Below are 57,671 nucleotides of genomic sequence, written 5' to 3' on the forward strand. Positions count from 1 at the left end.
GTGCCTTTTCCCGTTTGTTGTCTCATCGTAGTGTGGAGCTTTAATCATGCGTGTATTATTCCCTTTTCTCGCACTCTATCGCCGCCATTGGTTTCTTATTAGTTTAGGTATGATTTTGGCAGTTGTAACCCTGCTAGCTAGTATTGGCTTACTTACGCTGTCCGGTTGGTTTCTTGCCGGCACTGCTGTAGCAGGATTTGCCGGAAAATATACCTTCAATTATATGCTGCCTGCGGCGGGTGTCCGTGGGGCAGCTATTTTTCGCACTGCCGGGCGTTATGGTGAGCGATTAGTCAGCCATGATGCTACATTCCGGGTATTGGCACATCTTCGGGTTTTTACCTTTCAGAAGATCCTACCACTTTCTCCAGGAGGCATTGCTCGTTTTCGCCAGGGAGAGCTATTGAATAGGATTGTGGCTGATGTCGAAACGTTAGATCATCTCTACCTACGTGTCATGTCTCCAGTTCTCGCTGCACTTGCCGTCATTGTTGTCCTGACATTTGGCTTGGGATTCCTTGATAAGACGCTTGCCTATACCCTTGGCGGTATTCTGTTAGGACTGCTGCTGACATTACCTTTTGTGTTTTATCATGCGGGCAAACCTTACGGCAGGAATATCACTTTATTACGCGGCCAATATCGAACATTGCTTACCAGTGCATTACAAGGTCAGGCAGAGTTGACCGTATTCGGTGCTCTCCTGCGCTTCCGCCACTCAATGTCTGAGATTGAATCCAAGTGGTTAAAGTGTCAACAACAACAAGCTAATCTGACGGGACTTTCTCAAGCCATTATGATTTTTGCCACTGGCATCACAGTGACACTGATATTGTGGCTGGCAGCAGCAGGTATAGGCGGAAACAATCAACCTGGAGCGTTGATCGCCCTGTTTACATTCTGTGCTCTCGCTGCTTTTGAGTCTCTTGGGCCAGTCACTGTGGCTTTCCAGCACATGGGACAAGTTATCTCCTCAGCTACACGTGTCTCTCAGTTAATGCACCAGAAAGCCGAAGTCACCTTCCCTGCACACGGGCCAGAAAGTACAAATAATCTCAGTCTTGAGATAAAAAACATTGATTTTACTTATCCTAATCAACCCTTACCAGTATTACAGAATATTTCTCTGTCTCTGCAAGCTGGTGAACATATTGCTTTGTTGGGCAAAACAGGCTGCGGTAAATCGACTCTTTTACAATTATTGACCCGGGCATGGGATGTTAATCACGGAGAGATTTTAATCAACCAACAGCCTATCTCTCGTTATGATGAAGCTACACTGAGATCGATAATGTCTATCGTTCCCCAGCGGATACATGTATTCAGCCATACTCTGCGTGAAAATTTGTTATTGGCAAAACCAGATGCTACTGATGAAGAATTAACAACAGTATTAAAGCAGGTCGGATTGGGAAACTTGCTAGACAATAATGAAAAGCTAAACTGTTGGATGGGCGAAGGCGGACGTCAACTTTCTGGTGGAGAACAACGCCGTTTGGGTATTGCCAGGGCATTACTGCATGATTCTCCACTTATGCTTCTGGATGAACCGACAGAAGGGCTTGATGCAGATACTGAACAACAAATTCTGTCGCTATTACGCGATAGTTGCCAAAATAAAACACTTATTGTGATTACCCATCGGTTAACTGGCTTACAGTATATGGATCGTATCTGTGTAATGGATGGGGGACGTATCATTGAGCAAGGGCAACACGACATGTTACTGTCACAGCAAGGACGTTATTACCAATTCTATCAACGACAGTATTATCCTGAGCAGGAGTGATAACTTTTATGTTGATAGCTCAATTGGATAACTCATGTGAATTTCCTCATCCAGCCAATGCATTAGCAGAGCCGAATGGTCTGTTGGCATTCGGAGGGGATTTGAGTGCAGAACGCTTAAAAGCAGCTTATAGTAAGGGAATTTTCCCATGGTTTTCGCCTGATGAGCTCCCCTTATGGTGGTCGCCGGATCCCAGAGCGGTTCTGATCCCTGGAGAATTACATACCGGACGTACTCTGCGACGTTTTATTCGCAAACATCCTTATCAAATTACGGTAAACTATGCTTTCGATCAGGTGATATACAGTTGTGCCCAGCGACAGGAAGGTACGTGGATCGGGGCTGATATTCAGCACGGTTATCAAACCTTGCATCAGGAAGGTATGGCTCATTCGGTTGAAGTCTGGCACAAACATCAGCTTGTTGGTGGATTATACGGTGTTAGTGTAGGAACGCTATTTTGCGGTGAATCGATGTTCAGCAAAATGGAGAATGCATCCAAGTGCGCTTTTGTGGCATTCTATCACCATTTTTTACGTCATAGCGGTCAACTGTTTGATTGCCAGGTGCTAAACCACCATACAGAGTCACTGGGCGCGAAAAATATTCCAAGGAGAGAATTTCTCCAGCATCTTGAGCAATATAAAAAACAATCATTGCAGGCAGGCTGTTGGGATACACAAGTGCTGGAATTATAATCAACACTTGGTGATTTATGCTATTTACGGTGGGAGTGTCAATTCCATTATGAGGAAAATGATGGTTTAAAATGCGACATTCCTTTACATAATGAGGGTTTTTCGGCATTATCTTGCCGGTTAAAAACTACGGTTGTTACATTTAGAGGATTAGATGGCCAAAGAAGACAATATTGAAATGCAAGGCACTGTGTTAGATACACTGCCAAACACCATGTTCCGTGTCGAACTAGAAAACGGACACGTCGTTACTGCTCATATTTCAGGCAAAATGCGTAAGAACTACATCCGCATCCTGACTGGAGACAAGGTTACAGTTGAGCTAACTCCATATGACCTGAGCAAAGGCCGTATCGTCTTCCGTAGCCGCTGATTCACATACCTTCTTAACACCACAGGTAAATGTGTTTTTTCAACATTTTCCTGTGGTGTCACTCTTAATCATACAGCCAGTGTTTTCCGTACTTATTTTTTTCCATACTTATTTATAGCACGGCATCTTCTGATTTTTTCTTATTCGACTTTTGTACGCCTTTGAAATCGTATTTTAGTGCCTGCTTATCTTTATCAAGAGTAATCCTGACAGATCCGCCATGAACTAAGGAACCAAACAACAATTCATTGGCTAAAGGTTTCTTCAGGCTATCCTGGATCACGCGAGCCATAGGACGAGCCCCCATCGCTTTGTCGTACCCTTTATCACATAACCACTGACGGGCATCTGTACTGATTTCCAGGGAAACACCTTTTTCATCCAACTGAGCTTGTAGTTCAACAATAAATTTATCAACTACTTGCTGAATAACTTCCGCAGAAAGTGCATCAAACCAAATGATGCTATCAAGTCGATTACGGAATTCAGGGGTAAAGGTTCGTTTAATTTCTTCCATACCATCAATGCTGTTATCCTGCTCGCTGAAACCGATGGATTTACGCTGGGTCTCACGTACCCCGGCATTGGTTGTCATGACTAAAATAACATTACGGAAATCAGCCTTCCGGCCATTGTTATCAGTCAATGTTCCATTATCCATAACTTGCAGCAGTATATTGAATACATCAGGATGCGCTTTCTCTATTTCGTCAAGCAGCAATACAGAATGAGGGTGTTTGATAATCGCATCTGTCAATAAACCACCCTGATCATAACCAACATAACCTGGTGGTGCGCCAATCAGGCGGCTCACAGTATGACGTTCCATATATTCAGACATATCAAACCGCAGTAGCTTGATATTGAGTACCTTGGCTAACTGAACTGTCACTTCGGTTTTACCAACCCCTGTAGGCCCCGCAAATAGAAAAGAACCAACAGGTTTATACTCCTGCCTCAAACCAGCACGACTCATTTTAATGGCTTCTGTTAATACTCCAATTGCTTTGCCCTGACCAAAAACCAACATTTTCAAACGATCATCCAGTGTTCTCAATACATCTTTATCACTGGCTGAAACTGTTTTCTCAGGAATACGGGCAATACGAGCCACAACAGATTCAATGTCTGAAACATTGATTGTCTTTCTGCGACGACTGGCCGGGACTAACCTTGTTCGAGCTCCAGCTTCATCAATGACATCAATAGCTTTGTCCGGCAAATGGCGGTCAGTAATGTACTTCACGGATAATTCAACAGCAGCCCGAATAGCTTTCGATGTATAGCGGACATCATGATGTGCCTCATATTTGGCTCGTAAACCATGAATAATCTGTATCGTTTCTTCAGAAGAAGGTTCAAGAATATCAATCTTCTGGAACCGACGAGCCAAAGCACGATCTTTCTCAAAGATATTGCTGAATTCTTGATAAGTTGTTGAACCAATTACCCGAATACGACCGCTGGATAAAAGTGGTTTAATCAGATTAGCGGCATCCACCTGCCCGCCCGAAGCCGCACCAGCTCCGATAATGGTATGAATTTCGTCGATAAAGAGAATACTTTTATTATCTTGTTCTAATATTTTTAACAAGGTTTTGAAGCGCTTCTCAAAATCGCCACGATATTTTGTTCCTGCCAGTAACGAACCAATATCCAATGAATAAATCGTACAATCCTTCATCACCCCAGGGACATCTTTTTGCACAATACGCCATGCAAGCCCTTCCGCAATCGCGGTTTTACCAACCCCGGATTCACCCACAAACAAGGGATTGTTCTTACGCCGACGACATAGCACCTGAATTGTCCTTTCCAATTCATGCTGACGTCCGACAAGTGGATCAATCTGTCCTTTCTGCGCTAACAGATTCAGGTTTGTAGTGAAATTCTCCAATCGATCTTCACCTATCACTTGTTCTTCCTGAACTGGATTAACGTTGTGATGAGGCTCACTATCGAGTTCATCTTTACGTGTTCCGTGAGATATAAAATTCACAACATCCAGTCGGCTAACATCATGCTTACGCAGTAAATAAGCCGCCTGAGATTCCTGCTCACTAAAAATCGCAACTAACACATTTGCCCCAGAAACTTCTGAGCGCCCTGAAGATTGAACATGAAATACCGCTCGTTGCAAAACACGCTGAAAACTCAACGTTGGTTGTGTATCTCGATCATCATTCTCAGATAATAAAGGGGTAGTTTGAGTGATAAAATTTTCTAATTCTTGGCGTAATATTGCCAAGTCGACCTTACAAGCCTCCAGTGCTTCTCGCGCTGATGTGTTACTTAACAACGCCAGCAACAGGTGCTCTACAGTCATAAATTCATGTCTGTTATCCCTTGCTTTGGCAAAAGCAATGTTGAGACTAAGCTCCAATTCTTGATTGAGCATAAGCACCTCCTCCCAAAATCAATAAGCCAGATCAGACCTTTTCTAGCGTGCAAAGTAACGGATGCTCGTGCTCCTTCGCATACATGTTCACTTGCGCAGCCTTAGTTTCTGCGACCTCTGCTGTATAAATACCGCAAATAGCCTTCCCTTGGTAATGGACATCCAGCATTAGTTGCGTTGCTCGTTCAACATCATAAGAAAAGAACTTTTGCAATACGTCAACCACAAACTCCATAGGGGTATAATCATCATTGTTAAGAATAATCTTATACATTGATGGAGGCTGTAACGCTTGCTTTTCTTTATCTTGAATAAACTCTTCAAAATTCAAGCTATTATAAAAATGACTCATTGCCTTTCCACTGAGTATTATCTTGCTACCGGATTTTAGTATGAACTAATTCGTTCTACCTCTATATATTTTATCACTGCATAAAGCACTCTGCTTATTCCCGTAGACGATCAGAGCAAGTCTTCCACCTAAAAATCTGATACCGTTATCTATATCAAACTTTAACAATTTGAGACAACCTGACGCCATTTCTATGCTTGACGATGAAATGAATTTCACTACAGTGTATTTTATGAACACCTTTCCTAGCTGAACGACTGTTCATGATCCTGAAATTTTTAGTGATTCCTGAATCCGAAATCATAATACGAGGGATAGAGAAGTATGGAAACAGGTACAGTTAAATGGTTCAATAATGCAAAGGGCTTTGGATTTATTTGCCCGGCTGACGGTGGCGATGACATATTCGCTCACTATTCAACTATTCAGATGGATGGTTATAGGACGCTGAAAGCTGGACAAAAAGTGAATTTCAGTGTTAATCAAGGCCCTAAAGGCAATCATGCCAGTCTTATTGTTCCTTTGGAAGATGGCTTAACATCAAGAAAAGAGTAATCAATTCTTAATTTCCACGCCACAGGTAAACAAACGTTATTTGTGGCGTGTTATTATCCAATAGCCATATCATTTTTTCTCTGGCTAAGAATCTAAAATCAGCGATAAGCCTGGTAAAACATCTCACGTCTTCTATTCTTGTCAACTATAAGATGCCAAAACTCTAATATGCCAGTTATCTATCCACGATAGATATAAATGAGTTAGATGTAAATAAATTAGATGTAAATGAAATAGATGTAAGAATCAGGAGAGTTTTTTTATTAAATGTCAATAGCAACTGATTGTTATCTCTAAGGTCAGAAATTTCTATACAATTCAGGAAAATATTCCTCTATTTAGTATCAAAATCACTTCATTTTATTTAATGATTTTAACCTTATCATATAGTAAAAAACGCGTTGATTTTCAGTAGGTTTACCTTTATCCTACTTGTTATTATAGTGTAAATTTATTGTTGTTATTATTTTTTTGGTTTTTATGACCAGCTAAAGGTATACCCAATAGATTACCTGCTGCGTCCATAAGTATGAATGTAGCTAATAATAAAACGCGTAAGATATAGGGTATAAAAACAGATAAAAAGACATCTATTATAATAAGGATTGTGACATGTATTCAGGATTACTCATTATCCTCCTTCCATTGAGCCTGGGTTATTCGATCCGTCTAAATAATAAAATGATACTGACCAGAGTTCACCAACTGCTCAATGTCATGGTTTACCTCATCCTTGTTTTCATGGGCATCAGCCTTGCTATGCTGGAAAACCTGGGCGATAACCTACTCTCTATCTTGCTATATGCAATGACATTTTTTCTTTGCATCTTTATAGCTAATTTACTGGCACTTTTCCTGTTGGATAAAAGAAAACCGTGGATTATCGCAGAGTATAAGCAAGAAAGCCCCCCTTCTCGTCTGCATATGGTGTTTGATTCCATTAAATTATGCGGTGCTCTAATATTGGGCTTCTTATTTGGTTTGACAGAATGGTCATGGTTTCATTTTTCCAGCAAAGCCAGTGAAATCACTTTAATTTTTTTACTTTTTCTTGTTGGGATTCAGCTACGTAATAATGGCATGACCCTGAAACAGACCCTGATTAATCGCCGTGGAACCATTGTTGCTCTCGTTGTTGCAGTCAGTTCTCTTTTAGGCGGTATGCTGGCTGCTTTTCTTCTAGGGCTACCGACCAAAACAGGCCTTGCCGTTGCATCTGGCTATGGCTGGTATTCTCTTTCTGGCATTTTACTCTCTGATGCCTATGGGCCAGTATTAGGCAGTACTGCTTTTTTCAATGATTTGGCTCGTGAACTGGCATCAATCATGCTCATCCCCATGCTAATCAATCGATACCGTTCTACAGCATTAGGTTTAACCGGCGCTACCTCAATAGATTTCACATTACCCATATTACAGCGTTGTGGTGGTTTGAGTATCGTACCCGCTGCTATCGTTCATGGTTTCATTTTGAGTTTAATGACACCTATATTTATTGCATTTTTTACCCAGTAAATTTAACTCACGTTTTTGGTGTAAAAAATTTGCAACATCATTTAACAGCATAATATTTAATCATAAAAACCATGTTAGAGAATAAAAAACCAAAAAATATTAGTGGCATGATTAGTTAACCTATAAATTGACTAAAATAACGATCTTATGAAGATATTATTGCATAGTTATTCTTTTGAGATTAATATCCCATCAATCAGTTAACTATTCATATTTTTCGCATGAAAATTCAATTAAAAAACATTGATTACTTCTATGGAACTCATCAGGCTCTGTTTGATATCAATTTCGAATGTACATTAGGAGAAACCGTAGTATTACTAGGGCCTAGTGGCGCGGGCAAAAGTTCCTTACTACGAGTCCTGAATTTACTGGAGATGCCACGTTCTGGTCAGTTAAGTGTGGCACAGCATCAATTTGACTTTAAACATCCCCCTGGCGAAAAAGAAATCCGTGCCTTACGGCAGAAAGTAGGTATGGTTTTCCAACAATACAATTTGTGGCCACATCTGACCGTAATGGATAACCTGACCGAAGCTCCCCGTCGGGTATTAGGGCTACCTGGACCACAAGCGCAGAAAAAAGCGATAAAATTACTTTCCCGTCTTCGTCTGGAGGAGTTTTCCAATCGTTTTCCATTACATTTGTCAGGCGGACAACAGCAACGTGTCGCCATTGCACGAGCGTTAATGATGGAACCTCAAGTTCTGCTGTTTGATGAACCCACTTCTGCACTTGATCCAGAAATCACATCTCAAGTCGTTGACATAATAAAAGAGTTGGCAGAAACCGGGATCACACAAATTATCGTGACACATGAAGTAGAACTTGCCCGTAAAACAGCAAGTCAGTTCATCTACATGGAGAAAGGGCGAATTATAGAAAAAGGTGATGCAAGCCATTTTTTGAAGCCTCATACGGAAGCTTTTGCTAATTATTTAGCACACTAAACCTACGATATTAATTCAATTAAACAGATAACTCGTTAACAAAAAAATACCAATAACATTCATCAACCACATGCTCATGAATTACAGGATATGGCAATGAAAAAATTATTACTTGCAGCCTTACTAAGTTCAATAACACTATCCGCGACCGCAGCAGAAAAGCAATCACTCCGTTTTGCCACTGAAGCAACCTATCCTCCTTTTGAATTTATTGATGCAAATAATAAAATCCAGGGATTCGATGTGGATTTAGCAAACGCTATTTGTCAAAAAATCCATGCCGAATGCACCTTTACTAACCAAGCATTCGATAGCCTCATTCCTAGCCTGAAATTCCGCCGCGTTGATGTATTGATGGCAGGTATCGATATTACGCCTGACAGACAGAAACAAGTTGATTTCACTGATACTTATTATGACAACGCGGCCATATTTGTCACTGTCAAAGGGAAATATTCTCAATTTACTGAACTTAAAGGAAAACAAGTAGGTACTCAAAATGGCACAACACATCAAAAATATCTCATGGAACAACATAAGGAGCTAAAAAGTGTTCCTTATGACAGCTATCAAAATGCCATCCTTGATCTGAAAAATGGACGCATTGATGCATTATTCGGTGATACCGCCGTTGTTAATGTGTGGCTAAAAAAGAATAAAGAACTGGGTACTATTGGCGAAAAAGTTACTGACAAAAATTACTTCGGTACAGGTTTAGGTATAGCTGTTCGTAAAGGTAATACCGTCTTATTGAACAAACTAAACCAGGCTCTGGCTGATATTAAACAAGATGGCACTTATGACACTATCTACAAGAAATGGTTTGAACAATAATTAGCTGAATCTCTATGAATGAACTTCAATCTTTAATCAGTGCCGCCGGTATAACCGTCGGCCTTGCTGTTGTGTCTCTTGTAACTGGCCTGATTCTGGCAATGCTTTTTGCTACCTGGGAATCTTCCCGTTGGAAACTCTTTGCATTTCTAGGATCCTGCTGGGTTACTTTGATCCGTGGACTACCTGAAATTTTAGTGGTTCTTTTTATCTATTTTGGGAGTTCACAACTTCTGATCACCCTGTCAGAAGGAATTGATATCAATCTTGTGGTGTGGCAATTCAGGATACAAATGGAAATTGACAGTTTTGATGTCAGCCCTTTCCTCTGTGGTGTTATTGCCCTCTCTCTACTTTATTCTGCATATGCCTCTCAAACACTAAGGGGAGCATTAAAAGCAATTCCGATGGGGCAACGAGAAGCCGGGCAAGCATTAGGGTTAAGCCAAAGCCGTACCTTTTTTCGTTTAATTATGCCGCAAATGTGGCGCCATGCTTTGCCGGGGCTTGGTAATCAATGGTTAGTCTTATTGAAAGACACAGCGTTGGTTTCACTGATAAGTGTCAATGATTTGATGTTACAAACAAAAAGTATTGCCACCCGCACACAAGAACCATTCACCTGGTATATGGTTGCCGCCGCTATCTACCTATTTATTACATTGGTGAGCCAATTTATCCTCAAACGACTTGAAGTGCGCGCTACTCATTTTGAACGGAGTACTTCTGATGTTTGAGTATATAAAGGATATTTTACCGGGTTTACAAACCAGCCTGAGTCTGACTGTTACCGCATTGCTGGTAGCATTTACGATGTCTGTCACCCTGACGGCTATTCTGACGATGAAACTGCCGATATTATCGCAATTGGTGAAAGGCTACATCACACTGTTTACCGGAACGCCCTTGCTCGTACAGTTCTTTTTGATTTACTACGGACCGGGACAATTTCCGTCACTGAAAGCATATCCGTGGTTATGGCAACTCATGTCCGAACCATGGCTTTGTGCTATGGTGACATTAGCATTAAATAGTGCAGCGTATTCGACTCAACTTTTTTATGGTGCAGTTAAAGCAATTCCAGCCGGACAATGGCAATCCTGCTACGCTCTTGGGATGTCAAAGGCACATTCTCTGTGCATTCTGTTACCTTATGCCTTCAAAAGAGCACTTTCTTCCTATTCAAATGAGGTTGTATTAATTTTCAAAAGCACTTCACTGGCCAGTACAATAACGCTGCTGGATATAATGGGATACAGCCAACTCCAGTTTGGCCGCAGTTATGATGCAACAGTATTTGTTGCCGCAGGTATTATTTATCTTTGTATAAATGGCCTTTTAACATTACTCATGCGTTTGATTGAACGACGCACCTTATTATTTGAGCAACGTAATTAAGATTATCTGTATTATTGTTATTTTCACTTCCATTGTTGATTGCCATTTGTCATCAGTACCCTATTATCAACAAACTGTTATCAACAATGGAAATATTCCTCTTTCCGATTAATTGCCAACAATAACTAATAATGCCAGCGTTTCATAATGCTCTGTATGGGGGAACATATCGAATAATTGTACTTTCTCTATTCGGTATCGTTCGAGCATAGTGATATCTTTTGCCATAGTTTCAGCGTTACAGCTTGAATAAAGAATAAATTTAGGAGCCATTCGATTAAGATATTGGCAAAGCTCCTTACCAATTCCTCTGCGTGGAGGATTAACCAACACCAACTCAGGGATCTGAGATTTATCAAGAGCAAAACGTGTAGAATCCAGTGCCTGAAATTCAATATGTTTAAGCCCAAGGCTATTAGCCGACTTCTTCGCACAAGCAATAGCTTCCTCACTGATTTCAATACCAGTCAGCCTTGTCTCTTCATCTGCACAATGCAGGCCAAAACCACCTGCTCCACAAAACAGATCCCACATACTGTTTATATTCAACTCTCTGACCCACTGCCCGGCAGTCGCATATAGTCGTGAAGCAATATCGGGATTAGTCTGGAAGAAGCTACGGGGGCGAATATACAACGGAATATTATTAAAATTTTCTTGTAACATTTTCTTTTCAGTGAAAAGAATCTCTTTTTCACCTTCCAGAATCGCCATATGAACAGGTTGAATATTTGCGGAAATCACCACCAATTGTGGTAATTGTTCTTGTAACCACGGTAAGGCACGTTTTAACTGTTCCAACTTAGTTTCTGAACGTAGCACAAACCGCAGCATAATTTCTCTGTTAGCACGACTTTCGGTCAATAAAATATATTTGAGCTCACCTTTTTTGCGTGCAACGTTGTATGGAACTAATCCCGCTTTAGCAATAAATACCTTTATTACTTCGAGCACTGACTGGAAATGTTGTGGATATAAAGGACAATCGCAAAGATCAACTGCCCTGCCATCCCGGTGTAGCATCCCAAGTAGCGGACGCTCAACACTGCCACTCACTACCATTTTGGCCTTATTACGAAATTCAGCAAGTTGACTGGCAACAGGAGGTTGCCAGCACGTTATTGATGATTTTTGTAAAAGCTGTTGTAAATGTTCTTGTTTATCAGATAATTGTTTTAAATAGGACTTATCAAACCACTGGCAGGAGTGACAATGCCCCGCGGTATACTGCGCACACTGCATTGTAAAAAACCACATTAAAAAATATTAGTGCAAGGTAAACGTTGATGTTTTTATCGAAGTTTGCGATTCTTCATCTTCTACTTCCATTTCCATCTCGCTTTCCATTTCACTATTAACATAAAGGAAATTATTACTGTGAACTTCAAAGATCACATTAGCAATTTGCTCCTCACTCTGCTTCATAAAATGAGAAAATTGCTGGAAAGTCATACCAGCAGCGATAGGAAATGCCTGGCAAACAATCAGTTTGGGTAAACTTTCGTCCTGAATATCAAGAAATGCCTTAACAGTAAGGGAACCGGCATTAATCTGGCTCAAATTTGCCACTAATGGAATAATCGCCGTCGGCCTGACTTCCGCCAGAGCGGAGAAAAAGACAACATCCCCTAACAGATCAAGCTTGGCATCAAACAAGCCATCAATGTTCTGCATATGAGGCAAATGTAATACTGGACTTGCTTCATTCTCAAAATAAGAGATTTTAAGTTTATCAAGCCAATTACGTAATGTTGCTAAATTTGGGATAACCATAGAATCCATTGAATCAACCTCATATGACTAAAAGTGACATATGCTACCTTCAGAAAACACGACTAGGATAGCAACATGAAATCGTTAACCTATTTTGTTTTTTTCTTCACCAGAGCCAATCTGATGATTTCTACTTGCTTTCTTATGATCAATTCCTAAGAAAGAAAGATTATAGATCGCACGCCAGATAATATGGATAGCTGCGGGTATCAAACAGCCAATACCCAATAAGATCATAGCAATGTGTGCTTCTGTCGTCATTAATAAAGGCGATAGAACTATACTACCAGTTATCGACAAATAGACTAAAGCCAACAACCCAATCCCCAATATTTCCAATAAAATAACCAGCTTTGGCATATCAGCCAACGAACGCATCTCTTTTGATGTACTTTTCTTCATTTGTTGACTACCTTCCAAATCTGCTATGCAGGATATTTTTTAACCGCCATCATCAGGCTACCATACATAAGTATCTGCTATATCTTTCGTCCTTCAAGTTACCTCTTTTGTTTGTTGGCTATATCTTGAGATCCATGAGGTCTAATTGGTGGTGCTGATTAAAGCAAAAGGAAATTCCTGCTTTTTTTTACCCGCTCTTACAGGCATAGTAACCCAAGATGACATACCTATGTAGTCCATGGCTATTACCAATAAGGAGTTTATTTTATATGTACACAGTCATTTTTGGTCGTCCTGGTTGCCCATACTGCGTCCGCGCTAAGGAGCTGGCTGAAAAATTAAAAACAGAGCGCGAAGATTTTGACTACCGTTATATTGATATCTGGGCAGAAGGCATCACCAAAGACGACTTATCAAAAACAGTAGGTAAACCTGTTGAGACTGTTCCTCAGATTTTCATTGATGAAAAACACATTGGCGGTTGTACAGATTTTGAAGCCTACGCCAAAGAAAACCTGCAACTATACAAATAATCATAGCATCCGCTATTTAGGTGAGAAAAAAATTCTCTTTCTAAATAGCGGCATGCGCCTAAATATTCAACAAAATTCCACCCCGTATTTCTCAATCTACCGCCGCACTGAAAAAATTCTGTAATTTTTTTTCGATCTCGAGAACTTTCATGTTTTCACACAGTCTCAATTAGTGCCACTGCTTTTCTTTGATGTCCCCATTATTGAGGAGCCCGATAGTCATCCCCTTTGGTTAAAGACTATCGGGTTTTTTGTTTTTACAGGAAAAGAACAGTCATAAGGAAGATGCGCTCATCAATACATTATTTACGCACTTCAATTTTAATCAGTATTAAACAACCTGACGAATTAAGGCGATATCGCTTTACTAAACCACATGATAAAATTATTGTTTTGCACAGTATTTGATAAAGCACGTTATCATATTCTTACTTCAATGCACGTGTGAGGCTCATTTTGCTAGAACAACTGAACCACGATTTGTTTACTCTTATCAATGCTACACCAGATTCATCACCAAGCATGATCATGTTTTCAATCTTTGTTGCAAAATATCTGGTGTATGTATACCCCATCACCTTGGCAGTTTGCTGGCTTTGGGGGGGAAAAGAAGCTATCTCATATCAGCGCATTGTTGTCAGTAAATCTTGTATTGCTTTTGCCTTTGCAATAACGGTTTCAGCAATTATTGGAGTGCTGGTTCCACATGCACGCCCTTTTGTTGAAGGAGTTGGTCATAATTTTCTTGCTCATGCGCCAACAGTTTCTTTCCCCAGTAACCACGGTACAACCGTATTTACTTTCGCATTAGCATTTATCTTCTGGCATCGCATCTGGTCAGGTTTTTGTCTGATGGTTATTGCCTGCGCTATTGTCTGGGCCAGAGTCTATGTCGGAGTTCACTGGCCAATTGATATGATTGGCGCATTTTTGGTCAGCTTAATGGGATGTGCATTTTCCCAAATATTCTGGCACCTCTATGGAGCATGCTTGCAAAGCAAACTAACTTGCCTTTACCAATTTTGCTGTGCCTTTTTAATCAGAAGAGGTTGGGTACAAAGTTAAATCAAGCCCTCAACATCGCAACAGAAAATGGATTCCCCCAGAGACTTAGGATCTTGTAACCGGGGGAATCACGATTAAGAAAATTAGTAATGTGGCTGTACACAATAACTCCTCATCTGACAAAGCCTCTGTGTTATCTAAAAAATAAATAAATCAGCAATCAATATAAAGCATTTCGTTATATACAACATTACATAACTGAATAAGATTACTCTTTCTTTACAAATCAAACCTTGTTTGATTTTTTTTCATTCAACATCTTTTAAACATCAATAAGATTATTAATTCATAATATTAATGAAACCAAAATCCTAATCATACAGCACACATTTCAAACCAAAATAAAGGCCACTATTATTTTACTTTTATTTCATACTGATACAGCAAAATAAAGCGGAAAGAATTTATAGCTAAAGAGATAAGGATTATATTAAGCTGGGACTTAAATCCCTCACAAAAATAATATATTAATATTTTAATAAAAAATCAGGAGTAGTAAACGAACACAGAATGTTAAAATCCAATTGATGATATTTATTATCCATTTTTTTATGCATACATCTTATTTAATATTTAATTAACACCATCATAAGAACTCATAACATATTAACTTTACGATATAAATCTTACAATTGCGAGAGCGATCACGGTACATTTTACTAAAAATAATTATATTCCCCCTACCAAAAGTCTGTGATTAAGTTTTTTTGATTTAAGCATCAAAAATTAGAACTAAACTGGATCTCGAATCCTCTGCTTAAAATGACCATATTTTAGGCAATATTATTAATATAGAAATAAAAATGTTTAAATAAACATCAGAACAATATCTGACAATTTATTATTCATATAACGAATCCAACTCGTGCATTTTATTTAATGTGCGGGTTTAGCAATTTTTAAATTTTACTTTACCGCGTTATTTCGGAGATATTTATGGACACATCTCAAACAGGTTCAATCGCATCCTCTGCTTTCAGCAAAAGCGATTACTCTACCTGGCGTAAATCAGACACTGTATGGATGTTGGGATTATATGGCACAGCCATTGGCGCTGGCGTTTTGTTTCTTCCCATAAACGCCGGTATTGGTGGATTAATACCACTTATCATCATGGCACTGCTTGCACTTCCGATGACATTCTTTGCTCACCGCGGCATGTGTCGCTTTGTCCTTTCCGGCAAAAATAGCGGCGAAGATATCACTGGCGTGGTAGAAGAACATTTCGGTAAAGTTGCAGGTTTTTTAATCACCATTCTGTACTTCTTTGCAATTTACCCTATCCTGTTGGTTTATAGTGTTGCGCTAACCAATACAGTAGAAAGTTTTATTACCCACCAGCTACATATGGATGCTCCACCTCGTGCATTGCTGGCACTATTATTGATCCTGGGCGTTATGAGCATTATTCGTTTCGGCGAACAAATGATTGTCAAAGCAATGAGTGTCCTGGTATTCCCATTTGTCACCGTTTTGATGCTTCTGGCTCTGTATCTTATCCCCCACTGGAACACTGCTATCTTTGATACTTTATCGCTGGAAAATACTGCATCTTCAACCAATAGTCATGGCCTTCTGTTCACCCTGTGGTTAGCGATCCCAGTAATGGTTTTCTCTTTCAATCATTCCCCAATTATCTCTGCATTTGCTGTAGCAAAACGTGAAGAGTACGGTGAAAATGCGGAGAAAAAATGTTCACGCATTCTGGGCTATGCTCACATCATGATGGTACTGACCGTCATGTTCTTTGTCTTTAGTTGCGTACTAAGCCTGTCACCTGAAAATCTGGCAGAAGCCAAAGCACAAAATATTACTATTCTGTCTTACCTGGCTAACCATTTTAATGCACCAGTCATTGAATACATTGCACCAGTCATTGCCTTTATCGCAATTACCAAGTCATTCCTTGGTCACTATCTGGGTGCCCGTGAAGGTTTTAATGGCATCATTAACAAGGCACTGAGCACGCAAGGAAAAACTATTCAGCACAAGACGCTGAATCGTATCACCAGTTTATTTATGCTAATCAGTGCCTGGATTATTGCAACACTTAACCCAAGTATTCTGAACATCATTGAATCTCTGGGTGGGCCAATCATTGCCATGATCCTGTTCATCATGCCAATGTATGCTATTCATAAAGTTCCGGCTATGCGCAAATATGCAGGCAAGCCAAGCAATATCTTTGTTATTGTTACAGGTTTAATCGCTATCTCAGCAGCCGTTTATTCTGTGATGTAATGAATATATCAGGCAGCTTTCTACAATCGCTACCCTGAAAAAAAATGCCAGCCACAATAAAGGTGACTGGCATTTTTTTAACTTCAACTATTTTCAAATTATTATATTCTTACTTAATCATTCAATAACTGAAAATTGAGTTAAACCAACTACTGACAGTCAGTACAATAAAATCCCAAACGCGGCCAAAGAACCCCGTTTCTTCAACGGCTTCTTTTACTACCAGCGGGCGTTGTTCAATGACCTTACCATCTAGCATAAAATTAACCGTTCCTACAACCTGATTTTTTGCCAATGGCGCTTCCAGTGGTGTCTGATTCAGTGTAAAACTTGCTTTCAAATTACCCGACTGCCCACGCAAGACTGTAACTGCCGCATCTTTTTCTACGCCTAAAGCAACTTCAGGGCGAGTTCCATACCACACTTTTTCTGTGACTAGTACATCATCGGCCTTAAGTGGGGTACTGGTTTCATAAAAACGGAAACCCCATACCAGGAGCTTTTCACTGTCCACAAAACGAATTCGATCACTTGGAGCACCCAGAACAACTGAGATTAAACGCATTGGGCCTTCTGTTGCAGAGGCAACAAGATTATATCCTGCTCCGCTGGTATGGCCTGTCTTTATACCATCCACGTTTATGTTTTGATTCCACAACAAACGGTTGCGGTTAGGCTGACGGATTTTGTTGAAAGTGAATTCTTTTTCTTTATTCAGTGCATATTCTTCTGGAACATCACGGATCATGGCCTGACCCAAAAGTGCCATATCACGAGCAGTACTATACTGCCCGGCGGCATCTAAGCCATGAACAGTCTTAAAATGAGTATTTGTCAGACCTAACGATTGGGCGTATTTATTCATTAAATCAACAAAAGCATCCTGACTACCTGCAACATAATCTGCAAGAGCAATGCTGGCATCATTACCAGACTGGATCACAATACCACGATTTAAATCAATGACTTTGACTCTATCTCCGGGTTTTAAAAACATCAGGGAAGACCCTTTAAGTACCGGATTACCTGTCGCCCAGGCATCTTTTCCGACAGTGACCCAATCCTCTTGGGAAAATTTACCAGCTTTCATCGCCTGCCCAATCACATAACTGGTCATCATCTTTGTCAGACTCGCAGGATCTAAACGCTCATCAGGGTTATTTGATGCCAGAATTTTTCCGCTGGCATAGTCCATCAAAATATAAGCTTTAGCATCAATCTCTGGCGTAGCCGGTTCATTTATCGCATATAAGTTGGTACTTGCCAGCCAAAAAACACTCAGCCCCACTGCAAAAAACTTTATTATCTTTATCTGACCTCTTTTTTTCATCATCGCTCGCCTTTTTTCTCTGACAGCCAAAATATAAAATCTCTATTAATATAGGATGTTATGAGATAAGACTCCAACCCAATAACGTAAAGATTTTCCTGTCATTCACATGAATTTATTGTCATATTATCGATAACTCAGAACAACCTGATATTAAGGAGAAAATGGTGCTGACAGTCTGGGGCCGTAAGAATTCATCAAATGTAAAAAAGGTTCTTTGGTGTCTGGAAGAATTAAAGATCCCATATCAGCAAATCGATGTTGGTGGAAAATTTGGCAAACTTGATGATCCAAAATATTTACACATGAACCCTAATGGCGTTATTCCATGTTTACAGGACGATGATTTTATTCTGTGGGAATCAAATGTGATTGTCCGTTATATTGCGGAAAAATTTGGCAAAGATATTCTTTACCCAACTGATATTAAAGAAAAATATAATGTTGAAAAATGGATGGATTGGATAGGCTGTCATCTCTTTCCTCCAATCAAGCAGCTCATGATAAATCTTGTCAGAACTCCGGAAGCGCAACGCGACCAAAAAATCATCTCTCAAACATTTGCAGAGATAAAAAAACTACTGAAAATTACCGATGAAACATTGGGCAAACAAACCTATCTTTCCGGCGATAAATTTGGCATGGCCGATATCGCTCTTGCCCCCTTTGTCTACCTATGGATTAATATCGTGACAGAACGACCATCACTGCCAAACTTGGAACGCTGGTATCAATTAATGACTGAAAGACCAGCGTTCCAAAAAATTGTTATGATTGAAATAAACTAATTACAGGCTCATCGGCATTCTACCGGGATCTGGATATTGGTACTCGAACCCCAGTTCCCGGCAAATTCGGCTTCCATCAACCGTTTTACATTTCCCAGAGTGATTTTCCATTTCCTCACTTTCCGATTGTAAAAATTCTGGCGGGGTCACATTAAGCTGACGGCAGGCTTGTGAGTAAAACTCCGATCTTTTGGGATGTTCCGGCGCACACAAATTATAGATATTACCTCCTTCAGAACGCTGAATAAGGAGTTTAATAGCAGAGATAGCATCATCCTGATGAACTAAATTAACTGCGTTTTCTCCCCCAGCAATCGCTTTCTGTCCTGCCAAAAAACGTCCTGCATGGCGACCGCTACCTACCAAGCCCGCCAAACGCAGGATATCAACGGATGTATTGGGTAATTGATGCAACCAGTTTTCCAGCTCAACCAATGCTCTGGCAGATTGAGTTTCAGGAAACAATGGAGCATCTTCATTAAGATAGCCGACAGAAGAACCATAAACGGAAGTTGAGCTGGTAAAAATAATATGAGGGACAGAATACGAGAGCGCAGTATCAACAAGTAACTGTACTGCTCTGACATACTCTGCCCCACCTCCTGCAACTCTGCTGACAGGCAATGTCAGAACCAATACATCAACTGACATAAGTTGCTCAAGTTTATCAGGTGTACAGATGATTTCAGGGGTCAGATTCAATAAATGACAGTCAATTCCACACATACAGGCTGCTTCAACACCATCTGGAGTTGTTTTACTACCGACTACCTGTACACCGCTTCCTTGCAAGGCTTGTGCCAATGGCATTCCTAACCATCCCAGTCCAATAATTGAAACCTTTTTCACCTTGATTCTCCCCAGCCCATATGATTTTGATTATTTAAGCAAATTACACCTGTAAAAGATATCACCCACTCACTTCCTTAAAGAGGGTAAAAATAATTTACATATAAAACAAAAGATTAATAGCGCAAAATAACTTTTTTTAAAAAAAGGTTGCTTTCCATATACAGGATCAGATAGGTTAAATAGCAGACAGCTAATTTCTTATATCTGCTAACATATAGCAAACATATATAAAGTTAAGCATAAAGTTTTCCTGAAGTCACAAAGTAGAGCAAACATAAGTAACGCTAAAACATACCATTACCTACAAAACCGTGACTTGGAAGACAATAAATATACGCTAAAATTATTTATCATATATTCGACAGAGAGCATACATATTATGAATCGTATTCAATTTAACCATCACCACCATCATCCTGATTAGTCTTTCAGGCTGTTGTGTGCTGGAAGACGTTTAATAACTCTTCCGGTGGTGTGAATACGATAGAAAACCCTCGGAAGATTTTCCGGGGGTTTTTTTATGCCCAACAGATTCCGAGTTACCTAAGTTCTAAATTTATATATTGATATAGGGTAGACATAACATGTTAGATAAAACTCGATTACGGATAGCTATGCAGAAATCAGGGCGCTTGAGTGATGACTCCCAGGCATTACTGGCACGCTGTGGCATCAAAATCAATTTGCAACAACAACGCCTGATCGCATTCGCAGAAAATATGCCCATTGATCTCTTACGTGTCCGTGACGATGATATTCCCGGTCTTGTCATGGATGGTGTTGTCGATTTAGGTATTGTTGGTGAAAATGTACTCGAAGAAGAACTGCTTAGTCGTCTCGCACAGGGAGATAGCCCACAATATACCACACTGCGCCGCCTTGATTTTGGTAATTGCCGCCTTTCTCTCGCCGCCCCTCTTGATTATGACTATACCGGCGTAGAATGTTTGCAAGACTCTCGTATCGCCACTTCTTACCCACACCTATTAAAACGCTATCTGGATCAAAAAGGTATTCAATTCAAACCCTGTCTTCTCAATGGCTCTGTTGAAGTCGCTCCCCGGGCAGGATTGGCCGATGCCATCTGTGATTTGGTATCAACTGGTGCAACATTGGAAGCAAACGGGCTGCGGGAAGTTGAAGTTATCTATCGTTCAAAAGCCTGCCTGATCCAGCGTGATGGTGAAATGCCAGAAACAAAGCAACAACTCATTAATAAGTTGATGATCCGCATTCAAGGTGTCATTCAGGCTCGTGAGTCCAAATACATCATGCTACATGCTCCAAGTGACAAGTTAGAAGAAATTATCTCATTACTGCCAGGCGCAGAACGCCCAACTATTTTGCCTCTGGCTGGAGCTCAAAACCGTGTCGCCATGCACATGGTCAGCAGTGAGACTCTATTCTGGGAAACGATGGAAAAACTCAAGACACTGGGTGCCAGTTCCATTCTTGTTTTGCCCATTGAAAAGATGATGGAGTAATCCTGATGAGTGCTAATCTTAATATAACTTTGCACAATACCGCTGATTTTAACACCATCATTCGCTGGCAAGAGTGTACGCCGGAACAGCAACAAATACTGCTGACCCGCCCTGCTGTTGCCACATCTGAAAATGTTGCCAGTACGGTAAAACAGATCCTAGAAACCGTCAAAGAGCGCGGAGATGAAGTATTACGGGAACTTAGTCAACATTTCGATAATATCGCAGTTGATACCATCCAAATTTCTGTAGATGAAATTAACGCCGCAACCAAACGCCTGGCACCAGAAATAAAACAAGCTATGCAACAGGCTATGAACAATATCCGCCTGTTTCATGAAGCACAAAAACCAACAGTAATTGAAGTAGAAACTATCCCCGGTGTGTATTGCCAACAAATTACACGGCCAATTGATTCAGTAGGGCTATACATCCCCGGAGGTTCTGCGCCATTACCTTCCACTGTGTTAATGCTCGGCACTCCCGCCCGTATCGCAGGATGCCGTAAGGTAATTTTATGCTCTCCACCACCGATTGCTGATGAAATACTCTACGCTGCCCAATTATGCGGTATCAGCGAAATATTTCAGATTGGTGGTGCTCAAGCCATTGGAGCAATGGCATTTGGTACAGAATCCATCCCTAAAGTGGATAAAATCTTTGGCCCAGGTAGCGCATGGGTCACCGAAGCCAAACGACAAGTAAGCCAACACCTTGATGGTGCAGCCATTGATATGCCCGCTGGCCCCTCAGAGGTGCTGGTAATTGCAGACAATAGCGCTAATCCGACATTTACTGCAGCAGACCTACTTTCACAAGCAGAACATGGACCAGATTCCCAAGTCATATTAGTCACACCTGACGAGAATTATGCCAAACAGGTCATTCGTGAAATTGAGAAACAACTTCTCACGCTGCCACGTCAACAAATCGCTATTCAGGCTTTGCAATCCAGCCGTATCATTGTCACTGCTAATATTGACCAATGTGTGACAATCAGTAACCAATATGGCCCTGAGCATTTGATCATCCAAACGCAGCAACCAGAACAGCTTGTAGACAAAATCACCAGTGCTGGTTCCATTTTCCTTGGCAACTGGTCGCCTGAATCTGCGGGAGATTATGCTTCTGGAACAAATCACGTATTACCAACTTATGGCTATACTTCAACCTACTCAAGCCTCGGTGTGGCTGATTTCCTGAAAAGAATGACCGTTCAAAAACTCACCCCACAAGGTTTAAAAAAACTTGCGCCAACTATAGAAACACTGGCACAGGCAGAACAACTCACTGCGCACAAGAATGCGGTCACATTACGTATAGCTGCCCTGAACAGTACAGATAATGCAGACAACGCCGACACTCAGCCCAAAGCTTAAGGAGCAATAATGAGCACTGTTTTTGATGTCAATTTACTGGCAAGAGAAAATATCCGCAAATTAGTCCCTTATATGTCAGCCCGTCGTCTGGGTGGCAAGGGTGATCTTTGGTTAAATGCCAACGAATACCATACCGCCCCTGATTTCCAATTCTTGGAAAAAACGCTTAACCGCTATCCTGAGTGCCAGCCTGTAGCGGTTATTCAGCGTTATGCAGATTACACAAACCTGCAACCAGAGCAAGTGCTTGCTAGCCGTGGTGCAGATGAATCCATAGAGCTGTTGATCCGCGTTTTCTGCGAACCGGGTAAAGATGCCGTTCTGTTTTGCCCTCCAACATATGGTATGTACAGTGTCAGTGCTGAAACCTTCGGTGTCGAGCAGAAAAAGATCCTCAGCAGTACTGACTGGCAGCCCAATATTACAGCAATCCAAAATAATCTGGATCGCGTCAAATTGATCTATATCTGCAACCCGAATAATCCAACAGGTAATCTGATTGCTCCCGCTGCATTACGCCAGATCCTCGAACTTGCCCGCAATCGTGCCATTGTTGCCATTGATGAAGCCTATATTGAATTCAGCCCGCAAAATACTACCACTCACTGGCTAAAAGAGTATCCACACTTGGTGATTTTGCGAACCCTCTCGAAAGCTTTTGCTTTAGCAGGGCTACGTTGTGGATTTACTCTGGCTTCTGCCGATATTATCGCGTTAATGTTGAAAGTGATTGCTCCTTATCCACTTGCTACACCTGTTGCAGATATCGCAGCACAGGCACTAACTGCAACAGGCATTCGAGCAATGCAAAACCGGGTAGAAGAAATTATTGCTAATCGTGCTTATCTACAAGCAGCACTTGATGAATTAATATTAGTGGAAAAGGTATTTCCCAGTGAAACCAACTATATCCTGGTGAGATTCACCAATGCTGAATTAGTATTCAGAGCATTATGGGATCAGGGCATTATCCTGCGCGATCAACAAAAACAACCGGGGTTAGAAAATTGCTTACGTATTACTGTTGGCGACCGTAGTGAATGTGAGCGGCTTGTCAATGCCATTGCTACTCTTTGCAAACAAATTTGCAAACAAACTCAACAAGTACAGGAAACAGAAAATCCATGAGCCAGAAATTGCTTTTCATTGATCGCGATGGAACATTGATTACTGAACCACCAACTGACTATCAAGTCGATCGCCTTGATAAATTGGCATTTGAAGCTGGCGTGATCCCTGCTCTACTGACCCTGCAAAAATCCGGTTACAAACTAGTTATGGTCACTAACCAGGATGGATTAGGTACAAACCGTTTTCCACTAGCTGATTTTGAACCACCTCATGCTCTGATGATGCAAGTTCTTACTTCACAAGGTATTCAGTTTGAAGAGGTATTAATCTGTCCTCACAAACCGGAAGATAACTGTGATTGCCGTAAACCAAGACTCGGTTTAGTCGAAAGATATCTAGCAGAGGGCGTTATGGATAGCAAAAACAGTTACGTGATTGGTGATCGGGAAACTGACCTGCAATTAGCCCGAAATATGGGAATACAAGGCATTCGTTATCAAGCTGATTCACTGGGCTGGTCAGCCATTTGTGAACAGTTGACCCGTAAAGATCGTTATTCCAGCGTAAACCGTAAAACGAAAGAAACTGCGATCAATATTGAAATTTGGCTGGATCGAGAAGGAGAGAGTCGCATTAATACGGGAGTTGGTTTCTTTGATCATATGCTGGATCAGATCGCCACTCATGGTGGTTTTCGCATGAACATTCAAGTTGATGGTGATCTTTATATTGATGATCATCACACTGTTGAAGACACCGGTCTTGCATTAGGGGAAGCTCTGAAACAAGCATTAGGTGATAAACGTGGTATTGCCCGTTTCGGATTTACACTTCCAATGGACGAATGTCTTGCCCGTTGCGCCCTGGATATTTCCGGCCGACCACACCTTGAATATAAAGCTGAATTTAAACATCAACGCGTTGGGGATTTAAGCACAGAGATGATCGAACATTTTTTCCGTTCCCTCTCTTATACAATGGGATGTACCTTACACCTGAAAACTAAAGGTAAGAACGATCACCATCGTGCCGAAAGTCTGTTTAAAGTCTTTGGCCGCACCCTAAGACAAGCTATCCGTATAGAAGGCGATACTTTGCCCAGCTCTAAGGGTGTCTTATAAGAGAAAATGATGATGAAAATTGTTATCTTGGATACAGGCTGTGCCAATCTTGCTTCGGTTGCTTATGCTGTTCGTCGGTTAGGCTATGAACCTATAATCAGCCGTGAGGCAGATATTGTTAAATCAGCCGATAAACTGCTCTTACCGGGTGTAGGCACAGCTACTGCCGCAATGGATCAACTTCAACAACGGGAATTGATCTCCCTGATCACTTCACTCACTCAGCCAGTATTAGGGATCTGTCTGGGTATGCAACTCCTGGCTGAAACCAGCGAAGAAGGCGGTAATATCTCATTACTCAAGTTAATCCATTCTTCTGTTAGAAAAATGGCAACTTCTGGTTTGCCATTACCACACATGGGATGGAATCAAGTTAATGCTCTCGCCGGGCATCCCTTATTCCACAATATTAAAAATAATGCCTATTTTTATTTCGTACACAGTTATGCCCTACCTGTTGGCGAATACACTATTGCTCAAACGAATTATGGCAACCCATTCAGTAGTGCAATTGCAAAAAACAATTTTTTTGGTGTGCAATTCCACCCTGAGCGATCCGGCGCGGCGGGGGCACGGCTATTGAAAAACTTTCTGGAGATGTAATCGCATGATTATACCTGCATTAGATCTAATCGATGGCAACGTTGTGCGTTTGCATCAAGGTGATTATGACCAACGCCAGGATTATGGAAATTCTCCCTTATCCCGTTTACAGGAATATGAACAAACAGGTGCCAAGCTATTGCATCTGGTGGATTTGACCGGAGCAAAAAATCCCGCAAAACGCCAAATGACATTGTTACGTAAGCTACTGGCAGGTATTTCCATTCCTGTACAAGTCGGTGGAGGTATCCGCTCAGAAGACGATGTCAAAGCGCTCTTTGAAGCCGGAGCAAGTCGGGTAGTTATTGGCTCAACTGCGGTCACCCAGCCAGAATTAGTTAAGCAATGGTTTCAAGATTACGGAGCAGAAGCCATAGTACTGGCACTGGATATCCGCATCAATACAGATGGTGTTAAACAAATAGCCATCAGCGGTTGGCAGGAAAACAGTAAAGCCACACTTGAACAAGTTGTTGAACAATATCTTCCTGTTGGTCTAAAGCATGTCCTATGTACCGATATTTCCCGTGATGGCACACTGAATGGTTCTAATATTTCGCTATATCAGGAAATCAGCCAATGCTATCCACAAATCGCATTTCAAGCATCCGGAGGAATCGGTAGCCTTGCCGATATTTCTCCCCTGCCTGCATCTGGTGTTGCAGGTGTGATCATTGGTCGTGCATTACTTGAAGGGAAATTTACACTGAGGGAGGCTATTCAATGTTGGCAAAACGCATAATCCCTTGCCTTGATGTACGTGATGGACAAGTGGTTAAAGGAGTACAATTTCGCAATCATGAGATTATTGGGGATATCGTTCCCCTTGCACAACGCTACGCCCAGGAAGGTGCAGACGAACTGGTATTTTACGATATCACCGCCTCTTCTGATGGCCGTATAGTCGATAAAAGCTGGGTTGCGAAAGTAGCAGAAGTGATTGATATCCCTTTTTGCGTTGCTGGTGGGATCAAAACCGTCGAAGATGCAGGGAAAATCTTATCATTCGGTGCAGATAAAATTTCTGTTAACTCCCCTGCCTTGACAGATCCTTTTTTGATTAACCGTCTGGCTGATCGCTATGGAGTTCAGTGTGTCGTGATCGGTATCGATACATGGTTTGATGAAAAGAACAATAGCTATCAAGTGTACCAATTTACCGGAGATGAAAAACGCACTACCGCAACTTCATGGCAAACATTAGATTGGATCAAAGAAGTACAACAACGTGGAGCAGGTGAAATTGTCCTGAACATGATGAATCAGGACGGGGTTCGTAATGGTTATGATCTCGCCCAACTTAAACTGGTTCGGGAAGCCTGCTCTGTACCCTTGATTGCTTCCGGTGGTGCAGGTGCCCGAATACATTTTCTAGACGCCTTCAAAATAGCGAATGTTGATGGTGCCTTAGCCGCTTCCGTTTTCCACAAACAGATCATCAACATTGGTGAACTGAAACAGTATCTGGCAGCACAAGGGGTTGAAATAAGAACATGTTAACGATACCAGCATTAACACAACAAGAAATTGAAAAATTAGATTGGGAAAAAGTCGATAACCTCTTGCCCGTTATCGTGCAACATGCCGTGTCTGGTACAGTGTTGATGATGGGTTACATGGATCAGGAAGCACTGAATGTGACGCTAAATTCAGGCAAAATTACCTTTTTCTCACGCACTAAACAGCGGTTATGGACTAAAGGTGAAAGCTCCGGTAATTTTCTGGAATTAGTTGAAATTCACTCTGACTGTGATAACGATACTCTCCTTATCCTTGCCAATCCTGTCGGACCAACCTGCCATAAAGGCACTGAAAGCTGTTTTGCTTCCGCACAAACAGGATGGGGCTTTCTTTACCAACTGGAACAGTTAATAGCAAGTCGAAAAGATTCGTCCCCGGATAGCTCCTATACTGCCCGCTTGTACGCCCGTGGGACAAAACGCATTGCGCAAAAAGTGGGAGAAGAAGGTATAGAAACTGCATTAGCAGCAACTGTTAATGATAAAGAAGAACTCACCAATGAAGCTGCGGATTTGATTTATCATCTATTGGTATTACTACAAGATCAAGATTTGGATCTTAGTTGTGTCATCCGCCAATTGCAAAAAAGGCATTCAATTAAGGAATAGTTTTTAAGCAATATTTTTTAAGCAATAACTTTTAAAGAATCGTTTTCTGAACAGGAATCGAAGTTAGAAAATACGCCACTTCGTTAATTTACCTGAATAAAACGAAGTGGCTTTTTACTAAACCTTACCCTTACCAGATAAGATGGCAGAGTTTGTGAAAAATGTTATGAAGAAAAAATATTATGAATCACTACATTGCTTCTTCGAAAATAGCAACAATCTCCTCATGTGATGCCTGAATCGGGTTGGTGAAACCACAAGCATCTTTTAAGGCATTAGCTGACAATGTTGGGATATCTTCTGATTTAACATTCAGTTCAGCTAATCCCGCCGGGATGTTGACATCTTTCGCCAGTCGGCTGATCTCTTGAATACATACTTCCGCACCCTCTTTATCATCGACATTCGCAACATTGGCTCCCATCGCAGCAGCAATATCTTTCAAGCGAGATGCTGCGACTTTGGCATTAAAGCGCTGTACATGAGGTAATAACACCGCATTACAGACACCATGTGGCAGATCATAGAAACCACCTAATTGGTGCGCCATCGCGTGAACATAACCCAAAGAAGCATTGTTGAATGCCATACCCGCTAAGAATTGGGCATAAGCCATATTTTCACGCGCTTCTATATCACTGCCATCTTCAACAGCACGACGCAAATAGCGGCTGATCATGGTTACTGCTTTTAACGCACAAGCATCAGTGATAGGGTTAGCCGCTATAGATACATAGGCTTCAATCGCATGAGTCAATGCATCCATCCCCGTCGCAGCCGTCAATCCTTTTGGCATTCCAATCATCAATGCAGGATCATTAACTGATAAGATTGGGGTCACGTTTTTGTCCACAATTGCCATTTTAATATGGCGATCTATATCTGTGATAATACAAAACCGCGTCATTTCGGAAGCGGTCCCTGCCGTGGTATTAATCGCTATCAGCGGCAATTGAGGTTTTGCAGAGCGATCAACACCTTCATAATCACGAATATCACCACCATTTGCGGCCACCAACGCAATACCTTTTGCACAATCGTGTGGTGAACCACCACCCAGAGAAATTACAAAGTCACAATCATGCTGACGCAAAATAGCCAGACCTTGTTCGACATTGATCGTAGTTGGGTTCGGATTCGTCCTATCATAAACTGCACTTTTTATTCCTACATCAGTCAATAACCTCTGAACTTTCCCAACAACACCAATCTCGTTCAGTACACAGTCAGTGACAATTAAAGCCTGTTTGTAGCCATAAGTTTTCACTAACTCAACGGCTTCATTCAAGCATCCCATACCGATTTTATTTACCGGCGGGATAAAGAAAGTTGATATTGCCATTAGGAACTCCTTAGATTTTACTGAGGTATCTCAAATCCTGATGTAAGAGAAGTGTTTTACAATCTGTCACTTATCTGCATCAGTAATTTTGACTCATATCAATAACCTCTAGTGTAGGATTAAAAAATAAACTGGAATTCACTAGACCTAAAAAATAAAAATTTATTTTAAGATAAGTCAAATACAGGATTAAACATTCAAAGCGCCACCGGATAACACTCAGATATCGCCATGCCAGAATTAGTCACATTTAGAATACCCTCTAGTTAACCAGAAACAAATTAAATAAAATTTATATTTTGCTATAATTTAACCAGACGAAATAGGTGATTATTCTATGAATAATATTTTTATTCTGGTAATAATTGGGCTGGTGATTATCTGCATTATTGTGATGCATCACGCTTTTGATGCAAATATGGCCCACTGGCTGGTGCAATTTGCTGAATGGTTGGTGAGATAGAGATTGTTTTCTTATAGATTGTTTATTAAAAAATCCTTCTACAAAAAAGGTGCTGAAAACTCAGCACCCCATTCATTTTTAATGTTAAGTATTTATTATAGATACCTAACTATTATGATAACCATTCAGTATGAAATACACCTTCTTTATCAATACGCTTATAGGTATGCGCTCCGAAATAGTCACGCTGTGCCTGAATCAGGTTGGCAGGCAAAACGGCAGAGCGATAGCTGTCGTAATAAGAGATAGCCGCAGAGAAAGTTGGTGTTGGTATACCATTCTGCACACCATAGGAAACAACATCACGCAGAGCTTGCTGATATTCATCAGCAATTTGTTTAAAGTAAGGTGCCAGCAACAGGTTAGCAATATCTTGGTTTTCGTTGTAAGCATCTGTGATTTTTTGCAGGAATTGCGCACGAATAATACAGCCAGCACGGAAGATCTTGGCAATTTCACCGTAGTTCAAATCCCAGTTGTATTCATCAGAAGATGCTTTCAACTGTTGGAAGCCTTGCGCATAAGAAACGATCTTACCTAAATACAAAGCACGACGAACTTTCTCAATAAATTCTGATTTATCACCTTTAAATGGCTGGGCTACTGGCCCTGACAGAACCTTAGATGCAGCTACTCGCTGAGCCTTCATAGAAGAAATGTAACGCGCGAAGACAGATTCAGTAATCAACGTTACTGGAACGCCCAGATCCAGAGAACTCTGACTAGTCCATTTACCAGTCCCTTTATTAGCTGCTTCATCCAGGATCACATCTACCAGATAATTACCGTCTTCATCTTTCTTATTGAAGATATCAGCAGTAATTTCAATCAGATAACTACTCAGCTCACCCTGATTCCAATCATTGAATACATCTGCCAGTTCCTGATTGCTCAGATTCAGTGAATGTTTCAACAAAGAATAAGCTTCAGCAATGAGCTGCATATCACCATACTCAATACCATTGTGAACCATCTTCACGTAGTGACCTGCTCCATCTGGGCCAATATAAGTCACACAAGGTTCACCATCTGCTTGAGCAGCAATCTCTTTCAAAATCGGTGCAACCAGTTCATAAGCTTCTTTCTGACCACCCGGCATAATTGAAGGGCCTTTTAATGCACCTTCTTCACCACCGGAAACCCCTGTACCAATAAAGTTAAAACCTTGAGCGGATAATTCACGATTGCGGCGGATAGTATCCTGAAAATAGGTGTTGCCACCATCGATCAGAATGTCACCCTTATCCAAATGTGGCGTCAGAGATGCAATGGTTTTATCCGTAGCTTCACCTGCCTTAACCATTAACAGAATACGACGTGGCTTTTCCAGAGAATCGACAAACTCTTCAATGGAATAACTTGGAACTAATTTTTTCCCTGGATTTTCAGCGATAACTTCATCAGTTTTATCGCTGGAGCGGTTAAAAATTGATACAGAGTAACCACGGCTTTCAATATTCAACGCCAGATTGCGCCCCATAACCGCCATACCGACAACACCGATCTGTTGCTTGGACATGAATAACTCCCGTCTGATAATGACTTGCTGCCTACCAAAACGTTGTACATGTAACAATATCGCGTACAACAAAATATAGTAGACAATTTGTTAATGAGATCACATGTTAACTCAGGAATGGGTATCGGGGATAGTTATTGATGCAACCGATATTGTGATACTGTTTTTTTGCTGAAAAAATTTCCAACTGTAATAAATCACCTATTGATATTTTGACAATCAATCCTCATTATTCAGAGGTCGGCACAAGCCGTCACAGTAAAAGGTAAAATAAACTATATGGAATGGATCGCTGATCCAACGATATGGGCAGGTCTGGCCACACTTATCGTTTTAGAAATTGTTCTCGGAATTGACAACTTAATCTTCATTGCCATTCTGGCAGATAAACTCCCTGAAAAACAGAGAGATAAAGCCCGTCTCACTGGTTTGTCCTGTGCTCTACTGATGAGGTTGCTCTTATTATTCAGCCTCTCCTGGCTTATTCCTCTGACAACACCATTGCTGACCTTGTGGGATCATCCATTCAGTGCCCGTGATTTAATTATGCTGATTGGGGGAATGTTCCTACTGTTTAAAGCTACAATGGAGTTGAATGAACGGCTGGAAGGAAAAATCCTGCATACCAATCAACAGCGTAAAGGAACAAGTTTTTGGGCGGTTGTTGTACAGATTATTGTCTTAGATGCTGTTTTCTCACTGGATTCCGTTATTACCGCTGTGGGTATGGTTAATCATATTGGTATCATGGTTACTGCGGTCATCATCGCCATGATCCTGATGATATGGGCCAGTAAGCCTCTGACAAAGTTTGTTAATGCCCATCCTACCATCGTTATACTGTGTCTCAGTTTTCTACTGATGATTGGTTTCAGCCTGGTAGCTGAAGGCTTTGGCTACAAAATACCCAAAGGCTATCTTTATGCTGCCATTGGCTTCTCCATTATGATCGAAGCACTGAATCAATTTGCCCATTTCAATCGTCGCAAATTCCTGAGTGCTTCTCGTTCACTGCGCGAGAGAACCGCAGAAGCCGTCCTCCATATTTTAAATGGCAGACGTGAAAGTGCGGATTTGGATAACCATACTTCCAGTTTGATTGCGGATCATGAAGAGCATAAAGAAGTTTTTGAACCACAAGAACGGCAAATGATTGCCCGCGTTTTTAGTCTCGCACAACGTACAGTGAGCAGTATTATGACCTCACGTCATGACGTGGTTTATCTTGATGTTCACTCACCTACTGACAAACTGGCTATATTACTGGAGCAAAAACCACACACTCGGATTGTCGTCACAGACGAAAAAACCAGTGATGAACCGCTGGGTGTGGTTCATGTGATTGATATCCTTAACCAACAACTCACTCATAAAACATTTAATTTGCGGCAATTAGTACAACAACCTTTGATTTTCCCTGAATCTCTCTCTTTACTTCAGGCGTTAGAACAATTCCGTCAGGCACAAACTCACTTTGCTTTTGTTGTTGATGAATTTGGCTCCGTTGAAGGTATTGTCACAGTCACAGATGTAATGGAAACCATCACAGGAAACTTGCCTGTAGGTAGTGGAGAGATTGATGCTCGCCATGATATTCAGGTCACAGAAGAAGGGCATTGGATTGCCAATGGATTTATGCCGCTGGATGATCTGATACTTTATATTCCACTACCACTGGATGAAAAACGCGAATACCAAACACTGGCAGGCCTGTTAATGGAACACCTACAACATATTCCACAACAAGGGGAACAACTACAGATTGGCGATTATCTTTTTGAACCACTGGAAATCACCAGTCATCGCATTAATAAAGTGAAAATCACCTTGCTAAAAATAGAAGAAGAGATGAAAGAATAATTCACTCAGTGATACATATCATTTACTGACAAAAACCGACACTATGTCGGTTTTTTCATTTCTGACAAATTTCATTATTTTGATTTAATTTGAATTTCCAGATAATTAATCCGCTTAATCTCGTAGATGCAATGTATGTCTCATATAGGCAGGACCTGCCTACATTTCTCCACGAACACATGTTTACCAAAACAATGAGCTTAATTAAACAATCAATTGTTATAGCTCAGGCAAATTCTACAGGGACTTGTGTTGTAACAGGCGGGTTTGTGAATTACTCCATTGACTTGTTATTGATAAATAAGGGGATTACATGAGTACGAAATATTTTTCATTGTTGACAGATTCAGGTGCCAATAAGCTGGAAAACGCTGCAGCCTCAGGTAACAAGCTTGAAATTACACACATGGCAGTTGGCGACGGAAATTTGCCAACACCTAATGCTAATCAAACTCAATTGATTAATGAAAGACATCGTGCAGAAATTGACAGATTATTCATTGATCCTAAAAACCCTAACCAAATTGTTGTTGAACAGGTACTCCCAGAAGATGAGGGTAGCTGGTGGATCCGTGAAATAGGTCTGTTTGATAAAAGTGGTACGCTAGTTGCTATCGGAAACTGTGCTGAACTGTACAAATCACAGATGCATGAACAAACAATTCGTATGCTTTTACCTATTGATAACATAAATTTGATAGGTTCGTTTGAAGAATTATTTTCTGGCTTAGCAACTCGCAGATACGTAAGGGACAGAGTCAGGGATCATGCAGAAAGCCGTAATCATCCAAATGCCACGTTGAAAAACAAAGGATTTGTTATTTTAAATAATGCTGTAGACAGTGACAGTGAAGCCCATGCAGCAACATCAAAAGCCGTGAAATCAGCTAATGACCCGCCGTGTCAACGACAAAGAGCTGGTCAATGACATTACCCTGGTAGCGGCCGAGCCTATATACGCGGATTGATACCCCATTATCCAGGAAAAATGCAGGAAGAAGAAATGGCAAAGTGCCGTTAACCCGCCGTGTCAACGACAAAGAGCTGGTCAATGACATTACCCTGACCGCCACCGATGTCGGTGCCTATACCAAGGACGAAACCGATACGCGGATCAAAGACGGTGATACCCCGATTATGCAGGAAGCCCAGAAGGCGCTGCAGGAAGCCCAGCGAGCTCTGAAAGATGCCGACAGCAAAGTGCCGTTAACCCGCCGTGTCAACGACAAAGAGCTGGTCAATGACAGGTAGCAGCCGATGTCGGCGCCTATTCCAAGGACGAAACCGATGCGCGGATCAAAGACGGTGATACCCCGATTATGCAGGAAGCCCAGAAGGCGCTGCAGGAAGCGCAACAGGCCCTGCAAGCCGCCGACAGCAAAGTGCCGTTAACCCGCCGTGTCAATGACAAAGAGCTGGTCAATGACATTACCCTGGTAGCGGCCGATGTCGGCGCCTATACCAAAGACGAAACCGATACGCGGATCAAAGACGGTGATGCCCCGATTATGCTGGAAGCTCAGAAGGCGCTGCAAGAAGCCCAGCGAGCTCTGAAAGATGCCGACAGCAAAGTGCCATTATCCCGCCGTGTCAACGACAAAGAGCTGGTCAATGACATTACCCTGGTAGCAGCCGATGTCGGCGCCTATACCAAGGACGAAACCGATGCGCGGATCAAAGACGGTGATACCCCGATTATGCAGGAAGCCCAGAAGGCGCTGCAGGAAGCCCAGCGAGCTCTGAAAGATGCCGACAGCAAAGTGCCGTTAACCCGCCGTGTCAATGACAAAGAGCTGGTCAATGACATTACCCTGGTAGCGGCCGATGTCGGCGCCTATACCAAAGACGAAACCGATACGCGGATCAAAGACGGTGATACCCCGATTATGCAGGAAGCCCAGAAGGCGCTGCAGGAAGCGCAACAGGCCCTGCAAGCCGCGGACAGCAAAGTGCCGTTAACCCGCCGTGTCAATGACAAAGAGCTGGTCAATGACATTACCCTGACCGCCACCGATGTCGGTGCCTATACCAAGGACGAAACCGATGCGCGGATCAAAGACGGTGATACCCCGATTATGCAGGAAGCCCAGAAGGCGCTGCAGGAAGCCCAGCGAGCTCTGAAAGATGCCGACAGCAAAGTGCCATTATCCCGCCGTGTCAATGACAAAGAGCTGGTCAATGACATTACCCTGGTAGCGGCCGATGTCGGCGCCTATACCAAGGACGAAACCGATACGCGGATCAAAGACGGTGATGCGCAGGTCATGAATGCAGTAAACAGCAAAGTGCCATTATCCCGCCGTGTCAACGATAAAGAGCTGGTCAATGACATTACCCTGGTAGCGGCCGATGTCGGCGCCTATACCAAAGACGAAACCGATACGCGGATCAAAGATGGCGATGTCCCGATTATGCTGGAAGCTCAGAAAGCCCTGCAGGAAGCGCAACAGGCCCTGCAAGCTGCGAACAGCAAAGTGCCGTTAACCCGCCGTGTCAATGACAAAGAGCTGGTCAATGACATTACCCTGACCGCCACCGATGTCGGTGCCTATACCAAGGACGAAACCGATGCGCGGATCAAAGACGGTGATGCCCCGATTATGCAGGAAGCCCAGAAGGCGCTGCAGGAAGCCCAGCGAGCTCTGAAAGATGCCGACAGCAAAGTGCCGTTAACCCGCCGTGTCAATGACAAAGAGCTGGTCAATGACATTACCCTGGTAGCAGCCGATGTCGGCGCCTATACCAAGGACGAAACCGATGCGCGGATCAAAGACGGTGATACCCCGATTATGCAGGAAGCCCAGAAGGCGCTGCAGGAAGCGCAACAGGCCCTGCAAGCCGCCGACAGCAAAGTGCCGTTAACCCGCCGTGTCAATGACAAAGAGCTGGTCAATGACATTACCCTGGTAGCGGCCGATGTCGGCGCCTATACCAAAGACGAAACCGATACGCGGATCAAAGACGGTGATGCCCCGATTATGCTGGAAGCTCAGAAGGCGCTGCAAGAAGCCCAGCGAGCTCTGAAAGATGCCGACAGCAAAGTGCCATTATCCCGCCGTGTCAACGACAAAGAGCTGGTCAATGACATTACCCTGGTAGCGGCCGATGTCGGCGCCTATACCAAGGACGAAACCGATGCGCGGATCAAAGACGGTGATACCCCGATTATGCAGGAAGCCCAGAAGGCGCTGCAGGAAGCCCAGCGAGCTCTGAAAGATGCCGACAGCAAAGTGCCGTTAACCCGCCGTGTCAATGACAAAGAGCTGGTCAATGACATTACCCTGGTAGCGGCCGATGTCGGCGCCTATACCAAAGACGAAACCGATACGCGGATCAAAGATGGCGATGCCCCGATTATGCTGGAAGCTCAGAAAGCCCTGCAAGAAGCCCAGAAAGCTCTACAGGAAGCGCAACAGGCCCTGCAAGCCGCGGACAGCAAAGTGCCGTTAACCCGCCGTGTCAATGACAAAGAGCTGGTCAATGACATTACCCTGACCGCCACCGATGTCGGTGCCTATACCAAGGACGAAACCGATGCGCGGATCAAAGACGGTGATACCCCGATTATGCAGGAAGCCCAGAAGGCGCTGCAGGAAGCCCAGCGAGCTCTGAAAGATGCCGACAGCAAAGTGCCGTTAATCCGCCGTGTCAATGACAAAGAGCTGGTCAATGACATTACCCTGACCGCCACCGATGTCGGTGCCTATACCAAGGACGAAACCGATGCGCGGATCAAAGACGGTGATGCCCCGATTATGCAGGAAGCCCAGAAGGCGCTGCAGGAAGCCCAGCGAGCTCTGAAAGATGCCGACAGCAAAGTGCCGTTAACCCGCCGTGTCAACGACAAAGAGCTGGTCAACGACATTACCCTGGTAGCGGCCGATGTCGGCGCCTATACCAAAGAAGAAACCGATACGCGGATCAAAGACGGTGATGCGCAGGTCATGAATGCAGTAAACAGCAAAGTGCCATCATCCCGCCGTGTCAATGACAAAGAGCTGGTCAATGACATTACTCTGACTGCGGCCGATGTCGGCGCCTACAGCAAAGACGAAACCGATACGCGGATCAAAGATGGCGATGCCCCGATTATGCAGGAAGCCCAGAAGGCGCTGCAGGAAGCCCAGCGGGCCCTGAAAGATGCCGACAGCAAAGTGCCGTTAACCCGCCGTGTCAATGACAAAGAGCTGGTCAATGACATTACCCTGACCGCCACCGATGTCGGTGCCTATACCAAGGACGAAACCGATGCGCGGATCAAAGACGGTGATGCCCCGATTATGCAGGAAGCCCAGAAGGCGCTGCAGGAAGCCCAGCGAGCTCTGAAAGATGCCGACAGCAAAGTGCCGTTAACCCGCCGTGTCAATGACAAAGAGCTGGTCAACGACATTACCCTGGTAGCGGCCGATGTCGGCGCCTATACCAAAGAAGAAACTGATACGCGGATCAAAGACGGTGATGCGCAGGTCATGAATGCAGTAAACAGCAAAGTGCCATCATCCCGCCGTGTCAATGACAAAGAGCTGGTCAATGACATTACTCTGACTGCGGCCGATGTCGGCGCCTATACCAAGGACGAAACCGATACGCGGATCAAAGACGGTGATGCCCCGATTATGCAGGAAGCTCAGAAGGCGCTGCAGGAAGCCCAGCGAGCTCTGAAAGATGCCGACAGCAAAGTGCCGTTAACCCGCCGTGTCAACGACAAAGAGCTGGTCAATGACATTACCCTGGTAGCGGCCGATGTCGACGCCTATACCAAAGAAGAAACCGATACGCGGATCAAAAATGCAGTAAACAGCAAAGTGCCGTTAACCCGCCGTGTCAATGACAAAGAGCTGGTCAACGACATTACCCTGGTAGCGGCCGATGTCGGCGCCTATACCAAAGAAGAAACCGATACGCGGATCAAAGACGGTGATGCGCAGGTCATGAATGCAGTAAACAGCAAAGTGCCATCATCCCGCCGTGTCAACGATAAAGAGCTGGTCAATGACATTACCCTGACCGCCACCGATGTCGGCGCCTACAGCAAAGACGAAACCGATGCGCGGATCAAAGACGGCGATGCGCTGGTTATGCAGGAAGCCCAGAAGGCGCTGCAGGAAGCCCAGCGGGCCCTGAAAGATGCCGACAGCAAAGTGCCGTTAACCCGCCGTGTCAACGACAAAGAGCTGGTCAATGACATTACCCTGACCGCCACCGATGTCGGTGCCTATACCAAGGACGAAACCGATACGCGGATCAAAGACGGTGATACCCCGATTATGCAGGAAGCTCAGAAGGCGCTGCAGGAAGCCCAGCGAGCTCTGAAAGATGCCGACAGCAAAGTGCCGTTAACCCGCCGTGTCAACGACAAAGAGCTGGTCAATGACATTACCCTGATAGCGGCCGATGTCGACGCCTATACCAAAGAAGAAACCGATACGCGGATCAAAAATGCAGTAAACAGCAAAGTGCCATTATCCCGCCGTGTCAACGACAAAGAGCTGGTCAACGACATTACCCTGACTGCCGCTGATGTCGGCGCCTATACCAAGGGCGAAACCGATACGCGGATCAAAGACGGCGATGCGCTGGTTATGCAGGAAGCCCAGAAGGCGCTGCAGGAAGCCCAGCGGGCTCTGAAAGATGCCGACAGCAAAGTGCCGTTAACCCGCCGCATCAACGATAAAGAGCTGGTCAATGACATTACCCTGACCGCCACCGATGTCGGTGCCTATACCAAGGACGAAACCGATACGCGGATCAAAGACGGTGATGCGCTGGTTATGCAGGAAGCCCAGAAGGCGCTGCAGGAAGCCCAGCGGGCTCTGAAAGATGCCGACAGCAAAGTGCCGTTAACCCGCCGTGTCAACGACAAAGAGCTGGTCAATGACATTACCCTGGTAGCGGCCGATGTCGACGCCTATACCAAAGAAGAAACCGATACGCGGATCAAAAATGCAGTAAACAGCAAAGTGCCATCATCCCGCCGTGTCAACGACAAAGAGCTGGTCAACGACATTACCCTGGTAGCGGCCGATGTCGGCGCCTATACCAAAGAAGAAACCGATACGCGGATCAAAGACGGTGATGCGCAGGTCATGAATGCAGTAAACAGCAAAGTGCCATCATCCCGCCGTGTCAACGACAAAGAGCTGGTCAACGACATTACCCTGGTAGCGGCCGATGTCGGCGCCTATACCAAAGAAGAAACCGATACGCGGATCAAAGACGGTGATGCGCAGGTCATGAATGCAGTAATGTCAACGATAAAGAACTGGTTAATGACATTACCCTGACTGCCGCTGATGTCGGCGCCTATACCAAGGACGAAACCGATACGCGGATCAAAGACGGCGATGCGCTGGTTATGCAGGAAGCCCAGAAGGCGCTGCAGGAAGCCCAGCGGGCTCTGAAAGATGCGGACAGCAAAGTGCCGTTAACCCGCCGCATCAACGATAAAGAGCTGGTCAATGACATTACCCTGACCGCCACCGATGTCGGTGCCTATACCAAAGAAGAAACTGATACGCGGATCAAAGACGGTGATGCGCAGGTCATGAATGCAGTAAACAGCAAAGTGCCGTTAACCCGCCGCATCAACGATAAAGAGTTGGTCAATGACATTACCCTGACCGCCACCGATGTCGATGCCTATACCAAAGAAGAAACCTGTCAGCTTATTGATAATATTCATGGGCTAGTAAAATCTGCCAATAACAATGCTGATAGCAAAGTGCCAATGACTCGTACAGTGAATAATAAAGCGCTGTTAACAGACATTACACTTACTGCATCTGATATAGATACCTATACTAAAGGAGAAATCGATCAACAAATTCATGCAGTCAGGAAGTTAGCAAATGATGCCAATAATAATGTAAACGGCAAAGTTCCATTAACTCGTACAGTGAATAATAAGGCACTGTTAACAGACATTACACTTACTGCATCCGATATATGCGCCTATAGCAAAAATGAAGTAGATTCTCGTATAGGGAAAGTAAACACGAACGCCAATAGTCGGCTGGCAAAAAATGAGAATGGAGCTGATATTCCAGACAAAAATGCTTTTGTAAGAAATCTTGGTTTAGCTAATCTGGTTGGGTTAAATATTGAATCTCGTTTAATCGGACAAGACGCCACTGTCATCAGACTTGGTGATATCATCCAGATAAACGGGATTGCCGTAGCCAGTGGCTCAATTCAAGAAGTTAATATGTCAGTTTTCGGTGGAATAACGTATTACACCAATTACTATAAAGTACAATTGCCAATCAGCTTGTCAAATGGCATCATTTCATGCCATGCTAGTATTGTCGGAGATAATTTCGATAGCCAAAACCCTAGCTATCCGGCTGATGTTAAAATACAGCGCAATAATCCGGATGGAATGGGAATATCGAAAGATACCTTAACTATATCGGTCACTACTCCACAATTAGGCTGGACTCCACAATTCTATTATGAGGTTATGGGGTATTAACAGAAACAGGAAATGAAAAACCAATCTGTTATCTGAGCTATAAGTTGATAGTGGTGTAACACCACTATCAACTCACTATCATTAATCCACGATCAATTTTTTCACAAGCAGGTGAACGTTAGAACGCTCACCTGTTTATATTATCAATTATGATAAATTCAGCTACTTATTCTTATTAAGCAGCTTTTTTCTTACTTCACTAGTATCGTTATTCTCAAGCCAGTTTTTGATGGATTGTTTGACTTTTTGCTGTAATTCATCACGCAATATTGGTTCTACGCTCAAGGTATATTGCAGATTATCCCAATTACCATAAACTCGCAGGGGTACTTTTAGTTTTTCTAAACGACTAACTAACTCGTTTTCTTGTCCCCACCCACTGGTTAACTGAACCGCCAATGCAACATCGACATTCTGTTTTAGTAAATTTGCCTCACCCTGCCCTTCAATTCTCGAAATACCAGATATTGCAGAAAGGTTATTAATTTTAATCTTACCTTTATTTAGTTGAGTTTTTACTGATAGATTTTGTGCATCAGTAAAGTTCTGAATATTCATCGGCTGTTGAACCAAATCAGTCATTCTCGAAAAAGATTGTTGGATAAGCAAAGGAATATTCAACCCGTCCAAACGCGCATTTCTCAGGCCAATATTCAGATCTCCCCGCCAGTAATGGGTGACTGCATATTCATCGTAGCCATCTCCCAAAAGATCTCCATCGAGCGTAAGTTGTCCACTAAACACCGATGGCAGAGCCAAAGCTTTCAGTAGTGGTTGTAAGTCAATATTTTGCAGCAGAGGTTTCGCATGTAATTTAGCGGGATTAACTGTTGCATCAATTGTGGCAGGCAGTGAAAAATGACCACCAAATACGTTACCACTCAATTTCGAAATCTCTGTTATTCCCTCATCATTGACGGCCTTAAAGACAAAATTATCAATATCCATACCTTGATAAATAAATTTATTCGCCATGAATAACAGATGTGCATTAAGTTCTTTCAGAAAACTGAGATCATAATTTGATAAAGGAGAAACAGATTTTGCAATCACAGGTTTTGCCGAATTATTTTCAGCCCGATAATCAAGTTTTGCCTGTAAACTATGCTGTGATAACTTATCCCATCCTAACAAATTATCTAAATCTAATTTTGGCGAAGACAGATTGATGGAATAGTGTGGTTTATCTTTCAGGTTAATCGCAACATTACCTGTCAATTCACTTCCATTCATTGTCAGTGCTATTTTCTGCAACGAAATAGATGATGAAAAAGTATCATATTTTACAGTCGCACTCCCCGTTCCTGCTATGCCTTCTGGCGGAAGACCAACACCCTGTAGCTGATATTTAAACGAACTGATATCGCCGGTTAAATTATGTGGATAATCAGAAATACCGAAAGAAGCATTAACCTCAAAGGCAAATTCTTGCTGATTTTTATTGATCTTACCATTGAGTTCAAAATTAACGTGGCCCTGATCCTGGCGTTTCATCAGCAAATCAATATCCCGCATATTTAACTGCGAATGGGTATCGGTTTGCCAAATCAACAAGCTATTCTCTACTTTGATCTTATCGATGTCCAATTTCCAACTGTGAGCATCGTTCGCTACGGGATAATGAAAATCACCTTCAGGCGCAATGGGAGTTTCTGGTTTTTTTTGTGGCTGACTATCCGGTGTAAACCGCAAAACAGCTCCTTTAAGCATCACTTCTTTGACAGAAAGTTGATGAGATAACAATGGCAGTAATTCAACATCCAAGCGCATATTTTCTGCCATAACAGCAGGCATTTTCGCATTAGGAGCAGTCAGTGATACTTGCCCGGTCAAAATACTTAATTTTGGCCAGGCATGCCAACGTAGATCATCCTGTAACACAAGCTGATAGCCACTCTTTTTTTGTACTTGTTTGACTATGTAGCCACGAAAATCGTTCGGATTAATCAACATGACTAATGCTGTTAACCCCATAACAACTACTACTAACAAAATAACGAGTGTCGTCAACAATCTTTTCATGACTTCCCCAGTCTCATGTCCACAAGATGACTATTTTCACCAAATGACTACTTTACCAGAAACTTTCACCAAAAAAGATTAGTCTTCGCTGATTCGGCTTCCCACCGCTCCTTTTTGATTTTTATATTTAGCATCCTGACGTCGGTTATAAGGACGGTCAGCAACACCTGAAAGCGGCTCAAAACTCAAAGCCCCAATGACCATGCCCGGACGCAAAGCTAACGGTAATTTTCCTGAATTATAGAATTCCAGAACAATTTGACCACGCCAACCCGGATCAATCCGGTGAGCAGTGACATGGACCATCAAACCAAGACGAGCCAGAGATGAACGACCATCCAACCAACCAACAAGATTAGCAGGCAATGTGACAGATTCCAGTGTCACTGCCAGTGCCAGTTCGCCAGGATGCAGAAAAAAAGCCTCCCCATCCGGCAAACTAATTTCATCGCTCATGACACGATCAAGTGCCGCATTGACTTCAGCCTTGGGACCACTCAGGTCAATATAAGCAGCAGTATGACCACGAAAAACGCGAAACTGATTCCCAAGGCGAACATCAGCCGTTGCCCCATTAATACGTTCGACAGGAGGACGTGGGGTAATTTCCAGTTTACCTTCATCAAGCCATTTAATAATGTCACGGTCACAGAGTCGCATTACTTCCTCTCAAAATACGATGATACTTATGAATTCCTGAACATCAGGTTATTCGCAAAATTGGCCAATCTTAGCTTTCAATATATCGATAGCCACACGGTTTTTACCACCACGGGGAACAATAATGTCTGCATATTGTTTTGATGGCTCGATGAATTGCAAGAACATCGGACGAACTGTTTTTTTATACTGTTCCATTACAGAATCCAGTGATCGCCCACGCTCATTCACATCGCGCTTGATGCGACGCATCAGACAGATATCCAATGGTGTATCAACAAAAATAGAAAAATCCAGTTCCTGACGCAAACGCTTATCCGTTAATAATAGGATACCTTCAAGGATAATAACTCGCTTTGGTTCAAAATGAATGGATTCTGGTTTGCGGGTATGAGCAACGTAGTCATATTGGGGCAATTCAACGGACTTCCCGGCTTTCAGTGCCTGAATATGTTCGAATAGTAAATTGTGATCCATTGAACTTGGGTGGTCATAATTGACTTTATAGCGTTCTTCCAGCGGGGTATCAGTTTGGTCTTTATAATAACAATCTTCTGGAATAACTCCGATATTGTGATCACCAACCTGAACGCGTAATTCTCTATAAAGTGTGCTGGCAATAAGGCTTTTGCCCGAAGCGGAGGCACCTGAAATACCTACAATTGTACACTTATGTGCTTCATCAGCCATACTAGAAATAACCTGGTTAAAAAGAAAAAATAAAGTGGGAAAATAGCATTCTGTCACGCTATGTTTGGCGGATTATAGGGAGTTAGTAGCTTCTATGCCAGCGCAAACAAGATAAGTCTCGCTTTTTTCGATACGCTTCGCATAAAAATTCCGCAATCACAGAACGCAATCACAGAAATAGAAACCGCCAAATGTAGGACAATCGCTCTATAACAGATGGCCCTGTAACAATAGAGCCATTGATCTACTTTTTTGATATTGCGTTATCCCTGTGCCATAAACCAAAATTAAATGACGGCAGTATCAATGGAATAATCATTAATCTAGTCTATTAAGTCTCTCAATAAAGCCGTTATATTCTTTTCTTAAATCAAACTTCACGGAAAGAAATTTCCGTCGGGATTTTATCTCCTCGCCAGTACATCTGGGCAGAAATATTAGCGGCAATTTCACGATAAATATCCGCAAATTCACTATCAGGTTGGCTGATAACCGTAGGATCTCCGCGATCAAGATCTTCACGCAGTGAAATATGCAGAGGGATCTTACCCAATAATTGGCATTTGTATTTTTCCGCCAGTCTTTCTGCGCCTCCCTCGCCAAAAATCGGCTCATGTTGGCCACAGTGACTACAGATATGGGTGCTCATGTTCTCAATAATACCTAACACTGGTACGTTGACTTTTTGGAACATGACAATGCCTTTCATAGCATCAATTAAGGCAATATCCTGCGGTGTTGTGACAACCAATGCCCCAGTCACGGGAATATTCTGGGATAATGTTAACTGGATATCCCCAGTTCCCGGTGGCATATCGATTACCAAATAGTCAAGATCTGGCCATAATGTATCTTGTAGCATCTGCATAAGTGCCTTACTGGCCATCGGGCCACGCCATACCATTGCGTTATCATCGGTGACAAGATAACCAATGGAATTTGTCGCCATGCCATGTACCATAATAGGTGCCATGTGCAGACCATCAGGTGAAGTCGGCCGCTCTTTGGCTGTCCCAAGCATATTGGGAACCGATGGGCCGTAGATATCTGCATCCAAAATACCTACTCTTGCCCCTTCTTGAGCTAAAGCCAGTGCCAGATTCACTGCCGTGCTGGATTTACCCACACCACCTTTTCCTGAACTGATTGCCAGAATGTTACGTACACCATTAATACCCGGTAAGTTGTTAGCTCTGCGTAAGGTACAGATATCATGGGAAAGCCGCCATTCAACACCTTTTACACCTGTAGCAGCTTGTAATAGATGAATTGTTTCTTCCTTCAGTGTTTCAAAAGCTCGTTTCCAAACGAAAGGCATCATTAATTCAATATGTAATATCCCATCCAGAACAGTACAACGATGCAATGCTTTCAGAGTCACTAAATCTTGTTCTAATGTCGGATGTTTGAACGCTGCCAATATTTTCGCAACGCTTTCTCTCAGCAGGTCAGGATTGGTCTGCTCGGGGGATTGTGAGTTCATCCCGGCTCCTTTTGATTTATCTTTTTCAACCTAAAACTGTTCGTCCATCATAGCAGAAGCAGATAGCTTACGATAAGTACAAAACAAAAGTGATGAAGTTCGCGCATTACCCTAGCGACAATGCTTCTGATCAGGTAACATCAAAAACCCTTTTCAATTTATGGAAGTCAGATCCTAACTATGTCTCAAGTCGCGAAAAAATTACTGGTGACCTGTGCGTTACCCTATGCTAACGGTCCAATTCATCTCGGTCACATCTTAGAACACATTCAGGCTGATATTTGGGTTCGTTATCATCGAATGCGCGGCAAAGAGGTGCACTTTGTCTGTGCTGACGATGCTCACGGTACACCAATCATGCTGAAAGCCCAGCAGGCAGGAATTTCGCCAGAAGAGATGATCGACAAAGTGCACCAAGAGCATCAACAGGACTTCGCTGGTTTTGCTATCAGTTACGATAACTACCATTCTACGCACAGTGAAGAAAACAAAGCGCTTGCATCAGAAATTTATCTGAAACTGAAAGAAAACGGTTACATTAAGAATCGAACCATTTCTCAACTGTTCGATCCAGAAAAAAGTATGTTCCTGCCTGATCGTTTCGTTAAAGGCTCCTGTCCGAAATGTAAGGCAGAAGATCAGTACGGCGATAACTGCGAAGTGTGTGGAACGACCTATTCTCCAACAGAGTTGATCAACCCTCGTTCAGTTGTATCCGGTGCAACACCAGAAATGCGTAGCACAGAGCATTTCTTCTTCGACCTGCCAGCTTTCAGCGATATGCTTCAACAATGGACCCGCTCTGGCACCTTGCAAGAGCAGGTAGCAAACAAAATGCAGGAGTGGTTCGAAGCAGGTCTGCAACAATGGGATATCACTCGCGATGCGCCTTATTTCGGTTTTGAAGTTCCTGATGAACCGGGTAAATATTTTTACGTCTGGCTGGATGCACCAATCGGCTATATGGGTTCATTCCAGAACCTATGTGACAAACGTGGTGACCTGAATTTCGACGAATTCTGGGCGAAAGATTCCCAAACAGATCTTTACCACTTTATTGGTAAAGATATCGTCTATTTCCACAGCCTGTTCTGGCCAGCTATGTTAGAAGGCAGCAATTACCGCAAACCAACCAACGTGTTTGTACACGGTTACATTACTGTCAACGGTACTAAGATGTCTAAGTCTCGTGGAACTTTCATCAAAGCAGAGACTTATCTGAAGCATCTGGATGCAGATTGCTTGCGTTATTACTACGCAGCGAAACTCTCTTCCCGTATTGATGATATCGACCTGAATCTGGAAGACTTCGTTCAGCGCGTAAACAGTGACATCGTCAATAAGGTTGTTAATCTGGCTTCACGTAACGCTGGTTTCATCAATAAGCGTTTTGCGGGCAAACTGGCAGATCAGCTTGCTGATCCTGCGCTGTACCAGAAATTTGTTGATGCCGCACAGGGAATTGCAGAAGATTTCACTCATCGTGAATTTGGTAAAGCTGTCCGTGAAATCATGGCATTGGCCGATCTCGCTAACCGTTATGTTGATGAACAAGCACCGTGGATTGTGGCGAAAGAAGAAGGCCGGGATGCAGATCTTCAAGCTATCTGCTCAATGGGCATCAACCTGTTCCGCGTGCTGATGACTTACCTGAAACCTATTCTTCCGGGTCTCGCTGCCCGTGCAGAAACCTTCCTGAATACCGAACTGACTTGGGATGGTATCCAGCAACCTCTGCTGAATCATGATGTTTTGCCATTTAAGGCACTATTTAACCGTATCGATATGGCTAAAGTTGAAGCAATGGTAGACGACTCCAAAGAGAACATTGAGCCACAAAAAACCCAGACAGGTCCTCTGGCAGATGATCCAATTCAGGACACCATTACATTTGATGATTTTGCCAAAGTTGATCTACGTATCGCATTGATTAAGCAAGCTGATTTTGTTGAAGGTTCGGATAAGCTGCTGAAATTGATCCTTGATCTTGGTGGTGAAACTCGTCAAGTTTTCTCCGGCATCCGTGCTGCTTATCCGGATCCAAAAACATTAGAAAACCGCCTGACCGTTATGGTAGCTAATCTTGCTCCACGTAAAATGCGTTTTGGTATTTCAGAAGGCATGGTGATGGCAGCAGGTCCTGGAGGAAAAGACATTTTCCTGTTAAGCCCGGACAGCGGTGCGCAACCTGGTATGCAGGTTAAATAATCACCTGATATTCTGAAAAACTGATGCTCTAAGAAGCTAATGCTCTGAAAAATAGTAAAGCGGGTTTTTTGAACCCGCTTTTTAATGTGACCTATAGCACATTAACAGTATTAATCGTATGATAACCCTCTTTGTATTGAGGAATTATACGTTATGTCTTTTCAAAACGTACTGATGGCAGGTTGGCGATATCTGCGTGCATTTGTGCTGCTCTACTTATGCCTCATTGTAGGGAATCTCATTTCAGCACATCTCCCCTTCTCTCTCCCCGGTAGTATTATTGGCTTGCTGCTTCTGTTTTGTTTGCTGGCGCTTCAGATTATTCCCGCTCATTGGGTAAAACCGGGCTGTAGCTTATTGATGAAAAACATGACATTGCTCTTTTTACCCATCGGGGTCGGCGTTATGGAATATTATCCACAACTGAGCCAGCAGATACTCCCGATTGCCCTTTCCTGTATCATCAGTACCGTCATCGTCATGATTACCGTTGCTTACAGCTCTCATTATGTCCACCGCGAACGCACTATTATCAGCTCTAATCACAAAAAACAATTATCAGAACAGAAATCATCACAACAGGAGGGAAAATAAAAATGCTAAACCATATCTGGTGGTCATTGCCATTGACCCTGGCTGTCTTTTATGTAGCCAAAAAACTCTCTGTCCGACTCAGACTTCCTGTTTTCAATCCCTTATTGATATCAATGGCAGTCATTATTCCTCTGCTGCTGCTGACTCATACCTCTTATGAACACTATTTCGCCGGTAGCCGGATATTGAATGATTTGTTACAACCTGCTGTTGTTGCTCTAGCCTTTCCACTGTACGAACAGCTCCATCAAATCCGTGCTCAATGGAAATCTATTATCAGTATCTGCTTCATCGGCAGTGTTACTGCAATGGTCACAGGTACAGCTATTGCTTTATGGGCAGGCGCTACTCCTGAAATTGCGGCTTCTGTATTACCAAAATCAGTGACAACCCCTATCGCCATGGCAGTCGCTCATTCTATTGGAGGTATTCCAGCCATCAGTGCCGCCTGTGTCATTGCTGTTGGTATTTTAGGTGCAATTTTTGGCCATAACTTGTTTAATTTCTTGAAAATTAAAACCCAAGCCTCCAGAGGACTGGCAATGGGTACAGCTTCTCATGCCGTAGGAACGGCACGATGTGCTGAAATAGATCATGTCGAGGGTGCATATAGTTCGCTGGCACTGATGACTTGCGGCGTTATTACTTCATTAATTGCCCCTTTCTTATTTCCTGTGTTATTGCACCTTTTTGGCTAGTTACCAAAAAGTGAAAAAATCATTTAAATAGTAAAAAATTTGACATAAGTTGTTAAAATAATATCTTTGTTACATAAATTTCATTAATTATATGGTATATATCACATTACAAACCTAACTGATCATCCTAGAATAACCTTCGATTAATTTGGAGATTATTCTATGCAAGCTCGTTTTCACGCTATCTGGTCAGAAATCACACCTAAATTGCAAAAGGCTCTATTGCCCTACATTGGTCATGATGATTTTCCGGCTATGCTGACAACAGAGCAGGTGGAGTCGATTAAGCAGAGCTGCGGCTTTGATGATCATGCGCTAGCACTTGCCCTGTTGCCACTCGCTGCGGCCTGCTCCATTGCGCCTATCTCACACTTTCATGTCGGTGCCATTGCACAAGGAGAGAGCGGAAACTTCTATTTTGGTGCCAATATGGAATTTGTGGGCGTTCCGTTACAGCAAACTGTCCATGCCGAACAATCAGCCATTACTCATGCCTGGTTACGTGGTGAGAAAAAATTGCTATCCGTCACTGTTAATTGTTCTCCTTGCGGCCATTGCCGCCAATTTATGAATGAATTAAACAGTGGAACAAAATTGGAAATCTGTTTACCTGATCGTCCACGGTTAACGTTGGCTGACTATCTGCCAGAGGCATTCGGCCCACGTGATTTAGGAGATACTCCCTTGTTGCTGGATAGCATTCATCATGGCTATCAGTTGGATACCAATGACGAACTCGTGCTGGCTGCGCTGGATGCTGCGAATCAGAGTCATTCACCTTATAGCCATTCCCACTCAGGTATTGCATTGATAGATGAGCAAAATCGTGTTTATACCGGTCGCTATGCAGAAAATGCGGCATTTAATCCGAGCTTACCCCCTTTGCAGGCAGCACTGATATTGATGAACTTATCAGGCAGTGATTGCCGAACCATCAAACGGGCAATATTAGTAGAAGGGCAAAACAATCATTTATCACAATGGAATGCGACTGAATCCACCTTAATTTCCCTCGGCTGTAAACAGACAGAGTGCTATACATTCTGACAGTTTCATTGCTAAAAATGGCTATTCTGGAAGAATTTTGGGTAAAAATGAGAAATTAAATAACATTTAATTAGCTAATTCTGTATGTTATCTCTCATTTTTGCTCATGATAGACATATTTAAGTAACATTTACTGTACTTATTTTTTTTATCTTCTTAGGATCTATCGCTGATTTGCCGATTTTGTTATTGATTAGTCCAAAGAGTAAGCATCATGGAACTGGAACACGAAAGTAAACGTCCTCTCTATATTCCCTACGCTGGCCCCATCCTGTTGGAATTTCCCCTGTTGAATAAAGGCAGCGCCTTTACGGAAGAAGAACGCAGCAATTTCAATCTGCATGGCTTATTACCTCAAGCCGTTGAAACAATTGAAGAGCAGGCCGAACGTGCTTATCGTCAATATTGCGATTTTAAAAATGACGCAGATAAACATATTTATCTGAGAAATATTCAGGACACCAACGAAACTCTTTTCTACCGGCTTCTTGACGCCCATCTCAGCGAGATGATGCCTATTATTTACACGCCAACTGTCGGTGAAGCGTGTGAACATTTCTCTGACATTTACCGCCGTGCCCGTGGTTTGTTCATCTCTTACCCAAACCGGGCTTATATTGATGATATGCTACAAAACGCGACTAAACAGAATGTTAAGGTCATCGTTGTCACCGATGGTGAACGTATCCTGGGTCTTGGCGATCAGGGGATTGGTGGAATGGGGATCCCTATCGGTAAATTATCTTTATATACCTCCTGTGGCGGGATCAGCCCTGCCTACACCCTACCTGTCGTGTTGGATGTGGGGACGAATAACCCGCAACGCTTGAACGATCCACTGTACATGGGCTGGCGCCAGCCTCGTATTACAGGCAAAGAATATGATGATTTCGTAGATGAATTCATTCAAGCTGTAAAACGTCGTTGGCCGAATGTACTGCTGCAATTTGAAGATTTTGCCCAACAAAATGCGATGCCATTATTGACTCGCTACCGCAATGATCTTTGCTGCTTTAATGACGATATTCAAGGTACAGCCGCTGTTGCTCTCGGTAGCCTGATTGCCGCCAGCCGTGCTGCAGGCCGTCAATTGAAAGACCAAACTGTGACCTTCCTCGGTGCGGGCTCCGCTGGTTGTGGTATTGCTGAACAAATCATCGCCCAAATGAAATCGGAAGGTTTAAGTGATGAACAGGCCCGTGCCCGTGTATTCATGGTTGATCGCTTTGGGCTGCTCACTGATAAGCAACCAAATCTGCTGGATTTTCAAAGTGTACTGGTTCAGAAAAGTAGCGCACTGCAATCCTGGGATGTTAACAATGATAGCCTGTCGCTAATGGATGTTGTACGCAATGCCAAGCCTACTGTTTTGATTGGTGTTTCTGGTCAGTCTGGTCTGTTCACGGAAGAAATTATCCGTGAAATGCATAAACATTGTGAACGTCCAATTGTAATGCCGCTGTCTAACCCGACATCACGCGTCGAAGCCCGTCCTGAAGATATTATTAACTGGACAGAAGGTAAGGCATTGGTTGCAACTGGTAGTCCATTCTCACCAGTACAATATGAAGGCCAAGAATTCCCAATTGCACAATGCAATAACTCTTATATCTTCCCTAGTATCGGGTTAGGTGTTATTGCAGCCGGAGCCAAACGCGTGACAGATGATATGCTAATGGCTGCCAGCCGCGCATTAGCAGATTGTTCACCACTGGCACATACGGGTTCTGGCCCGTTATTGCCATTGATCGATGATATTCAGAGCGTTTCCCGTAAGATCGCTAAAGAAGTCGCGAAAAAAGCCCAGATTCAGGGAGTAGCAACGGTTACTTCTGAAGATGCACTTGAAGAAGCTATTGAGCGTAACTTCTGGAAACCAGAATACCGCGTCTATAAACGCACATCATTCTGATATATTATCAACTGGCCTGCCGATAACATTGACAGGCCTTTTAGTAAAAAACTTTAGTAATAAGTACTGCTAATCTCCATAATCCCATAAACATACTAATAATAAAGCGTATTCTATCCGGTATGTTCATCCAATACTTGCTTCGGTATATCAAGTAAAGTAGCCTTTGATCACGTGTTTATAATTATGTAAAAGGCAAAAAATAATGTGGAAGCGCCTGATTACCAGTCTGATTTTCATAATAGCTGTTTTTATGCTATCAGCTATTATGCTTGATCGCTGGATCAGCTGGAAAACCGCTCCCTATGTTTTTGATGATCTTAGACAGTTACCTGAACGGGAAGTTGGTATGGTATTGGGTACATCCAAATATTATAAAACTGGTGTGTATAACCAATATTATTTCTATCGAATTCAAGGTGCTGTTAACGCTTATAACAGCGGGAAAGTAAAATACCTGCTGCTGAGCGGAGATAATGCCCAACACAGCTATAATGAACCAAATACAATGCGAAAAGACTTAATCAAGGCTGGGATCCCTGCCTCAAAAATTGTGATGGATTTTGCTGGCTTTCGCACATTAGATTCGATTGTCAGAACCCGCAAAGTGTTTGATACCAATGACTTTACTATCATCACCCAGCGTTTCCATTGTGAACGCGCTCTGTTCATTGCAATGCACATGGGAATAGAAGCACAATGTTATGCGGTGTCTTCCCCCAAAAATATGATGACTGTACGTATGCGAGAAGTGTTTGCTCGCCTCGGCGCTTTAGCTGATCTTTATATTTTGAAGCGTGAGCCGCGTTTTCTGGGTCCTCTGACACCAATTCCTATCCAGCAGGTCGCTCCTGGCGGAATTGAGGGCTACCCTGCCGTATCACCAAAAGAATTACAGGAACTGGAGAAAAAACAGCCCAATAAATAAGAGCCTATTTTTCAAACAATAGGCTCCGCACGGTTTAAAATCTTTCTACCAATTTTCCAGACAGACTCTGCCAAAGTGTTTCAACAGGTCCTTTTTGATGATATTTCAACCACCAGCAGGCGAACCCAACATTACATCCCCAGACGAAAGGAACAAATATTAACAATTCCAAACGGGTGAACTGATTAAATAGCGCCCAATGATAAAAAAGTACGGTACAAATCAAAGTTTGCATTAAATAACAGGTTAACGGCATTCTGCCAACCTGCTGGAACCAGAAAATAACTCGATAACGGGAAATAACCGGCCAGAATCCATAAATCAGTGCCACATAAGCCAACGCCAGGAATGGCGTCGCTAATTCAGCGGTGGTATGACGAACAGTCAAGGCGGCAAAATAACTGTACGGATATAAATACTGAACTAACAGAGCAACAGAGTGGATCACCAAACCAACGACAAACAGCCACAACGCCATCCGACGATAATGGTAACTACTGTATGTTCCTTTCAACCATCCATTACGTACTAACTTTGCTCCACAAAGCATTGTCCCAACCATTTGCCAGCCATACTGTACCGCAGTCACTATCATTGCCCCACTGACCTGATGCATACGATGCTCTATCGCCAATAGCCCACCATGGGTTTTCCAGTAAACTTCATGAAAAATATCCTGTTCTAATGGACGCCAGAAAGTACTATTTTCTTCCACTGGAAATAATCCCAACAGATAAAACATCATCAAACCGAACAGGTAAAAAACAATCCCCTGGCCAAACAGATTGTGACGGGTATTGATCAAATGCAACGCAAAAATACCGGCCAAACCATATGACAGCAAGATATCGCCATCCCACAGTAAAATCCCGTGCAATAAACCAATAACAGCCAGAATCAACAGCCTGCAAAGATTCCAGTTATGCTCTCGTTGCCTCAATAACTCAAGTGACGCACCAAACAGTAGCGTTAAAATAAATAAAAATTTTCCCTGAGCAAAAGTACTCAAGGCAGACCATGTTAATACATCAGAAAATGAGACATCCTCTTTATAAAAGAGATTCATATAAGCAGCATATGGCAACGCAAAACTAGAGATATTCAGTAATAATATGCCTAAAATGGCGAAACCACGCACACTATCAAGAGCCACAATCCTATGGCTCGTTACTCCACTATTTAACTGACGACTTGTCATGATAATAAAGATAGATCACGATAAGTGTAAGTGGCGAACGGCTCGCAAAAATTCCTGTCGTGTATTCTGACTGGACTTAAATAAACCGCCAAGAGAAGTCGTTGTTGTGGTACTGGTTGCATCGCGAATACCACGGGCTTTCACGCAATAATGAACAGCATCAATAGAGATGGCAACATTATTTGTCCCAAGCAAAGTTTGTAGTGCAATTAAAATCTGCTGTGTCAAACGTTCCTGCACCTGGGGGCGTTGCGCAAAAAATTGCACAATACGGTTAATTTTTGATAATCCAATAACTTTATCTTTAGGAATATAAGCTACGGTGGCCTTTCCATCGATAGTTACAAAATGATGTTCACAGGTACTGGTCAGTGTGATATCTCTCACCGTCACCATCTCATCAACTTTCATTTTATTTTGTATCAAAGTGATTTTCGGAAAATTTCTGTAGTCCAAACCCGAAAATATTTCATCTACATACATTTTCGCAATACGACCTGGCGTATCAACCAAGCTGTCATCTCTCAAATCCAGGTTTAACAGTTTCATAATTTCTGTCATATGTTCCTCAATGCGTGCCTTACGCACTTCAGGCTCTAAATTTTGTTCACGCAATGGGGTTTCAAGACCATGAGCGACCAGTGCCGAATGCACCAGCGCAGCTTCTGTACTTAAAGATGACATTAATTTCTCCAAGAGTAATACTTCCATTATATGATGGGTTATAGCTATACCGAATATTGAATAGTTACACCCGTCGCCCGTCGTCTTTCAAACCGCATTTTTATCAGCACATATTGAAATCCATTGGGTTAGGTTCATAACTATACCGTCACTGCATCAATGCACCAAATCAGGATTATTCCCGACAAATTCTGTTGCGATTAAATACCAACAATCCGGCAATAACCAAGCCAATAAATGCGATATATAAAGCAGGTTCCAGTTTACCAGTCAGCCATGTTGAAATAGCAGACAACATCGGCCCGACCAATTGCCCCACAGCATAACCTGTGGTCAATAATCCCGCCATATAATGAGTATGATTAGGTGCTAATTCACGCCCATACAACAAAGCCAGTTGCACCACACACATAAAACCACCGCCAATCAACAATGCCCCAATGACAAGGCCGCTGATCCCCGGTATTACTTCGGCTATCAATATTCCAAGTGCCTGAAGCCAGAGTGTGATCGTTAAACGAACCTGAGCTGTCGATACATGACTTAACAGAATCCCCAGTACAATACCAATGACAGAAGCGCCTCCAAATATCGGCCAGACAAATTGCGCAAATAAGCTGCCAGGAAAACGTTCAGCAGCCATTTGAGAAAGGAATGTGGCAGGCAGAATATAGCCAAATCCCGCCAGACTGTAACTCCATAGCAACCGTTTAATTTCTGGTGTCAACGTCAGTTTTTGGATAACTGCCTGTGGGAGATGTAATTCGCCACGACGCGGTAAATGACGACTAGCATAAATACTGCACAACAAGGCCAGAATGCCATAAATAAACCATGCCTGAGCAGCATTCATTCCCCACGACTGAATCCCCACTGCGAGTGCGCCACTGATCAAAATTCCAATTCCAGTGCCTGCAAAGACAGCCGCACTTAGCCCCGGACGATTCAGTTTCGCCAGTGCATCATTCGCCCATGCTGCCACTAATACCAACGTCCAACCACTCGCCCAACCAATAAAAAAGCGGGCAATACTGTGTAATACCGGGCCATCCAGCAAGGCTGACAGAAGTGTAATAATTACCGCTCCCCACAGCCCGCCCCACAGACGATATTCTATAAATTGCCGTGCCCGCATTGCATCATAAGAGCCAGCAAAATAGCCAAGGTAATTAAACGCAGCTACAATTCCTGCTTCTGTCAGAGTGAATTGTGATTCTGCAATCATCAATGGAACTTGTGGAGTAAAAGTAAAGCGTCCTATTCCCATTGCAACAACTAAAGCGAGAAAACCGCTCAATGCAATCTGAATAGCTTGATAGTTACGGCTGCTTGGTGTGATGATTTGATTGCTCATAGTGATTAAGTATTTATTTAATCAATTGTTTTAATTGCCATTATTTAGTTATAGCAAATCATGAATGTAATATACATCTTTTCTTAGTCACTAATCATACCTATTGAGCACTAGCAATTCCCCATTAAAAGGATATTTGCCATAATGCATCCATGCCACTTGCCGCACATTGGGAGCTTACATGGATCATTGTTATACTTCAGGTTTAATTTCACTCGAACAGGCGCTGAAAAAGCTATTAACACAAACTGCTCCTCTTACCGAAACAGAAACAATTAATCTGACACAATCAGCAGGCCGTATTACTGCTACAGATATTATCTCACCAATTAATGTTCCCCCTTTTGATAACTCAGCAATGGATGGCTATGCTATTCGCTTTACTGATCTGAACAATACTCAAGTTTTACCTGTAGCAGGAAAAGTACTGGCTGGTATACCATTTCAAGGGGAATGGCCTTTAGGTACTTGCATTCGTATTATGACGGGCGCCCCAATCCCCGTAGGCACTGATGCTGTCGTTATGCAAGAGCAGGCAGAAGTTACTGAATCAGGCGTTCGCTTTACGTATCCTGTCCATCAGGGACAAAATATTCGTACCATCGGCGAAGATATCACCCAAAATGCAGTAGTCCTGCCACAGGGTATGAAACTCGCTACCGCACAATTACCCCTGCTTGCTTCTCTGGGAATTGCGAAAGTTGATGTGATCCGCAAATTAAAAGTTGCAGTTTTTTCTACCGGTGATGAGCTACAAGCCATTGGTAATCCATTGCAGGCAGGGCAAATTTATGATACCAACCGTTTTGCTGTTCGTCTGATGCTGGAAAAATTGGACTGTGACGTTATTGATTTCGGTGTCATTCCTGATGATCCTGACGCTCTGCATCATACTTTTGTACAAGCTAATGAACTCGCAGATTTAGTTATCAGTAGTGGCGGAGTTTCCGTTGGTGAAGCTGATTACACTAAACAAATTTTGGATGAAATGGGTGAAATTGGCTTCTGGACATTGGCGATTAAACCCGGTAAACCTTTTGCTTTTGGTAAACTAAAAAATGCGTGGTTCTGTGGTTTACCGGGTAATCCGGTATCCGCTGTGCTGACTTTCTACCAATTAGTACAACCTTTGATTGCACATTTATCGGGTTTTACCGCATGGCAACCACCAATGAGGCTCAACGCCAAGGTTATGACAGCTTTGAAAAAATCCCCAGGCAGGCTGGATTTCCAGCGTGGGATCGCTGCACTCAATGAGCAAAGTGAGTTAGAAGTTCGAAGCACCGGGCATCAAGGTTCACATATTTTCAGTTCATATAGCCTCGGCAATTGCTTTATCGTACTGGAGCGGGAACGAGGTTCCGTTGCGACTGGAGAAACCGTACAGATCGAATTTTTCAACCATTTGCTAAGAAATCAATAACTAAGTGAAAACCAGTGATTAACTGAGAAAATGACTATCGAACTCACCGATGAAGAAATTCTACGCTACAACCGGCAGATTGTTCTGCGTCACTTTGATTTTGACGGACAAGAAAAATTGAAATTATCCAAGGTGATGATAGTCGGTTTGGGTGGCCTAGGTTGCGCAGCCGCTCAATATTTAACATCAGCAGGTGTTGGAGCAATCACTCTATTAGATTTTGATACCGTTTCCCTCTCTAATTTACAACGTCAGATCCTTCACCGTGATGAACGCATTGGGATGGCTAAAGTGCATTCAGCAGCACTAACACTACAGGAAATCAATCCTCACATTGCTATCCATCCCATTGCAGGATTATTGGATGACTTAGCCTTAGACCAGCTAATTAGTCAGCATGATATTGTGCTGGATTGCACAGATAATGTTGCAATTCGTGAGCAACTCAACCGATTATGCTATGAGCATAAAACAGCATTAGT

At 42.8% G+C, this 57,671-nt stretch carries 51 protein-coding genes and 1 other annotated feature (1 of these 52 running past the window's edge); of the genes, 35 read left to right on the top strand and 16 right to left on the bottom strand.

Features of this window, described 5'->3' with window-relative positions:
- The first annotated feature begins 46 nt into the window (after positions 1-46).
- From cydC to infA, 3 genes are all read left to right on the top strand, one after another.
- A complete protein-coding gene (gene cydC / locus AAC852_RS11760) occupies positions 47-1,789 on the top strand; it encodes a heme ABC transporter ATP-binding protein/permease CydC (RefSeq protein ID WP_340621203.1) in 1,743 nt (580 codons plus the stop codon).
- Between the two features lie 8 nt (positions 1,790-1,797).
- Positions 1,798-2,487, top strand: a complete 690-nt coding sequence (aat, locus tag AAC852_RS11765) for a leucyl/phenylalanyl-tRNA--protein transferase (RefSeq protein ID WP_340621204.1) — start codon at positions 1,798-1,800, stop codon at positions 2,485-2,487.
- Between the two features lie 154 nt (positions 2,488-2,641).
- Positions 2,642-2,860, top strand: a complete 219-nt coding sequence (gene infA / locus AAC852_RS11770; RefSeq protein WP_002211347.1) for a translation initiation factor IF-1 — start codon at positions 2,642-2,644, stop codon at positions 2,858-2,860.
- Between the two features lie 112 nt (positions 2,861-2,972).
- Here the strand turns inward: infA and clpA are convergent, their stop codons facing one another.
- Both clpA and clpS read right to left on the bottom strand, forming a co-directional pair.
- Entirely contained in the window at positions 2,973-5,258 is a 2,286-nt protein-coding gene (clpA, locus tag AAC852_RS11775) for an ATP-dependent Clp protease ATP-binding subunit ClpA (RefSeq protein ID WP_340621205.1), read from the bottom strand.
- 31 nt (positions 5,259-5,289) lie between these two features.
- Entirely contained in the window at positions 5,290-5,610 is a 321-nt protein-coding gene (gene clpS, locus AAC852_RS11780) for an ATP-dependent Clp protease adapter ClpS (protein ID WP_340621206.1), read from the bottom strand.
- A gap of 324 nt (positions 5,611-5,934) precedes the next feature.
- On the opposite strand from clpS, the gene cspD reads away from it, so the two are divergent.
- The 6 genes from cspD to artM all read left to right on the top strand — a co-directional run bounded on the left by cspD (position 5,935) and on the right by artM (position 10,862).
- A complete protein-coding gene (gene cspD, locus AAC852_RS11785; RefSeq protein WP_340621207.1) occupies positions 5,935-6,165 on the top strand; it encodes a cold shock-like protein CspD in 231 nt (76 codons plus the stop codon).
- Positions 6,166-6,777: 612 nt separating this feature from the next.
- Positions 6,778-7,680: a LysO family transporter gene (locus AAC852_RS11790; RefSeq protein ID WP_340621208.1), complete on the top strand. Its 903-nt coding sequence runs from the start codon at positions 6,778-6,780 to the stop codon at positions 7,678-7,680.
- A gap of 221 nt (positions 7,681-7,901) precedes the next feature.
- Positions 7,902-8,630, top strand: a complete 729-nt coding sequence (gene artP / locus AAC852_RS11795; protein WP_340621209.1) for an arginine ABC transporter ATP-binding protein ArtP — start codon at positions 7,902-7,904, stop codon at positions 8,628-8,630.
- Positions 8,631-8,726: 96 nt separating this feature from the next.
- Positions 8,727-9,464: an arginine ABC transporter substrate-binding protein gene (gene artJ, locus AAC852_RS11800; protein ID WP_340621210.1), complete on the top strand. Its 738-nt coding sequence runs from the start codon at positions 8,727-8,729 to the stop codon at positions 9,462-9,464.
- 14 nt (positions 9,465-9,478) lie between these two features.
- Entirely contained in the window at positions 9,479-10,201 is a 723-nt protein-coding gene (gene artQ / locus AAC852_RS11805; protein ID WP_340621211.1) for an arginine ABC transporter permease ArtQ, read from the top strand.
- Entirely contained in the window at positions 10,194-10,862 is a 669-nt protein-coding gene (gene artM, locus AAC852_RS11810; RefSeq protein WP_340621212.1) for an arginine ABC transporter permease ArtM, read from the top strand. Before artQ ends, artM begins: the two co-directional genes overlap by 8 nt.
- Positions 10,863-10,970: 108 nt before the next feature.
- Here the strand turns inward: artM and rlmC are convergent, their stop codons facing one another.
- From rlmC to AAC852_RS11825, 3 genes are all read right to left on the bottom strand, one after another.
- Positions 10,971-12,104 carry a 23S rRNA (uracil(747)-C(5))-methyltransferase RlmC gene (gene rlmC, locus AAC852_RS11815; RefSeq protein WP_340621213.1) on the bottom strand — a complete coding sequence of 378 codons (1,134 nt, stop codon included), beginning with the start codon at positions 12,102-12,104 and terminating at the stop codon, positions 10,971-10,973.
- Positions 12,105-12,128: 24 nt separating this feature from the next.
- Entirely contained in the window at positions 12,129-12,644 is a 516-nt protein-coding gene (locus AAC852_RS11820) for a type III secretion system chaperone family protein (RefSeq protein ID WP_340621214.1), read from the bottom strand.
- 75 nt (positions 12,645-12,719) lie between these two features.
- Entirely contained in the window at positions 12,720-13,037 is a 318-nt protein-coding gene (locus AAC852_RS11825) for a YbjC family protein (protein ID WP_340621215.1), read from the bottom strand.
- Positions 13,038-13,306: 269 nt separating this feature from the next.
- Here AAC852_RS11825 and AAC852_RS11830 point away from each other — a divergent pair, with 269 nt between their 5' ends.
- The 3 genes from AAC852_RS11830 (at position 13,307) to AAC852_RS11840 (ending at position 16,876) form a co-directional block, all read left to right on the top strand.
- The gene (locus AAC852_RS11830) at positions 13,307-13,570 is read left to right on the top strand and encodes a GrxA family glutaredoxin (RefSeq protein WP_340621216.1); all 264 of its coding nucleotides are present in this window, start codon (positions 13,307-13,309) and stop codon (positions 13,568-13,570) included.
- 456 nt (positions 13,571-14,026) lie between these two features.
- Positions 14,027-14,635 (top strand): undecaprenyl-diphosphate phosphatase, encoded by a 609-nt coding sequence (gene ybjG, locus AAC852_RS11835; protein ID WP_340621217.1) that lies wholly within the window; start codon positions 14,027-14,029, stop codon positions 14,633-14,635.
- A gap of 936 nt (positions 14,636-15,571) precedes the next feature.
- Positions 15,572-16,876 (top strand): HAAAP family serine/threonine permease, encoded by a 1,305-nt coding sequence (locus AAC852_RS11840; protein ID WP_340621218.1) that lies wholly within the window; start codon positions 15,572-15,574, stop codon positions 16,874-16,876.
- 121 nt (positions 16,877-16,997) lie between these two features.
- On the opposite strand, the gene AAC852_RS11845 is transcribed toward AAC852_RS11840, so the two are convergent.
- Entirely contained in the window at positions 16,998-18,206 is a 1,209-nt protein-coding gene (locus AAC852_RS11845) for a serine hydrolase (protein ID WP_422824295.1), read from the bottom strand.
- A gap of 167 nt (positions 18,207-18,373) precedes the next feature.
- Here AAC852_RS11845 and AAC852_RS11850 point away from each other — a divergent pair, with 167 nt between their 5' ends.
- A complete protein-coding gene (locus AAC852_RS11850) occupies positions 18,374-18,994 on the top strand; it encodes a glutathione S-transferase family protein (RefSeq protein WP_340621277.1) in 621 nt (206 codons plus the stop codon).
- On the opposite strand, the gene AAC852_RS11855 is transcribed toward AAC852_RS11850, so the two are convergent.
- Entirely contained in the window at positions 18,995-19,843 is an 849-nt protein-coding gene (locus tag AAC852_RS11855; RefSeq protein ID WP_340621220.1) for an SDR family oxidoreductase, read from the bottom strand.
- 402 nt (positions 19,844-20,245) lie between these two features.
- Positions 20,246-20,368: a sequence feature (His leader region), on the top strand.
- Between the two features lie 62 nt (positions 20,369-20,430).
- On the opposite strand from AAC852_RS11855, the gene hisG reads away from it, so the two are divergent.
- From hisG to hisIE, 8 genes are read left to right on the top strand one after another with little or no spacing between them, the layout of a single operon-like run.
- A complete protein-coding gene (hisG, locus tag AAC852_RS11860; protein WP_340621221.1) occupies positions 20,431-21,330 on the top strand; it encodes an ATP phosphoribosyltransferase in 900 nt (299 codons plus the stop codon).
- 5 nt (positions 21,331-21,335) lie between these two features.
- Positions 21,336-22,709 carry a histidinol dehydrogenase gene (hisD, locus tag AAC852_RS11865; RefSeq protein WP_340621222.1) on the top strand — a complete coding sequence of 458 codons (1,374 nt, stop codon included), beginning with the start codon at positions 21,336-21,338 and terminating at the stop codon, positions 22,707-22,709.
- A 9-nt stretch (positions 22,710-22,718) separates the two neighbouring features.
- Complete coding sequence (hisC, locus tag AAC852_RS11870) at positions 22,719-23,837, top strand: histidinol-phosphate transaminase (protein ID WP_340621223.1); 1,119 nt, start codon at positions 22,719-22,721, stop codon at positions 23,835-23,837.
- A complete protein-coding gene (gene hisB / locus AAC852_RS11875; RefSeq protein ID WP_340621224.1) occupies positions 23,834-24,901 on the top strand; it encodes a bifunctional histidinol-phosphatase/imidazoleglycerol-phosphate dehydratase HisB in 1,068 nt (355 codons plus the stop codon). The genes hisC and hisB overlap by 4 nt, the downstream gene beginning before the upstream one ends.
- A gap of 12 nt (positions 24,902-24,913) precedes the next feature.
- Positions 24,914-25,504 carry an imidazole glycerol phosphate synthase subunit HisH gene (gene hisH / locus AAC852_RS11880; RefSeq protein ID WP_340621278.1) on the top strand — a complete coding sequence of 197 codons (591 nt, stop codon included), beginning with the start codon at positions 24,914-24,916 and terminating at the stop codon, positions 25,502-25,504.
- Positions 25,505-25,508: 4 nt separating this feature from the next.
- Complete coding sequence (gene hisA, locus AAC852_RS11885; RefSeq protein ID WP_340621225.1) at positions 25,509-26,246, top strand: 1-(5-phosphoribosyl)-5-[(5-phosphoribosylamino)methylideneamino]imidazole-4-carboxamide isomerase; 738 nt, start codon at positions 25,509-25,511, stop codon at positions 26,244-26,246.
- Positions 26,228-27,004: an imidazole glycerol phosphate synthase subunit HisF gene (gene hisF / locus AAC852_RS11890; RefSeq protein ID WP_340621226.1), complete on the top strand. Its 777-nt coding sequence runs from the start codon at positions 26,228-26,230 to the stop codon at positions 27,002-27,004. Before hisA ends, hisF begins: the two co-directional genes overlap by 19 nt.
- Positions 26,998-27,633 (top strand): bifunctional phosphoribosyl-AMP cyclohydrolase/phosphoribosyl-ATP diphosphatase HisIE, encoded by a 636-nt coding sequence (hisIE, locus tag AAC852_RS11895; protein WP_340621227.1) that lies wholly within the window; start codon positions 26,998-27,000, stop codon positions 27,631-27,633. Before hisF ends, hisIE begins: the two co-directional genes overlap by 7 nt.
- 190 nt (positions 27,634-27,823) lie before the next feature.
- Here hisIE and yiaY read toward each other — a convergent pair whose 3' ends face one another.
- On the bottom strand, positions 27,824-28,975 hold the full coding sequence (gene yiaY / locus AAC852_RS11900; protein ID WP_340621228.1) for an L-threonine dehydrogenase: 1,152 nt from the start codon (positions 28,973-28,975) through the stop codon (positions 27,824-27,826).
- 337 nt (positions 28,976-29,312) lie between these two features.
- Here yiaY and AAC852_RS11905 point away from each other — a divergent pair, with 337 nt between their 5' ends.
- Positions 29,313-29,438: a hypothetical protein gene (locus tag AAC852_RS11905; protein WP_340621229.1), complete on the top strand. Its 126-nt coding sequence runs from the start codon at positions 29,313-29,315 to the stop codon at positions 29,436-29,438.
- A gap of 112 nt (positions 29,439-29,550) precedes the next feature.
- Here the strand turns inward: AAC852_RS11905 and gndA are convergent, their stop codons facing one another.
- Positions 29,551-30,957, bottom strand: a complete 1,407-nt coding sequence (gene gndA / locus AAC852_RS11910) for an NADP-dependent phosphogluconate dehydrogenase (RefSeq protein WP_340621230.1) — start codon at positions 30,955-30,957, stop codon at positions 29,551-29,553.
- 279 nt (positions 30,958-31,236) lie between these two features.
- Here gndA and AAC852_RS11915 point away from each other — a divergent pair, with 279 nt between their 5' ends.
- The 5 genes from AAC852_RS11915 (at position 31,237) to AAC852_RS11935 (ending at position 40,288) form a co-directional block, all read left to right on the top strand.
- The gene (locus tag AAC852_RS11915; RefSeq protein WP_340621231.1) at positions 31,237-32,817 is read left to right on the top strand and encodes a TerC family protein; all 1,581 of its coding nucleotides are present in this window, start codon (positions 31,237-31,239) and stop codon (positions 32,815-32,817) included.
- Between the two features lie 313 nt (positions 32,818-33,130).
- On the top strand, positions 33,131-33,745 hold the full coding sequence (locus AAC852_RS11920; RefSeq protein ID WP_340621232.1) for a phage tail protein: 615 nt from the start codon (positions 33,131-33,133) through the stop codon (positions 33,743-33,745).
- A gap of 83 nt (positions 33,746-33,828) precedes the next feature.
- Complete coding sequence (locus tag AAC852_RS11925; protein ID WP_340621233.1) at positions 33,829-34,068, top strand: hypothetical protein; 240 nt, start codon at positions 33,829-33,831, stop codon at positions 34,066-34,068.
- 68 nt (positions 34,069-34,136) lie between these two features.
- Positions 34,137-39,101: a hypothetical protein gene (locus AAC852_RS11930; protein ID WP_340621234.1), complete on the top strand. Its 4,965-nt coding sequence runs from the start codon at positions 34,137-34,139 to the stop codon at positions 39,099-39,101.
- A gap of 71 nt (positions 39,102-39,172) precedes the next feature.
- The gene (locus AAC852_RS11935; RefSeq protein ID WP_340621235.1) at positions 39,173-40,288 is read left to right on the top strand and encodes a hypothetical protein; all 1,116 of its coding nucleotides are present in this window, start codon (positions 39,173-39,175) and stop codon (positions 40,286-40,288) included.
- A gap of 162 nt (positions 40,289-40,450) precedes the next feature.
- Here AAC852_RS11935 and asmA read toward each other — a convergent pair whose 3' ends face one another.
- The 4 genes from asmA to apbC all read right to left on the bottom strand — a co-directional run bounded on the left by asmA (position 40,451) and on the right by apbC (position 45,143).
- Positions 40,451-42,310, bottom strand: a complete 1,860-nt coding sequence (gene asmA / locus AAC852_RS11940) for an outer membrane assembly protein AsmA (RefSeq protein ID WP_340621236.1) — start codon at positions 42,308-42,310, stop codon at positions 40,451-40,453.
- A 78-nt stretch (positions 42,311-42,388) separates the two neighbouring features.
- The gene (gene dcd / locus AAC852_RS11945; RefSeq protein ID WP_047682917.1) at positions 42,389-42,970 is read right to left on the bottom strand and encodes a dCTP deaminase; all 582 of its coding nucleotides are present in this window, start codon (positions 42,968-42,970) and stop codon (positions 42,389-42,391) included.
- Positions 42,971-43,018: 48 nt separating this feature from the next.
- Positions 43,019-43,660: a uridine kinase gene (gene udk, locus AAC852_RS11950; RefSeq protein WP_047682919.1), complete on the bottom strand. Its 642-nt coding sequence runs from the start codon at positions 43,658-43,660 to the stop codon at positions 43,019-43,021.
- A 370-nt stretch (positions 43,661-44,030) separates the two neighbouring features.
- Positions 44,031-45,143: an iron-sulfur cluster carrier protein ApbC gene (gene apbC, locus AAC852_RS11955; RefSeq protein ID WP_340621237.1), complete on the bottom strand. Its 1,113-nt coding sequence runs from the start codon at positions 45,141-45,143 to the stop codon at positions 44,031-44,033.
- A 180-nt stretch (positions 45,144-45,323) separates the two neighbouring features.
- Here apbC and metG point away from each other — a divergent pair, with 180 nt between their 5' ends.
- The 6 genes from metG (at position 45,324) to sanA (ending at position 52,530) form a co-directional block, all read left to right on the top strand.
- The gene (metG, locus tag AAC852_RS11960) at positions 45,324-47,351 is read left to right on the top strand and encodes a methionine--tRNA ligase (RefSeq protein ID WP_340621238.1); all 2,028 of its coding nucleotides are present in this window, start codon (positions 45,324-45,326) and stop codon (positions 47,349-47,351) included.
- 153 nt (positions 47,352-47,504) lie between these two features.
- Positions 47,505-47,945, top strand: coding sequence for a CidA/LrgA family protein (locus AAC852_RS11965; protein ID WP_340621239.1), 441 nt, complete (start codon positions 47,505-47,507; stop codon positions 47,943-47,945).
- 2 nt (positions 47,946-47,947) lie between these two features.
- Positions 47,948-48,643 carry a CidB/LrgB family autolysis modulator gene (locus tag AAC852_RS11970; protein WP_340621240.1) on the top strand — a complete coding sequence of 232 codons (696 nt, stop codon included), beginning with the start codon at positions 47,948-47,950 and terminating at the stop codon, positions 48,641-48,643.
- A 162-nt stretch (positions 48,644-48,805) separates the two neighbouring features.
- Positions 48,806-49,690 carry a cytidine deaminase gene (gene cdd / locus AAC852_RS11975; RefSeq protein WP_340621241.1) on the top strand — a complete coding sequence of 295 codons (885 nt, stop codon included), beginning with the start codon at positions 48,806-48,808 and terminating at the stop codon, positions 49,688-49,690.
- A 214-nt stretch (positions 49,691-49,904) separates the two neighbouring features.
- Positions 49,905-51,602 carry an NAD-dependent malic enzyme gene (locus AAC852_RS11980; protein ID WP_340621242.1) on the top strand — a complete coding sequence of 566 codons (1,698 nt, stop codon included), beginning with the start codon at positions 49,905-49,907 and terminating at the stop codon, positions 51,600-51,602.
- A 205-nt stretch (positions 51,603-51,807) separates the two neighbouring features.
- The gene (gene sanA / locus AAC852_RS11985) at positions 51,808-52,530 is read left to right on the top strand and encodes an outer membrane permeability protein SanA (RefSeq protein ID WP_340621243.1); all 723 of its coding nucleotides are present in this window, start codon (positions 51,808-51,810) and stop codon (positions 52,528-52,530) included.
- Between the two features lie 34 nt (positions 52,531-52,564).
- Here the strand turns inward: sanA and yeiB are convergent, their stop codons facing one another.
- The 3 genes from yeiB to AAC852_RS12000 form a co-directional block, all read right to left on the bottom strand.
- On the bottom strand, positions 52,565-53,683 hold the full coding sequence (gene yeiB, locus AAC852_RS11990) for a DUF418 domain-containing protein YeiB (protein ID WP_340621244.1): 1,119 nt from the start codon (positions 53,681-53,683) through the stop codon (positions 52,565-52,567).
- 60 nt (positions 53,684-53,743) lie between these two features.
- Complete coding sequence (gene folE, locus AAC852_RS11995) at positions 53,744-54,412, bottom strand: GTP cyclohydrolase I FolE (RefSeq protein WP_340621245.1); 669 nt, start codon at positions 54,410-54,412, stop codon at positions 53,744-53,746.
- A gap of 175 nt (positions 54,413-54,587) precedes the next feature.
- Positions 54,588-55,766 carry a YbfB/YjiJ family MFS transporter gene (locus tag AAC852_RS12000; protein ID WP_340621246.1) on the bottom strand — a complete coding sequence of 393 codons (1,179 nt, stop codon included), beginning with the start codon at positions 55,764-55,766 and terminating at the stop codon, positions 54,588-54,590.
- 181 nt (positions 55,767-55,947) lie between these two features.
- Here AAC852_RS12000 and moeA point away from each other — a divergent pair, with 181 nt between their 5' ends.
- Both moeA and moeB read left to right on the top strand, forming a co-directional pair.
- On the top strand, positions 55,948-57,189 hold the full coding sequence (gene moeA, locus AAC852_RS12005) for a molybdopterin molybdotransferase MoeA (protein WP_340621247.1): 1,242 nt from the start codon (positions 55,948-55,950) through the stop codon (positions 57,187-57,189).
- A gap of 30 nt (positions 57,190-57,219) precedes the next feature.
- Positions 57,220-57,671: the 5' portion of a molybdopterin-synthase adenylyltransferase MoeB gene (gene moeB, locus AAC852_RS12010; RefSeq protein WP_340621248.1), read on the top strand. The gene runs 307 nt beyond the window's last position; only the first 452 of its 759 coding nucleotides appear in the window; its start codon is at positions 57,220-57,222; its stop codon lies off the right edge, out of view.

It is taken from the genome of Xenorhabdus siamensis (assembly GCF_037996745.1).
Classification (GTDB): domain Bacteria; phylum Pseudomonadota; class Gammaproteobacteria; order Enterobacterales; family Enterobacteriaceae; genus Xenorhabdus; species Xenorhabdus indica.

Excerpts from the sequence above, each read along its gene's own strand:
- moeA (WP_340621247.1), top strand. The coding sequence starts at position 55,948 with ATGGATCATTGTTATACTTCAGGTTTAATTTCACTCGAACAGGCGCTG.
- cspD (WP_340621207.1), top strand. The coding sequence starts at position 5,935 with ATGGAAACAGGTACAGTTAAATGGTTCAATAATGCAAAGGGCTTTGGA.
- AAC852_RS11920 (WP_340621232.1), top strand. The coding sequence starts at position 33,131 with ATGAGTACGAAATATTTTTCATTGTTGACAGATTCAGGTGCCAATAAG.
- hisIE (WP_340621227.1), top strand. The coding sequence starts at position 26,998 with ATGTTAACGATACCAGCATTAACACAACAAGAAATTGAAAAATTAGAT.
- AAC852_RS12000 (WP_340621246.1), bottom strand. The coding sequence starts at position 55,766 with ATGAGCAATCAAATCATCACACCAAGCAGCCGTAACTATCAAGCTATT.
- artM (WP_340621212.1), top strand. The coding sequence starts at position 10,194 with ATGTTTGAGTATATAAAGGATATTTTACCGGGTTTACAAACCAGCCTG.
- AAC852_RS11825 (WP_340621215.1), bottom strand. The coding sequence starts at position 13,037 with ATGAAGAAAAGTACATCAAAAGAGATGCGTTCGTTGGCTGATATGCCA.
- AAC852_RS11965 (WP_340621239.1), top strand. The coding sequence starts at position 47,505 with ATGTCTTTTCAAAACGTACTGATGGCAGGTTGGCGATATCTGCGTGCA.
- AAC852_RS11935 (WP_340621235.1), top strand. The coding sequence starts at position 39,173 with ATGCAGGAAGCCCAGAAGGCGCTGCAGGAAGCCCAGCGGGCTCTGAAA.
- dcd (WP_047682917.1), bottom strand. The coding sequence starts at position 42,970 with ATGCGACTCTGTGACCGTGACATTATTAAATGGCTTGATGAAGGTAAA.
- AAC852_RS11840 (WP_340621218.1), top strand. The coding sequence starts at position 15,572 with ATGGACACATCTCAAACAGGTTCAATCGCATCCTCTGCTTTCAGCAAA.
- hisD (WP_340621222.1), top strand. The coding sequence starts at position 21,336 with ATGAGTGCTAATCTTAATATAACTTTGCACAATACCGCTGATTTTAAC.
- hisC (WP_340621223.1), top strand. The coding sequence starts at position 22,719 with ATGAGCACTGTTTTTGATGTCAATTTACTGGCAAGAGAAAATATCCGC.
- sanA (WP_340621243.1), top strand. The coding sequence starts at position 51,808 with ATGTGGAAGCGCCTGATTACCAGTCTGATTTTCATAATAGCTGTTTTT.
- AAC852_RS11790 (WP_340621208.1), top strand. The coding sequence starts at position 6,778 with ATGTATTCAGGATTACTCATTATCCTCCTTCCATTGAGCCTGGGTTAT.
- cydC (WP_340621203.1), top strand. The coding sequence starts at position 47 with ATGCGTGTATTATTCCCTTTTCTCGCACTCTATCGCCGCCATTGGTTT.
- apbC (WP_340621237.1), bottom strand. The coding sequence starts at position 45,143 with ATGAACTCACAATCCCCCGAGCAGACCAATCCTGACCTGCTGAGAGAA.
- AAC852_RS11845 (WP_422824295.1), bottom strand. The coding sequence starts at position 18,206 with ATGAAAAAAAGAGGTCAGATAAAGATAATAAAGTTTTTTGCAGTGGGG.
- cdd (WP_340621241.1), top strand. The coding sequence starts at position 48,806 with ATGCAAGCTCGTTTTCACGCTATCTGGTCAGAAATCACACCTAAATTG.
- metG (WP_340621238.1), top strand. The coding sequence starts at position 45,324 with ATGTCTCAAGTCGCGAAAAAATTACTGGTGACCTGTGCGTTACCCTAT.
- artJ (WP_340621210.1), top strand. The coding sequence starts at position 8,727 with ATGAAAAAATTATTACTTGCAGCCTTACTAAGTTCAATAACACTATCC.
- clpA (WP_340621205.1), bottom strand. The coding sequence starts at position 5,258 with ATGCTCAATCAAGAATTGGAGCTTAGTCTCAACATTGCTTTTGCCAAA.
- hisG (WP_340621221.1), top strand. The coding sequence starts at position 20,431 with ATGTTAGATAAAACTCGATTACGGATAGCTATGCAGAAATCAGGGCGC.
- yiaY (WP_340621228.1), bottom strand. The coding sequence starts at position 28,975 with ATGGCAATATCAACTTTCTTTATCCCGCCGGTAAATAAAATCGGTATG.
- AAC852_RS11830 (WP_340621216.1), top strand. The coding sequence starts at position 13,307 with ATGTACACAGTCATTTTTGGTCGTCCTGGTTGCCCATACTGCGTCCGC.
- hisB (WP_340621224.1), top strand. The coding sequence starts at position 23,834 with ATGAGCCAGAAATTGCTTTTCATTGATCGCGATGGAACATTGATTACT.
- AAC852_RS11820 (WP_340621214.1), bottom strand. The coding sequence starts at position 12,644 with ATGGATTCTATGGTTATCCCAAATTTAGCAACATTACGTAATTGGCTT.
- hisA (WP_340621225.1), top strand. The coding sequence starts at position 25,509 with ATGATTATACCTGCATTAGATCTAATCGATGGCAACGTTGTGCGTTTG.
- artP (WP_340621209.1), top strand. The coding sequence starts at position 7,902 with ATGAAAATTCAATTAAAAAACATTGATTACTTCTATGGAACTCATCAG.
- AAC852_RS11970 (WP_340621240.1), top strand. The coding sequence starts at position 47,948 with ATGCTAAACCATATCTGGTGGTCATTGCCATTGACCCTGGCTGTCTTT.
- hisH (WP_340621278.1), top strand. The coding sequence starts at position 24,914 with ATGAAAATTGTTATCTTGGATACAGGCTGTGCCAATCTTGCTTCGGTT.
- AAC852_RS11915 (WP_340621231.1), top strand. The coding sequence starts at position 31,237 with ATGGAATGGATCGCTGATCCAACGATATGGGCAGGTCTGGCCACACTT.
- asmA (WP_340621236.1), bottom strand. The coding sequence starts at position 42,310 with ATGAAAAGATTGTTGACGACACTCGTTATTTTGTTAGTAGTAGTTGTT.
- AAC852_RS11980 (WP_340621242.1), top strand. The coding sequence starts at position 49,905 with ATGGAACTGGAACACGAAAGTAAACGTCCTCTCTATATTCCCTACGCT.
- folE (WP_340621245.1), bottom strand. The coding sequence starts at position 54,412 with ATGTCATCTTTAAGTACAGAAGCTGCGCTGGTGCATTCGGCACTGGTC.
- hisF (WP_340621226.1), top strand. The coding sequence starts at position 26,228 with ATGTTGGCAAAACGCATAATCCCTTGCCTTGATGTACGTGATGGACAA.
- clpS (WP_340621206.1), bottom strand. The coding sequence starts at position 5,610 with ATGAGTCATTTTTATAATAGCTTGAATTTTGAAGAGTTTATTCAAGAT.
- udk (WP_047682919.1), bottom strand. The coding sequence starts at position 43,660 with ATGGCTGATGAAGCACATAAGTGTACAATTGTAGGTATTTCAGGTGCC.
- rlmC (WP_340621213.1), bottom strand. The coding sequence starts at position 12,104 with ATGCAGTGTGCGCAGTATACCGCGGGGCATTGTCACTCCTGCCAGTGG.
- AAC852_RS11905 (WP_340621229.1), top strand. The coding sequence starts at position 29,313 with ATGAATAATATTTTTATTCTGGTAATAATTGGGCTGGTGATTATCTGC.
- infA (WP_002211347.1), top strand. The coding sequence starts at position 2,642 with ATGGCCAAAGAAGACAATATTGAAATGCAAGGCACTGTGTTAGATACA.
- artQ (WP_340621211.1), top strand. The coding sequence starts at position 9,479 with ATGAATGAACTTCAATCTTTAATCAGTGCCGCCGGTATAACCGTCGGC.
- AAC852_RS11930 (WP_340621234.1), top strand. The coding sequence starts at position 34,137 with ATGCAGGAAGCCCAGAAGGCGCTGCAGGAAGCGCAACAGGCCCTGCAA.
- gndA (WP_340621230.1), bottom strand. The coding sequence starts at position 30,957 with ATGTCCAAGCAACAGATCGGTGTTGTCGGTATGGCGGTTATGGGGCGC.
- aat (WP_340621204.1), top strand. The coding sequence starts at position 1,798 with ATGTTGATAGCTCAATTGGATAACTCATGTGAATTTCCTCATCCAGCC.